Annotated in this window: 56 protein-coding genes, 1 tRNA gene and 2 pseudogenes (1 of these 59 only partly in view); 25 read left to right on the plus strand and 34 right to left on the minus strand. The window is 68.4% G+C overall.

Annotation, left to right across the window (positions count from 1 at the left end; translation table 11 throughout):
- Positions 1 to 539 (minus strand): annotated as a pseudogene (locus IG98_RS50945) (hypothetical protein); the annotation flags it as partial.
- 166 nt (positions 540 to 705) lie between these two features.
- On the opposite strand from IG98_RS50945, the gene IG98_RS0129745 reads away from it, so the two are divergent.
- On the plus strand, positions 706 to 996 hold the full coding sequence (locus tag IG98_RS0129745) for a winged helix-turn-helix domain-containing protein (protein WP_030919529.1): 291 nt from the start codon (positions 706 to 708) through the stop codon (positions 994 to 996).
- A 226-nt stretch (positions 997 to 1,222) separates the two neighbouring features.
- Here IG98_RS0129745 and IG98_RS0129750 read toward each other — a convergent pair whose 3' ends face one another.
- The 3 genes from IG98_RS0129750 to IG98_RS0129760 form a co-directional block, all read right to left on the minus strand.
- Entirely contained in the window at positions 1,223 to 1,960 is a 738-nt protein-coding gene (locus IG98_RS0129750) for an HAD family hydrolase (protein WP_030919532.1), read from the minus strand.
- A gap of 29 nt (positions 1,961 to 1,989) precedes the next feature.
- Positions 1,990 to 2,109, minus strand: coding sequence for a DLW-39 family protein (locus IG98_RS52695; RefSeq protein ID WP_211264163.1), 120 nt, complete (start codon positions 2,107 to 2,109; stop codon positions 1,990 to 1,992).
- A 385-nt stretch (positions 2,110 to 2,494) separates the two neighbouring features.
- Entirely contained in the window at positions 2,495 to 2,779 is a 285-nt protein-coding gene (locus IG98_RS0129760) for a GNAT family N-acetyltransferase (protein WP_030919535.1), read from the minus strand.
- Positions 2,780 to 3,034: 255 nt separating this feature from the next.
- Between IG98_RS0129760 and IG98_RS0129765 the strand changes: the two genes are divergently transcribed.
- From IG98_RS0129765 to IG98_RS0129790, 6 genes are all read left to right on the plus strand, one after another.
- Entirely contained in the window at positions 3,035 to 3,412 is a 378-nt protein-coding gene (locus IG98_RS0129765; RefSeq protein ID WP_030919539.1) for an STAS domain-containing protein, read from the plus strand.
- Between the two features lie 157 nt (positions 3,413 to 3,569).
- Complete coding sequence (locus IG98_RS0129770) at positions 3,570 to 3,968, plus strand: STAS domain-containing protein (protein ID WP_084195754.1); 399 nt, start codon at positions 3,570 to 3,572, stop codon at positions 3,966 to 3,968.
- 118 nt (positions 3,969 to 4,086) lie between these two features.
- Complete coding sequence (locus IG98_RS47480) at positions 4,087 to 4,539, plus strand: ATP-binding protein (RefSeq protein WP_051753154.1); 453 nt, start codon at positions 4,087 to 4,089, stop codon at positions 4,537 to 4,539.
- Between the two features lie 382 nt (positions 4,540 to 4,921).
- Entirely contained in the window at positions 4,922 to 5,122 is a 201-nt protein-coding gene (locus tag IG98_RS0129780; RefSeq protein ID WP_030919549.1) for a ferredoxin, read from the plus strand.
- A complete protein-coding gene (locus IG98_RS0129785; RefSeq protein ID WP_051753156.1) occupies positions 5,119 to 6,528 on the plus strand; it encodes an NAD(P)/FAD-dependent oxidoreductase in 1,410 nt (469 codons plus the stop codon). Before IG98_RS0129780 ends, IG98_RS0129785 begins: the two co-directional genes overlap by 4 nt.
- Positions 6,525 to 7,745 carry a cytochrome P450 gene (locus IG98_RS0129790; RefSeq protein ID WP_030919556.1) on the plus strand — a complete coding sequence of 407 codons (1,221 nt, stop codon included), beginning with the start codon at positions 6,525 to 6,527 and terminating at the stop codon, positions 7,743 to 7,745. The genes IG98_RS0129785 and IG98_RS0129790 overlap by 4 nt, the downstream gene beginning before the upstream one ends.
- A 7-nt stretch (positions 7,746 to 7,752) precedes the next feature.
- Here the strand turns inward: IG98_RS0129790 and IG98_RS0129795 are convergent, their stop codons facing one another.
- Positions 7,753 to 8,469, minus strand: coding sequence for a YqjF family protein (locus IG98_RS0129795; RefSeq protein ID WP_030919559.1), 717 nt, complete (start codon positions 8,467 to 8,469; stop codon positions 7,753 to 7,755).
- A 269-nt stretch (positions 8,470 to 8,738) separates the two neighbouring features.
- Here IG98_RS0129795 and IG98_RS0129800 point away from each other — a divergent pair, with 269 nt between their 5' ends.
- On the plus strand, positions 8,739 to 9,068 hold the full coding sequence (locus IG98_RS0129800) for a putative quinol monooxygenase (protein WP_030919561.1): 330 nt from the start codon (positions 8,739 to 8,741) through the stop codon (positions 9,066 to 9,068).
- A 134-nt stretch (positions 9,069 to 9,202) separates the two neighbouring features.
- The gene (locus IG98_RS0129805) at positions 9,203 to 10,468 is read left to right on the plus strand and encodes a serine hydrolase domain-containing protein (protein WP_037971631.1); all 1,266 of its coding nucleotides are present in this window, start codon (positions 9,203 to 9,205) and stop codon (positions 10,466 to 10,468) included.
- Positions 10,469 to 10,580: 112 nt separating this feature from the next.
- On the opposite strand, the gene IG98_RS50950 is transcribed toward IG98_RS0129805, so the two are convergent.
- From IG98_RS50950 to IG98_RS47490, 4 genes are all read right to left on the minus strand, one after another.
- Entirely contained in the window at positions 10,581 to 11,273 is a 693-nt protein-coding gene (locus IG98_RS50950; protein ID WP_051753158.1) for a hypothetical protein, read from the minus strand.
- A 92-nt stretch (positions 11,274 to 11,365) separates the two neighbouring features.
- On the minus strand, positions 11,366 to 12,151 hold the full coding sequence (locus IG98_RS0129815) for a DUF72 domain-containing protein (RefSeq protein ID WP_245651777.1): 786 nt from the start codon (positions 12,149 to 12,151) through the stop codon (positions 11,366 to 11,368).
- A 131-nt stretch (positions 12,152 to 12,282) separates the two neighbouring features.
- Complete coding sequence (locus tag IG98_RS0129820) at positions 12,283 to 12,588, minus strand: Dabb family protein (protein ID WP_063766316.1); 306 nt, start codon at positions 12,586 to 12,588, stop codon at positions 12,283 to 12,285.
- Positions 12,589 to 12,603: 15 nt separating this feature from the next.
- A complete protein-coding gene (locus tag IG98_RS47490; RefSeq protein ID WP_051753164.1) occupies positions 12,604 to 14,805 on the minus strand; it encodes an FAD-dependent monooxygenase in 2,202 nt (733 codons plus the stop codon).
- Between the two features lie 108 nt (positions 14,806 to 14,913).
- On the opposite strand from IG98_RS47490, the gene IG98_RS0129830 reads away from it, so the two are divergent.
- The 5 genes from IG98_RS0129830 (at position 14,914) to IG98_RS0129850 (ending at position 20,316) form a co-directional block, all read left to right on the plus strand.
- Complete coding sequence (locus IG98_RS0129830) at positions 14,914 to 15,684, plus strand: IclR family transcriptional regulator (RefSeq protein ID WP_030919578.1); 771 nt, start codon at positions 14,914 to 14,916, stop codon at positions 15,682 to 15,684.
- 149 nt (positions 15,685 to 15,833) lie between these two features.
- Positions 15,834 to 16,211 (plus strand): cupin domain-containing protein, encoded by a 378-nt coding sequence (locus IG98_RS0129835; protein ID WP_030919581.1) that lies wholly within the window; start codon positions 15,834 to 15,836, stop codon positions 16,209 to 16,211.
- Positions 16,212 to 16,463: 252 nt separating this feature from the next.
- Positions 16,464 to 17,948: a serine hydrolase domain-containing protein gene (locus IG98_RS45470; RefSeq protein WP_063766317.1), complete on the plus strand. Its 1,485-nt coding sequence runs from the start codon at positions 16,464 to 16,466 to the stop codon at positions 17,946 to 17,948.
- A gap of 60 nt (positions 17,949 to 18,008) precedes the next feature.
- A complete protein-coding gene (locus IG98_RS0129845; protein WP_037971632.1) occupies positions 18,009 to 18,713 on the plus strand; it encodes a response regulator in 705 nt (234 codons plus the stop codon).
- Between the two features lie 4 nt (positions 18,714 to 18,717).
- Entirely contained in the window at positions 18,718 to 20,316 is a 1,599-nt protein-coding gene (locus IG98_RS0129850; RefSeq protein ID WP_063766318.1) for a sensor histidine kinase, read from the plus strand.
- Here IG98_RS0129850 and IG98_RS50955 read toward each other — a convergent pair.
- The 3 genes from IG98_RS50955 to IG98_RS0129860 all read right to left on the minus strand — a co-directional run bounded on the left by IG98_RS50955 (position 20,243) and on the right by IG98_RS0129860 (position 22,183).
- On the minus strand, positions 20,243 to 20,575 hold the full coding sequence (locus tag IG98_RS50955) for an SCO4225 family membrane protein (protein ID WP_157594596.1): 333 nt from the start codon (positions 20,573 to 20,575) through the stop codon (positions 20,243 to 20,245). The two genes, IG98_RS0129850 and IG98_RS50955, sit on opposite strands and share 74 nt — an antisense overlap.
- Before the next feature lie 449 nt (positions 20,576 to 21,024).
- Entirely contained in the window at positions 21,025 to 21,459 is a 435-nt protein-coding gene (locus tag IG98_RS50965; RefSeq protein WP_157594597.1) for a hypothetical protein, read from the minus strand.
- A gap of 322 nt (positions 21,460 to 21,781) precedes the next feature.
- Entirely contained in the window at positions 21,782 to 22,183 is a 402-nt protein-coding gene (locus IG98_RS0129860; protein ID WP_030919592.1) for a hypothetical protein, read from the minus strand.
- Positions 22,184 to 22,891: 708 nt separating this feature from the next.
- Between IG98_RS0129860 and IG98_RS50970 the strand changes: the two genes are divergently transcribed.
- On the plus strand, positions 22,892 to 23,344 hold the full coding sequence (locus IG98_RS50970) for a hypothetical protein (protein WP_157594598.1): 453 nt from the start codon (positions 22,892 to 22,894) through the stop codon (positions 23,342 to 23,344).
- A gap of 261 nt (positions 23,345 to 23,605) precedes the next feature.
- Here IG98_RS50970 and IG98_RS47495 read toward each other — a convergent pair.
- Both IG98_RS47495 and IG98_RS0129885 read right to left on the minus strand, forming a co-directional pair.
- A pseudogene (locus IG98_RS47495) lies at positions 23,606 to 24,187 on the minus strand (IS3 family transposase); the annotation flags it as partial.
- Positions 24,188 to 24,288: 101 nt separating this feature from the next.
- Positions 24,289 to 24,609 carry a transposase gene (locus IG98_RS0129885; protein ID WP_030919598.1) on the minus strand — a complete coding sequence of 107 codons (321 nt, stop codon included), beginning with the start codon at positions 24,607 to 24,609 and terminating at the stop codon, positions 24,289 to 24,291.
- 117 nt (positions 24,610 to 24,726) lie between these two features.
- Between IG98_RS0129885 and IG98_RS45480 the strand changes: the two genes are divergently transcribed.
- The gene (locus IG98_RS45480; protein ID WP_281178550.1) at positions 24,727 to 25,224 is read left to right on the plus strand and encodes a site-specific integrase; all 498 of its coding nucleotides are present in this window, start codon (positions 24,727 to 24,729) and stop codon (positions 25,222 to 25,224) included.
- A 66-nt stretch (positions 25,225 to 25,290) separates the two neighbouring features.
- Here the strand turns inward: IG98_RS45480 and IG98_RS0129895 are convergent.
- From IG98_RS0129895 to dnaA, 10 genes are all read right to left on the minus strand, one after another.
- Positions 25,291 to 25,364: transfer RNA gene (locus IG98_RS0129895), tRNA-Ile, on the minus strand.
- Between the two features lie 137 nt (positions 25,365 to 25,501).
- Positions 25,502 to 26,002, minus strand: a complete 501-nt coding sequence (locus IG98_RS49185) for a DUF3566 domain-containing protein (protein ID WP_342666859.1) — start codon at positions 26,000 to 26,002, stop codon at positions 25,502 to 25,504.
- 290 nt (positions 26,003 to 26,292) lie between these two features.
- On the minus strand, positions 26,293 to 28,824 hold the full coding sequence (gyrA, locus tag IG98_RS0129905) for a DNA gyrase subunit A (RefSeq protein WP_030919604.1): 2,532 nt from the start codon (positions 28,822 to 28,824) through the stop codon (positions 26,293 to 26,295).
- Positions 28,825 to 28,855: 31 nt separating this feature from the next.
- Positions 28,856 to 30,799, minus strand: coding sequence for a DNA topoisomerase (ATP-hydrolyzing) subunit B (gene gyrB / locus IG98_RS0129910; protein ID WP_084195759.1), 1,944 nt, complete (start codon positions 30,797 to 30,799; stop codon positions 28,856 to 28,858).
- 299 nt (positions 30,800 to 31,098) lie between these two features.
- A complete protein-coding gene (locus tag IG98_RS0129915; RefSeq protein WP_037971633.1) occupies positions 31,099 to 31,560 on the minus strand; it encodes a DciA family protein in 462 nt (153 codons plus the stop codon).
- 82 nt (positions 31,561 to 31,642) lie between these two features.
- Positions 31,643 to 32,818 (minus strand): DNA replication/repair protein RecF, encoded by a 1,176-nt coding sequence (gene recF / locus IG98_RS0129920; RefSeq protein WP_030919615.1) that lies wholly within the window; start codon positions 32,816 to 32,818, stop codon positions 31,643 to 31,645.
- Between the two features lie 213 nt (positions 32,819 to 33,031).
- On the minus strand, positions 33,032 to 33,976 hold the full coding sequence (gnd, locus tag IG98_RS0129925) for a phosphogluconate dehydrogenase (NAD(+)-dependent, decarboxylating) (RefSeq protein ID WP_030919617.1): 945 nt from the start codon (positions 33,974 to 33,976) through the stop codon (positions 33,032 to 33,034).
- 32 nt (positions 33,977 to 34,008) lie between these two features.
- Positions 34,009 to 34,764, minus strand: a complete 756-nt coding sequence (locus IG98_RS0129930) for a 3-keto-5-aminohexanoate cleavage protein (protein ID WP_030919621.1) — start codon at positions 34,762 to 34,764, stop codon at positions 34,009 to 34,011.
- Positions 34,764 to 35,903 (minus strand): DNA polymerase III subunit beta, encoded by a 1,140-nt coding sequence (dnaN, locus tag IG98_RS0129935; protein ID WP_030919625.1) that lies wholly within the window; start codon positions 35,901 to 35,903, stop codon positions 34,764 to 34,766. Before dnaN ends, IG98_RS0129930 begins: the two co-directional genes overlap by 1 nt.
- Positions 35,904 to 36,473: 570 nt before the next feature.
- Entirely contained in the window at positions 36,474 to 38,204 is a 1,731-nt protein-coding gene (dnaA, locus tag IG98_RS0129940) for a chromosomal replication initiator protein DnaA (RefSeq protein WP_030919627.1), read from the minus strand.
- Positions 38,205 to 38,737: 533 nt separating this feature from the next.
- Between dnaA and rpmH the strand changes: the two genes are divergently transcribed.
- From rpmH to IG98_RS0129965, 8 genes are all read left to right on the plus strand, one after another.
- Positions 38,738 to 38,875 (plus strand): 50S ribosomal protein L34, encoded by a 138-nt coding sequence (rpmH, locus tag IG98_RS49190; RefSeq protein ID WP_010849920.1) that lies wholly within the window; start codon positions 38,738 to 38,740, stop codon positions 38,873 to 38,875.
- Positions 38,876 to 38,935: 60 nt separating this feature from the next.
- Complete coding sequence (rnpA, locus tag IG98_RS49195) at positions 38,936 to 39,358, plus strand: ribonuclease P protein component (RefSeq protein WP_281178549.1); 423 nt, start codon at positions 38,936 to 38,938, stop codon at positions 39,356 to 39,358.
- Positions 39,358 to 39,630: a membrane protein insertion efficiency factor YidD gene (yidD, locus tag IG98_RS49200; RefSeq protein WP_084195764.1), complete on the plus strand. Its 273-nt coding sequence runs from the start codon at positions 39,358 to 39,360 to the stop codon at positions 39,628 to 39,630. Before rnpA ends, yidD begins: the two co-directional genes overlap by 1 nt.
- Positions 39,631 to 39,634: 4 nt before the next feature.
- A complete protein-coding gene (yidC, locus tag IG98_RS0129945; RefSeq protein ID WP_030919630.1) occupies positions 39,635 to 40,585 on the plus strand; it encodes a membrane protein insertase YidC in 951 nt (316 codons plus the stop codon).
- A gap of 35 nt (positions 40,586 to 40,620) precedes the next feature.
- Complete coding sequence (locus tag IG98_RS0129950) at positions 40,621 to 41,124, plus strand: Jag family protein (RefSeq protein WP_051753172.1); 504 nt, start codon at positions 40,621 to 40,623, stop codon at positions 41,122 to 41,124.
- Positions 41,125 to 41,314: 190 nt separating this feature from the next.
- Positions 41,315 to 42,010, plus strand: coding sequence for a 16S rRNA (guanine(527)-N(7))-methyltransferase RsmG (rsmG, locus tag IG98_RS0129955; protein ID WP_030919636.1), 696 nt, complete (start codon positions 41,315 to 41,317; stop codon positions 42,008 to 42,010).
- 196 nt (positions 42,011 to 42,206) lie between these two features.
- Positions 42,207 to 43,133, plus strand: a complete 927-nt coding sequence (locus IG98_RS0129960) for a ParA family protein (protein ID WP_037971634.1) — start codon at positions 42,207 to 42,209, stop codon at positions 43,131 to 43,133.
- Positions 43,134 to 43,204: 71 nt separating this feature from the next.
- Positions 43,205 to 44,179 (plus strand): ParB/RepB/Spo0J family partition protein, encoded by a 975-nt coding sequence (locus IG98_RS0129965; RefSeq protein WP_030919641.1) that lies wholly within the window; start codon positions 43,205 to 43,207, stop codon positions 44,177 to 44,179.
- A gap of 375 nt (positions 44,180 to 44,554) precedes the next feature.
- On the opposite strand, the gene IG98_RS0129970 is transcribed toward IG98_RS0129965, so the two are convergent.
- The 3 genes from IG98_RS0129970 to IG98_RS0129980 form a co-directional block, all read right to left on the minus strand.
- The gene (locus IG98_RS0129970; RefSeq protein WP_030919644.1) at positions 44,555 to 45,613 is read right to left on the minus strand and encodes a threonine aldolase family protein; all 1,059 of its coding nucleotides are present in this window, start codon (positions 45,611 to 45,613) and stop codon (positions 44,555 to 44,557) included.
- A 226-nt stretch (positions 45,614 to 45,839) separates the two neighbouring features.
- Positions 45,840 to 46,793, minus strand: a complete 954-nt coding sequence (locus IG98_RS0129975) for a D-alanine--D-alanine ligase family protein (RefSeq protein ID WP_030919646.1) — start codon at positions 46,791 to 46,793, stop codon at positions 45,840 to 45,842.
- A 188-nt stretch (positions 46,794 to 46,981) separates the two neighbouring features.
- A complete protein-coding gene (locus IG98_RS0129980) occupies positions 46,982 to 48,214 on the minus strand; it encodes an aminotransferase-like domain-containing protein (protein ID WP_051753182.1) in 1,233 nt (410 codons plus the stop codon).
- 298 nt (positions 48,215 to 48,512) lie between these two features.
- Between IG98_RS0129980 and IG98_RS0129985 the strand changes: the two genes are divergently transcribed.
- Positions 48,513 to 49,133, plus strand: a complete 621-nt coding sequence (locus tag IG98_RS0129985; protein ID WP_030919650.1) for a hypothetical protein — start codon at positions 48,513 to 48,515, stop codon at positions 49,131 to 49,133.
- Between the two features lie 180 nt (positions 49,134 to 49,313).
- Here IG98_RS0129985 and trxA read toward each other — a convergent pair whose 3' ends face one another.
- The 7 genes from trxA to IG98_RS0130020 all read right to left on the minus strand — a co-directional run.
- The gene (trxA, locus tag IG98_RS0129990; protein WP_030919652.1) at positions 49,314 to 49,637 is read right to left on the minus strand and encodes a thioredoxin; all 324 of its coding nucleotides are present in this window, start codon (positions 49,635 to 49,637) and stop codon (positions 49,314 to 49,316) included.
- A 38-nt stretch (positions 49,638 to 49,675) separates the two neighbouring features.
- The gene (trxB, locus tag IG98_RS0129995) at positions 49,676 to 50,611 is read right to left on the minus strand and encodes a thioredoxin-disulfide reductase (RefSeq protein WP_030919667.1); all 936 of its coding nucleotides are present in this window, start codon (positions 50,609 to 50,611) and stop codon (positions 49,676 to 49,678) included.
- Positions 50,612 to 50,784: 173 nt separating this feature from the next.
- The gene (locus tag IG98_RS0130000) at positions 50,785 to 51,705 is read right to left on the minus strand and encodes an anti-sigma factor family protein (protein ID WP_030919669.1); all 921 of its coding nucleotides are present in this window, start codon (positions 51,703 to 51,705) and stop codon (positions 50,785 to 50,787) included.
- Positions 51,695 to 52,285, minus strand: coding sequence for an RNA polymerase sigma factor SigM (gene sigM, locus IG98_RS0130005; RefSeq protein WP_037971635.1), 591 nt, complete (start codon positions 52,283 to 52,285; stop codon positions 51,695 to 51,697). Before sigM ends, IG98_RS0130000 begins: the two co-directional genes overlap by 11 nt.
- Positions 52,286 to 52,456: 171 nt before the next feature.
- Complete coding sequence (locus IG98_RS0130010) at positions 52,457 to 53,971, minus strand: protein kinase family protein (RefSeq protein ID WP_030919675.1); 1,515 nt, start codon at positions 53,969 to 53,971, stop codon at positions 52,457 to 52,459.
- 195 nt (positions 53,972 to 54,166) lie between these two features.
- Positions 54,167 to 55,771 carry a murein biosynthesis integral membrane protein MurJ gene (gene murJ / locus IG98_RS0130015; RefSeq protein WP_030919677.1) on the minus strand — a complete coding sequence of 535 codons (1,605 nt, stop codon included), beginning with the start codon at positions 55,769 to 55,771 and terminating at the stop codon, positions 54,167 to 54,169.
- A gap of 21 nt (positions 55,772 to 55,792) precedes the next feature.
- On the minus strand, positions 55,793 to 57,081 hold the 3' portion of the coding sequence (locus IG98_RS0130020) for a DUF6049 family protein (RefSeq protein ID WP_030919680.1). It continues 835 nt past the right edge of the window; 1,289 of the gene's 2,124 nt are visible here — the last part of the coding sequence; its start codon lies off the right edge, out of view; its stop codon occupies positions 55,793 to 55,795.

Consider the following 57,081-nt stretch of genomic DNA (forward strand, 5'->3'; position numbering starts at 1 on the left):
GGACGGGCCCGCTCTGTGGAGCAGGGAAGGATCTGGAGGGGTACGCCGTACCGGCCGGGTGGCCGGTACGAAGACGGGGCGAGCAGTGCGCAGGTGGTTCTTCGCCTCGGACGGGACGCGAGGTGGCGCCGGTAGCCGAACCGGGACACCTCGGTACGGGCGGTGGACGGACGCGTCGATCGCAGACGACAGCGCGACCGCCTGGACAACGACGCCGGTACGGCAGGCACGACGGGCGCGGCCTGCCCGGGACGGCGCTGGACGGGTATCGGCGGGATCTCCTCGGCCGGGGCCATGGGGGTGGAGGGCTCGAAGCAGGGCAGCGAGCGGTCTCCGGTCCGGCGGGCCCGCAGGCGAATGTCCAGCAGGTCACCGGAGGGCTGGGCGTACTCGTGGTCGGCGGGCCGATCGGGGCAGCCGTGCGCGTAGGGGGCATGCCCGCAGACGGCGCAGCCCATCGGCATCGGCACCGTATCGGCGAAACAGCCGCAACCACCGACCGCCTGTCTGTCGAGAACCAGAGCACTAAGGTTGCTCACGGGTCAGGACTCACCTTCCTGATCAAGGGACCCGTACGGCGTTGCGAGCGCCTGCGGGTCCCGTTTTTGTACTTGGCCAGAGGCTACGCGATAGAGCGTAGCCATGTATAGCAATGCATGGCTTCCCATAGATTTCAGCAGGTCACCATAGCCATACGGTGAAGTCATGAGCAGCGTCTCGCCGTTCGATCCAGAAGAGGACAGCCCGGAATATGTGTATGTCCGGCTGGCCAATCACATCCAGGCGTTGATCGATGCCGGTGACCTACGGCCGGGTCAGCGGCTCCCGGCAGAGCGTGATCTTGCTTCCGAATACGGAGTGGCGTACCTGACGGTGCGGCGCGCGATGCGGGAACTGCGCGGGCGTGGCCTGATCAGGACCGTGGTCGGAAGAGGGACGTACATCGACCCGCAGGCAGAACCCTCGCGTCCGGACGACATTCCACCCGCCGACTGATCAGCACAGCGGTGATCGCTGGAACAGATTCCTGCCGGGCAGCCGCACCTGAGAGATCCAAGCGAACGCAAGAGCCACACGGCCGAGGTCGCCTGGGGCCGCCCGGTCGTGCGGCAAGCGCGGGAACGTTCGCGCGATCTCCCCGAGGGCGGGAGTCAACTCACACTCAACCGGATTGAGCTCGTATACCGGCGGCGTGACATCGGATCCTCGGATCTACGGCCGGTCAGTGGGCTGCGGTAGCCAGGGGGGTTTCGGTGGGGGCGGTGCCGAGGAGGAGGTTGGGGAGGTCCGCGAGGGAGTCGAGGATGTGGGTGGCGCCGCCCTTGAGGAGGCGTTCCCTGCTGTGCACGCCGGTCAGGACGCCGACGACCACCGCCGCGCCCGCACGACGGCCGCAGAGCATCTCACTCTCGGAGTCCCCGACGACGGCGACCTGGCGTACATCCTCGATACCGAGTCGCAGGATCGCGGCGAGCACCAGGTCGGGCATCGGACGGCCACGGCCGGTGTCCTCGGGGCACAGGGCCAGATCGATCCTGTCGGACCAGCTCAGAGCGGCCAGCACGCGGCCGAGCGTGACCCGGCTGAAGCCGGTGGCGAGACAGATCTTGACGTCGGCACCGCGGAGCTTGTCGAGTGCCTCGACGATTCCGGGCAGCGGGACCAGGCCCGCACGTCCGACGGCGCCCTCGTAGGAGCGCTCGAAGGTCAGGTTGGCCGCCTGTGCCTGGGCCTCGTTGTCCGGGAAGATCCCCCGGAAGACATCGATCTTGGAGCATCCCCGGGACCGGTGCACGTGCACCATGGCGCGAGCGTACGCACCGGTCCCGGGCACGATGCCCTGCGTGGCGATCGCCTCGGCGAACGCCCGCTCGACCATGGCGACGTCACCGATCGTGGTGCCTGCCAGATCCAGGCAGACAAGCCTGATGGGCTTTACTCCATCTTGGGCAAGGACCATGAAAGCACCCGAATCGGTAGCCGCGTCTGTCAGTTCTCGCTGCCGGTGGCCTCGGTCCACAGGTCGAGCTCGGCGCGGTCGGCCTGCACCTTACGCCAGACCAGCAGCCCCCCGAGGGCGACGAGCGCCAGAACGAGCAACTTCTTCACGGTGTGACCCCACTTCTTGAGAAGTCTCACCTGCCGGGGTGAGACAACGCCCGGTTCGAACGGTTCCCTGCAGCCTAGCAAGGGATCGGGCCATGACCCGGTCCACATGACAAGCGTCACAGCCGATCTACGCTAACCGGGTAATTGCCACTATCATCCCGCACGACTCGCGACCCGATGATCACAATCCGCCATGAATCCTGTTGCAAAACCGCCCGCGTTCTTAACGATAACCCCCGGAGCGGGCCGCTCCATCCGCCCGAAAGTTCCGGTCACCGGCCGCCGGCAAGGCTTCCGCCCGGACATCGCGGTGACCAGCACGTCCGCTCGCTCCGGCGCGATTACCGGGGGCGCAAATGTCCCAAACCCTCTCGTTATGGATCGATCAGCCGCCCTGAACAAGATCGGCGTAGTCGGGGTGGCGGTCTATCCACTCCCTGACGAACCAGCAGAGCGGCACCACCTTGGCCCCTTCGGCGCGGGCCGCGTCCAGCGCGGTGCGGACGAGTGCGGACCCCACCCCGTTGCCCTCGTACGCCGGCTCGACCTTGGTGTGGGGATAGACGACGACCCCGTCACGCCGGACGAGCTCCAGCCGCCCCGCGTGCCTGCCATCCACCGTCGCCACGAAGGAATCGCCACCTGGGGAGAGCTTGACATCCACCTGCATGGAGGTTCTCCTTTGCCGGACCGCCGTACGGCGGTTCCTTGGTCAGCCGATTCCACGAGGCGTTCATTCCCAGGTGTGCGGATCTTCGGCGGACGCGATGGCCGACCCGTTTCTGTGCACTAGAACACGAAACCGGCAAAACGTACCAAAAGGCGCCCGACTGAAGGATGATGAGGGTAGGTACCGGCACCGCCGGTTCCTCATGACGATCAGCCGACACACCTGCCCCGTCACGGCAGACGTCGACTGCCCCTCATGCCCACCCAGAAGGTGATCAAAATGGTAGGTGAGGTCAGCCACGGCTCACTGCGCGTTCTCTTCACCGATCTGCCGGACGGCCTGCGCTGCGAGGGAGAGATCGACCTCTGTACGCGGCACATCCTGGTGCGGGCCCTCGCCGTGGCGGCGGAGCGCACCCGCGGCGATCTGCATGCCGATCTCCAGGGTGTCGACTTCGTCGACGTGGGCGGCCTGCGGGTGCTGGCGGAGATCGCGTTCGGGATGGCGGGCGACCGCAGGCTGGTCGTCAGGGGTCTCCGGCCACACGCGTGGCGGATCGCCGAGATCTGCGGCTGGTCGGAGGTGCTCGACGGCAGGTCCGGAGAAGGTATCCGTCAATGGGATAACAACTGATAACTCCTCGGCTGTAGCGTAAAAGTGCTCTAGAGAAATTCGGAGGATTTCAAGCCGAGCACGTTCGGATCGGCCCGGTCGGCTCCAGGCTTGAACCCGGCGGCGGCATCCGGCCTCCCTCCCTCCCTCCCCTCAACCGTTCACAGAGGTGTAACCCGTGAGCACTGCCGTCCGCGTGACCGACGTGTCCGACCCCTCGGTAAAGGAGATGGTCCTGCTGAGCCTGGCCGGCGAACTCGACTACACCAATGCCGAGCGGTTCCGTCACGACCTTCACCAGGTCATCGGCCAGGACCGGGGTGACCTGGTCATGGACCTGACCGATCTGACCTTCTGCGACTCCACCGGAATCCAGGCATTCCTGAACACCCGCAAGATCGTCCAGGACCGCGGAGGCAGCATCGTCCTGGCCAGCCCGCACCCCCGCCTGAAAAGAATCCTTCACCTGACCGGACTCGCCCAGGCCTTCGGCGTCCAGCCCACCGTCGCCGACGCCGTCAGGGCACTGCGACCGCAGCAGCCCGCCCCGGATATTCACGGCGGAGGACCGTCGTAAGTTGGCAACGATCGGGCAGGTGTCTAGCATCGTGTAACTCATCTGCAACGCCCTGATTCTGGAGCAAGTCGGCTCGTCCCCCGGTGACTACCAGACAAGGCGACGTCAAGGGGGTGTCGTGATCGGCGACCACGGCCAGCGCTGGCCGATCGACGAGGATCTCAGCGCGTTGCGGGAACGTCTCCACCATTACGCCGCCCAGGCCGGCATACGGGGCGAACGCCTGAACGACCTCCTCCTCGCCACCAACGAGGCGGTCATCAACGTCCTGGAGCACGGTGGCGGCAAGGGCACGGTGGACGTCTGGCAGGACGAGACCCACCTGACCATCGACGTCACCGACACCGTGGGGCTTCTGACCACCGAGCACATCCCGGCGAAGCGCCCCACGGGCACCATTCGAGGTTTCGGCCTGTGGCTGATGACCCAGCTGTGCGACGAGTTCACCATCGAGCAGCTCGCCGAAGGCTCCCGGGTCCGCCTGCGGATGAACCTGCGCTCTCCGGCGGCGCGGACCGGGGCACTCAACCAGGAAGATCCCGGCCAGGAACAGGTCCGGGCCTCACTCTGAGCCTCGCTGGACCGGGCCGCCGACCAATCGGGCGTCACCGCTCGCGAAGGGGGCGCGCCGTGATCGCCCACACGACTGTCGGCCGGAACACGCCATGGCCGAACCGGAGGGGATCTCTCGTACGCAATCCTTGACCCCCCGCTGGCAGAAGGGCGATGCTCCGTCCCGATGTCCGCGATACGCTCGTTTAGCCAGGTCAGCGCATTACATCGTTGTTTTCGCCGACCGTTCTCCCGGAACCGTGTCGGTCACCGGCGGCACGTGAGGACATGCCGCGGCATCGCCACGGGGCCGGATTCACGGTAGGCCCGGCCCACGGAAAACCGTCCTGGCTCCCCTCGCGCCTACTCAACCGTGCTCGGGCTCGGAAGGGATGGTCCTCATGAGGGTTGTCGTCGACCTGGCGCGCTGCCAAGGATATGCGCAGTGCGCCTTCCTGGCCCCGGACGCGTTCCGGATGCAGGGTGAGGAGGCACTCGCGTTCCACTCCAGCCCCGACGACGCGCAGCGGGACCAGGTCCTGCGTGCGGCCGCCGCCTGCCCGGTCCAGGCGATCCTGGTCGAGACAGCCGAACCGTCATGAGCAGCGAGCAGAGCCTGAAGGCGTTCAGGCGTGACGGCCGCATCGTGATCGTCGGCGCCTCCCTCGCGGGGCTGAGAGCCGCGGAGGCGCTGCGCGACGAGGGCTTCACCGGGGCGCTGACCCTCATCGGGGACGAGGCGTGCGAGCCCTACGACCGGCCTCCACTCTCCAAGCAGGTGCTGACCGGCTGGGTGCCCGCGGACGGCACCGCGCTACCCCGGCGCCGCGAGATCGGCGCGGAGTGGCTGCTCGGTGTGGCCGCCTCGGGGCTGGACCTCGCCGGCAAGCGGGTGCGGCTCGCGGACGGCAGGGAGATTCCCTACGACAGGTTGCTGATCACCACCGGGGTACGTGCCAGGTCCTGGCCCGACGAGGCCGAGGCCGCGCTGGACGGCGTGTTCGTGGTCCGCACCCGTGACGACTCCGGTCGCCTGCGGGAGCGGCTGGACGCCGGGCCCGGCCGGGTACTCGTCATCGGGGCCGGATTCGCCGGTTCCGAGATCGCCTCCGTCTGCCGCGAGCGCGGCATACCGGTGACCGTCGCCGAGGTCGCCGAGGCCCCGCTGGTGGGAGCACTCGGCAGCATGATCGGCTCGATCGCCGCGGACCTCCAGCGTGCGCACGGCGTCGACCTGCGCTGCGGTGTCCGGGTCACCCGGCTGGAGGGCGACGGGCGGGTGCGCCGCGCTCACTTCTCCGATGGAGATGCGATCGACGCCGAGGTGGTGGTGGTCGCGCTCGGCGGTGTGCGCAACACCGAGTGGCTGCGGGACTCGGGGCTGGCCGCCGACCGCTGGGGGGTGGCCTGCGACTCGGGGTGCCGGGCGTTCGACATCAACGGCCTGGTCACCGATGACGTCTTCGTCGCCGGGGACGTGGCACGCTGCCCGCACCCGGTCTACGAGTACCGGTTCCTGTCGCTGGAGCACTGGGCCAACGCGGTGGAGCAGGCCCAGGTCGCGGCGCACAACATGGTCAGCCCTCCGACCGACCGCTGGCCGCACCTGTCCATGCCGACGTTCTGGTCCATGCAGTTCGGCGTCAACATCAAGTCCGTCGGTGTTCCGGTCATGGCGGACGAGATCGCCGTCACCCAGGGATCGGTGGAGGAGCGCCGGTTCGTCGCGGCCTACGGGTACCGCGGCAGGGTCATCGCGGCCGTCAGCTTCGACAACGCCAAATGGCTCGACCACTACCGGCAGCTGATCGAGACGGCGGCCCCCTTCCCGCCCTCCTGCCCCACTCCCGACCGGCCCGCCGACATGAAGCCGGTCCCCGCCGACTTCCCGGATCCCGTCGTCATCACCCACGGAGCCACGGTCCTGGTCACCGGCCACGAGCCGAGCGAGCGGCGCGTGGCGTTCGTAAGGCCGGGGCCGTTGAAACCCCAGGAGAAGCGGTCATGACAGTCGCTCAGGCGCCCAGTACTCTCCAGCGGATCCTCGACTACTCCAGCCGGGCCGACCCGTACCCGCTCTACGCCGAGCTGCGCGGCAGGCCGGTGGCCCGGCAGGAGGACGGCGGCTACGTCGTCAGCACCTACCGGGAGATCAGCACGTTGCTGCACGATCCGCACCTCAGCTCCGACGCGCACAGCCTCGAAGACCCGGGGCCCGCCCTCGCCGAGTTCGGGGACCCGCCGGCCTTCATCGGCCTCGATCCGCCGCGACACGACCGGCTGCGCCGCATGGCGATGCGGCACTTCGGCCCCCCGCACTCACCCACGCTGATAGACGACATGCGACCCGACCTGACCGCCATCGTCACCGGCCTGATCGAGAACCTGGCGGGCCGGGACCAGATCGACGTCGTGGACGATTTCGCCTATCCCTTCCCGGTCACCGTGATCTGCCACCTGCTCGGCGTGCCCCGCGAGGACGAGCCGCGATTCCACCGGTGGGTCGAGGCGATCGTCGCGCTGCTCGACTTCGACCCCGCGAAGGACCCTCAGGAACGCCTGCGGGAGGGCGTGCAGGCCCGCAAGGACCTCAGGCACTATCTCGCCGAGCTCCTGCGGAGCCGCCGCGGCCGGCCGCCGGGCGACGACCTGCTGTCCCGGCTGGCGAGCGACGAGGGCCCCGACGGGCGCATGACGGACGAGGAGATCGTCAGCACCGCCAACCTGCTGCTCATCGCGGGGCACGAGACGACGGTCAACCTGATCACCAACGGCGTGCTGACCCTGCTGCGCCACCCCGAGGTGCTGGAGCGCCTGCGCCGCGAGCCCGAGATGATCATCCGGACGGTCGAGGAACTGCTGCGCTACGAACCTCCGGTGCACATCATCCCCTGGCGGGCCGCCTACAGCGACCTCACCGTCGCGGGCGTCACCATCCCGAAGGGCTCGCGGATCACGCTCATGCTCGCCTCCGGCAACCGCGACCCCGCGTACTTCCGCGACCCCGACCGGTTCGACCCCGACCGGCGGGACAACCGGCACCTCGGTTTCGGCAGTGGCATCCATCTGTGCTTCGGCGCGCCCCTGGCCCGGCTGGAGACGCAGATCGCGCTGAACGGGCTGGTACGCCACCTGAAGAATCCCCGGCTCGTCGCCGACCCGCCCCCGTACCGGCAGAGCGCGGTCCTGCGCGGCCCGCGCCACCTGCTGGTCAGGCAGGGATGACGCGTGGTCACCGGCTCCACATCCCGATCCTCACCGGTACCCCGGATGAGGCGTGCAGTACGGGAGCACCGTCCGGGGCGGCGAGCCCACCCGCCTGGAGGAGGTCCTCCTTTAGGCGGATCAGCCGGGCGTGGCGCAGCGGCCAGTCGGGGTGCTCGATCTCGGCGTGGGCCGTCCGGCCCGCGACCGTGGTGAACAGCCGGTAGCGGGCGGTCAGGAAGTGCGCCAACTCGTCGCGCTCCGGCTCCGCGAGCGGCGGACCGATCTCCACGTCCGCGTCGCAACGCGCGCCCGGCGGGCCGGGCCACCGGCGGCGGCAGCGGTAACCGCGCCGCTCACCGTCCGCGCGGACGGACATGCCGGACCAGAAGTAGGGCAGCCGGTAGGCGACCCGCGCGCCGAGCACGGCGAGCAGGCGCCCGGCGTCCAGCGACAGGAACCAGACCCCGTCGCGCCCCCGGCCATCTCGTACGTACGTACGCACGTTGGTCTCGGGGAACCGCGACAACCAGGGCAGGGCCGGCGAGTGCGGTACCCGCACGTCCTCCATCAGGAAGGTGGTGAGGCCGACCCAGGCGGCGCCGTCGAAGGTGTCCACGGTGAGCCCGGCCGGCAGCAGCCGCTGGATCTCGGCGGGCGGGTACCGCCAGTGCATGAAAGTCATCTCGGACCAGCGGTGGTACATGACCGGCCGGGCCACGCGCAGGGACGGTGGAGCCTGCATGGTTCGCTCCTTGTCGGGTGACGACGGTGCTCACGTGACGGCGGTGTCCGGGACGGTGAGGTTCCTGAGCCAGGTCTCATCGCCCGTCATGTGCCGGCCTTCCCGGTTGGGACCCGGCCCATGCGCCGCCGGCCGAGGCGGGCTCACGGCGGGTGGGTTCCCCCTCCCCGGCATCCGCTCGCCTATCTTGGCCATGGCGCCGCACACCTGCCCCACGCCATACCCGCAGGCGGGGAACACTCGCCTCGACTCTCGACAGGGAACAGTCAATGATCTTCATCGCCATCAAGTTCACGGTCCGTCCCGAGCGGGCCGAGGAGTGGCTCTCGCTCGTCGACGACTTCACCCAGGCCACCCGCAGCGAGCCAGGGAACGTCTTCTTCGAATGGTCCAGGAGCGTCGAGGTGCCGGGCCAGTTCGTCCTGCTGGAGGCGTTCGCCTCGCCCGCGGCGGGCGAGGCGCACGTGAACTCGGAGCACTTCAGGACCGCCATGGCCTGGATGCCCGAGCTGATCACGAAGACGCCGGAGATCATCAACGTCGAGGTGCCCGGCGAGGGCTGGTCACAGATGGCGGAACTGTCACCGGCCCGGAGCTGACCGGGCCGGCGAGCACGTCGACGTACAGCACGCGCTCGTTCAGCCTGCGAAGCGGTCCTATCTCCACCAGATAGGGGTCGATTTCCCGTAAGATCCCGTTTTCGTGATGACCTCAAAAGATCGGGGGATCTGGGATGTTGACCCGTAGGGACACGTTCAGGCTGCTCGCGGGCGCCGCGGCGGCCGGGGCCGCCACCGCGCAGGCCGGTCCGGCGTTCGCCGCCACCACGTCAGGCCGGGTGACCGCCCCCGTCTGGACGGTCACCGGGAAGAGCGCCTCGGGGCTGGCATCCTTCGACAGCACCCTGAAAAGTTTCATGCAGGCACGTGCCATCCCGCACGCGTCCCTGGCCGTGGTGCGCAAGGGCAAGCTGATGCTGGCCCGTGGCTACAACTGGACCGCGGACACCACGTTCCAGGCGGGCCCCACCTCGCTGTTCCGGGTCGCCAGCCTCAGCAAGCCGGTCACCGCGACCGCGGTGACGAAGCTCGTCCAGGACGGAAAGCTGAGCCTGTCCGCCCGGGTGGCACCGCTGCTCGGCCTGAGCACCGCCGCCGACGCCCGGCTCGGCAACGTCACCGTGCTCCACCTGCTGCAGCACCTGGGCGGCTGGGACAGCACCATCTCCTCGGACCCGATGTTCCAGGACCGCGCCGTCGCGAAGCTGCTCGGGGTGTCCCTGCCCGTGAGCCAGGCCAACGTCATCGAGTGGACCGGCAGGCGTCCGCTCGATCACGCCCCCGGAACGAAGTACGCCTACTCGAACTACGGCTACCTGCTGCTTGAGAAGGTCATCGAGAAGATCAGCGGCCTGTCGTACGCCGACTACGTACAGCAGAGGGTCCTCGGCGCCGTCAAGATCAAGCGGATGGCGCTCGGCAGATCCGCGAAGAGCCAGCGGCGGTCGACGGAGGCTCCGTACTTCTCCGGGAAGACCGGAACGACGGTGCTCGACACCTCCGGCACCGTGGTGCCCGCCCCTTACGGGAGCTTCAACATCGAGAACATGGCCGCGCACGGCGGCTGGCTCTCCTCCGCCGTCGACCTGGCGAAGTTCAGCACGATCTTCGACGGCGCGGGGCCGCTCACCGCGGCGTCCATCACCCGGACGTTCGCCAAGCCGTCCATCGGGATCAACGCGGACGGCTGGTACTACGGTCTGGGCTGGAATGTGCGCCCGGTCACCGGTGGCATGAACACCTGGCACACCGGGTCGCTGCCCGGCACCTCGACCCTCATGGTCCGCAGGTACGACGGGCTGAGCTGGGTGGTGCTGTTCGACCAGCGTGACGACCCCTCGGGCCTCGGCTACGGCGACATCGACTCCCTGATGCACAAGGCCGCGAACGCGGTCACCACCTGGCCGACCACCAACCTGTTCTCCACCTACGGCCTCTGAGCCCTGTGTCGCCTCACCGGGCAAGCCCGTATCCCGGGGAGGCGGCCCGAACCGGCTCCACGACATGGATCTTTCCGTCTGTCGCGGTCGCCGGCCCGCCCGGTCGGTACGCCTAGTCCGGCAGGCGCCTGTTCCGTCCGCGCCGCCGAGAGAATCGCCACCCGGTGAAGGTGAGACCGGCGGCGCCCGTCACGGCCACCCCCGCGTAGATCCAGATCGGGATCGGCCGGCCGCCGGAGGCGTCCGGTGCGGGAGTGGCGGCGGCCGTCGAGGACGAGGTCGCCGGGGATGAAGTCGCCGGGGGTGGGGTCGCCGTACCCAGAGCGGTGACGAGTTTCGCGGCGAGCGGCTCCCCGCTCGGCAGGCCGTCCCCGGCACGCAACGCGGCATCACCCGGGCTGACCAGCAGGTTACCGGCGCAGAGCGAGGTGTTCAGCGCCACTCCCGGATCGGCCGTGAGCAGGCCCGACTGGCCGGAGGCGGCGAACACCAGGTACCGCGACCCGGTGACGAAGTTGTATCCGCACGCGGCGCTGTCGGCGTTGGTGGCCACCTCGAACTCGGCGCTCGCCTTCCCCTTGTAGATCTGGTCGGCCCGGAAGGTGTAGACGACCGGCGGTGGGGTGCCGAGCGGGTCTCCGCCGACCCGGCGGGCGGCCACCACCGTCCCGGTGAAGACGGCCGCCGCCCCCTTCACCTGCTCGGCCGGTTCGAGGAGAGCGCAGGAGCAGGCGCATGCCGTACCGGGAGCGATCACGAGGGCCCCGGCCAGAAGAAGCAGAACGACGAGTAGCCGATGTCTCATGCCCTCATGACGTACCCTTCCACGCGATGGTTCGATACCGGTGCCATCAGCCCTCCACATCGACCGGGTTCCGGCCCACCGCAGCGGGACCGTCACCGGGCGAGCGTGGTTTTTCCGCGTGCCGGGATCCGGGCCGGCGTGCGGCTCACCGGCCACCCCTCGGCGCGCGCGAGTTCCGCGTATCGGACGGCGTCGCGCACCGCGGCGCCGCCCGGGTCGTTGTTGAAGTACACATGGACGTCGCAGCGCTCATCCCATGCCCGGCCCAGGCGGCGCAGCCAGGAACGGAGCGCGCCATCGCCGTATCCGGGCCAGGGGTGCGCCCGGCCCTCGTGGAAGCGCAGGTAGGCCCAGTCGGCGGTCCGCCACAGGGGTGTCTGCGGGCGGCCGAGCCGGTCGGCCCAGCACAGGGCCGCGCCGTGGGCCGACAGCACCTCGCGGACGGAGTCGCTCCACCATGACACGTGCCGGAACTCGACGGTGACCCGCACCCGGGCGGGAAAGCAGCGAAGGCACGCGGCGAGCCTGCCGGGATCGGCCGGCAATGTCGGCGGAAGCTGCAGGAGGATCGGCCCAAGCTTGGCTCCCAGGCCCTCGGCCGCCGCCAGCAGGCGTTCGACGGGCTCCTCGGGATCCTTCAGCCGTCTGACATGGGTGAGGAAGCGGCTTGCCTTGATCGCCATGACGAACGTGTCCGGGGTGCGGGCCCGCCACTTCTCGAACGTCTCGCGCGCCGGCAGTCGGTAGAAGGTGTTGTTGTTCTCGGTCGTCTCGAAGCACTCGGCATACCGCTCCAGCCACAGCCGCTGGGGCAGGCCGGGCGGGTAGAGCCCCCCGCGCCAGTCGGCATACTGCCAGCCAGACGTCCCCACCAGCATCATGACAGCTCAGCCCCGTCGGTTCCGGCCCTCCACCAGCGGAATCTGCCCGCCACCGTGGCCTCCCACACGGGCCGCCCCGCCGGCGGCTCGTTCGACCCGCGCCACACGTGGCGCGGGTCGGCAGCCGCTCATGACGCGGAGGTCTCGTCGATCTGCACGAACGTCTTCGCGGCCAGGAACGGCTTGATGTGCTCGGTGACCACCGCGACGTGCGCGGGATGGGAACCGTACGCCCTCCAGGAGTCCTCGGAGTCGAAGGTCATCGTGAACATCAGGTGCGCATTGCCGGCGGTCAGACCGGCGTCGGTGGAGGCCTTCGCGCTCAGCAGCCCGGGGATCCGGCCGGGCAGCGCGCTCAGCGCCTCGACGATGGCGGTCCGGTGCGCGGCAGTGGCCTCGTCGGTGAGGGTCAGCATCCCAACGTGAAAGAACATGACGGCTCCTTTGGATCAGAAGTGCTCGGTCGGGGATCCACAGCCCTCGACGCCCCCTTCCGGAGCGCCGGTCCGCGTGGATGTGGCGAGCGCGGCGGACGCGGCGAGGAGTTCGGCCTCCGCGAGTTGCCCGGACAGGCCGAGCAGGTCGGTGAAGCGCGACCACTCCGTACCGGTCCGGTCGGACCTGCCGGTGTTCCGGATGGCCTGGTAGGTCCGGGCCGCGGCCTGCGCGGCGGCGAGGATCGGCGCGACGGGATAGATCAGCAGACCGACCCCGCACTCCTGGAGAATCCGGGTCGGCGGCAACGCGGAATGATCGCCCGCCTCGCTGAGATTGATCATCAGTGGCACGCCGGGGACGGCGGCGCGGATGGTGCGCAGCGACTCCTCGGTGTAGGCGCCCTCGACGAAGACGAGGTCCGCACCGGCGGCGGCGTAGGCGCGCACCCGCGCGAGCGCGGATTCGAGACCCTCCACACCCAGCGCGTCCGTACGGGCGATGACCAGGGTGGAGCGCCGGCGGGCGACGGCCATCTCGATTTTGGCGACCATCTCCTCGACCGGGACGACCTGGCGGCCGCTCATGTGCCCGCAACGCTTCGGCGCGACCTGGTCCTCGAACTGGACCGCCGCGGCACCCGCGTGTTCGAGCCTGGTGACGGCCTCGCCGACCTGGAGCACACCGCCGTAGCCGGTGTCGCCGTCCACGATCAGCGGGAGGTCGCTGATCGCGGCCATCCGGCGCACCTGCTCAGCCATCTCGGCCAGACCGAGGTAGCCGAGGTCGGGCTGGCCGAGGGCGACCGCCGACACCGCGGAACCGGAGACGTACGCGGCCGCGAAGCCGGCCTGCTCCACCGCCCTGACCGTCACCCCGTCATGGGCACCGGGTGCGACGACCGGCCCGTGGCACAGCATCTCGGAGAGCCGGCGACCGGCGGGACGGTCCCCTTCGCGCACCGCGTGCAGTTCGCGTGCGAGGCGTCCGAGGGTGATGCGCAGCGAGGTGAACATCGCCGACCGGCGGAGATGCTCCCGTTTGTCGAGCAGTTCCCGGTCCATGGCGGACAGCGACTCGGCGCGCGCCTCCCGCTCGGCGTCGTCGTCCTCGCGCATCGAGTCGTAGTTCCGCTGCGCGGTGGCCTGGACATGGTTGATCGCGGCGTCCCGGCGCAGCTCGCTGTAGAGCCGGGCGACATGGTCGGCGTCGGTTCCGCCGAGCGCGGCGTCGATGCAGAGCGCCGCGGCCCACGCGTCGTGGATACCGCTGTTCATGCCCATGCCGCCGAGCGGGTTGTTCACATGGGCGGCGTCGCCGGCCAGCAGGATCCGCCCGGCCGCGAACGTCGCGGCGGCCCGCATGTTGACCTTGTAGATCGAGGCGTGCGGGATGTCGTACGGCTCGGGCCTGGCCGCGATCCGCCGCAAGCGGTCCTGCATCGCCGCCGCGGACAGCGCCTGCTCGTCGCTCTCGGAGTCCCGCACCGGGAACAGCGCGCGCCAGTGGTTGGGAGTGCGCAGCAGCACCCCCCACTCCTGTGGATCCGAGATGTACGACACGTACGCCAGGTCCGGGAAGTCCGCACGGAAGTCATGGGTGGTCGACAGGACCAGAAAGCGCTCGTCGTAGGTGCGTCCCTCGAAGGAGATGCCCAGCGACCTGCGAATGTTGGACTGCGCACCATCCGCCGCGACCAGCCAGCGGGCGAGGATCGGGTGGTCGCGGTCGGTGTCCGGCAGGAAGATCCGGGCGTGCCGGTGGCCCTGCTCGACCCGCTGGACCGGGCTGGAGAACCGCAGGGTCACGTTCGGCATCGTCACGAGCCTGTCGCGGATGATCCGGGTGAGGTTGTTCTGCTCACTCTGCAGGCGGTACGGGTACCTCGTCTCGTCGGCCAGCAGGGACATGTCCATCTCGGAGAGGACGGCGCCGGTCCGCTCCCGGTACTGGAAGACGGGCGCTTTGAGGCCGACCTCGTGCAGTTCGTCCACCACCCCGAGCTGTTCGAGCAGTTCCAGGGAGGACGGGTGGAAGGTCGACGCCCGGGACTCCTCGGCGAGGTCGGGCCCGGCTTCCAGCACGAGCACCTGATGGCCGAGCTGGGCCAGTTTCAACGCCGCGACCATGCCGACCGGCCCCATACCGGCCACAACGACGGTGTTCATGTCGTCCGAGCCCTGCTCGTCGACAGCGGAGGAGTCGTTTATTTCCATAATGTGGTAATGTCCTCACCATATTGTGGGATAAACCCTAATTAGGGGTCTGAAGGTACGTCAATACAGCGATCGGCCTTCTCACATGGCGAGCCCCGAGGAGAGTGCATGACGCAGGAGTCGGCGTACCGGGTCTCGGGCGCGGGCAGCGGACGGAAGCTGCTCCAGACGTTGCTCTGCTTCACCGAGGCACACCCGACCTGGACGGTGGCGGATCTGGCGGCGGAACTCGACCTCGCCACGACCTCCACCTATCGGTACGTCGCCCTGCTGAGGGAGGTCGGGCTGCTCGACCGCGCCTCCGGAAAGTCGTACCGGGTCACCGACCTGGCGCTGAACCTGGGACGGGCCTGTGAGGCCGCACGGGCGCCGCTCACCGAGGCCGCCCTGCCCGTCATCACCCGGGTACGCGATGAGATCGACGAGACGGTGCTGATCGCCCGTTCCGGTGGCGAGGCGGCCTACTGTGTCGAGCGCGCGGAGTCGCGTCGCCCGGTGCGGCTGCAGTTCGACAAGGGGCAGCCGATGCCGCTGCACGCCGGCTCGATGTCACGGATCCTGCTCGCCTCGATGAGCCGCGCCGAGCGCGCCTCCATCCTCGCCGGAGTACTGCCCGGCCTGCCACCGGCCCGAGCCGCTCTCCTGTCGGACGAGGAACTGGACCGGACTCGTCTGCGCGGCTGGACCGAGAGCTTCGAAGAGGTGGACGAGGGCATCTGGGGCACCGCGGCCGCGATCACCTCCCATGGAGCCGTGGTCGCGTCGATCGGCACCGCGGCCCCGATATTCCGAACGGACCAGGCCCGTCGTGACCGCATGATCGAGCTCATCCGCGCCGCCGCGTCGGAGATCTCACTGACGCTCTCCGCCGACGGGTGACCGGGGCCGTCAGGTCGGCCTCCGACGCGTGACGAGCGCTCCGACACCGTCGGAAACGCCGTCCTCGCCCCTTTGCCCACCTCGGGCTCGAAGCCGGGTCCTCAGTGGAGCGGCCAAGAGCCGAGGGCGTCGTGCTAGCGTCACTCTCCGTGCTGGAGAACGTGTACGTAGGTAGCGCCGACGTGGACGCGGCCGATGACCGTGGCTGGCTGACCGGGCATTTCAAGTCGGCCGATGACATTCGGCACAGCGAGGGTGTCGAGATCAAGTGGGGCGTCCACCCGCCTGGCGACGAGCGCGCGCAATGGGTCACCGGTGAGAAACGCACGGCGCTGCTCATGCTGATCAGTGGCCGCTTTCGGGTGGAACTGCCGGGACACAGCGTGCTGCTGGCCAAGCGAGGCGACTACGTCGTCTGGGGGCCCGGCGTCGATCACTCCTGGTACGCCGAGGAGGAATCGGTGGTGCTCACCGTCCGCTGGCCATCCGTCCCGGGCTACGCGGTACCCGACCGGGAAATCGGATGACCGATGCGCGGCGGGCGAGTCGTGCAGGCCGAACACCAGGGTCTGCGACCGGGTCGCCTGGATCATCGCGTAGCCCGCGCGGTCCTGGTACTGGCCGAACCGGCTGGACGCGCAGAAGGCGGGTCCAGCTTCCCGGGGTGCCGGCTGCCTCCGATCCGGGACCTGACGAAAGTCAGGTGAGGTCCATCCGATCGTGCGCTGTGTGGTCCTTCCGCCGACTTCTACGTTCGTTCCATGCGAACGGAGACCCCGATGAAGATGCGAAAAGTCACTGCGATCGCCGGTCTGACCGGCGTGCTGCTCGCGACAGGGGTGACGCCGGTGAGTGCCCTGGCAGACGCGCCGGAGACCGGCGGGCTGAGCACGACCGCGATCGACCGCTACATGCGCGACTACATCGAGCGGACCCACCTGCCCGGTGCCCTGGTCGCGGTCACCAGGGGCGACCAGGTCGTGCACGCCGTGGGTTACGGCCACACGGCCGACGGTGAGGCGATCACGAAGGACACGCCGATGCCGCTCGCCTCGGTCTCCAAGTCGTTCACCGCCCTGGCGGTGCTGCGTCTCGCCGACCAGGGCAGGATCAGCCTGGACGACCCCGTCCGGAAGCACCTGCCCGAGTTCACCATGGCCGATCCACGCGCCGGGAAGATCACCGTGCGGGAGTTGCTCCAGCAGACCTCGGGGATGAGCGACCAGACCTTCCCCGAGCTGACGCTTCCCGCGCCGGACACCCTCAAGGACGCCGTCGCGATGCTGCGGACCGCCCCGCTCGCCACCGAGCCGGGCACCAGGATGATCTACCACAACCCCAACTACTCTCTCGCGGCACGGTTGGTCGAGGAGGTGGCCGGAGTGCCGTTCGCCGACCACATGGCCGCCACCGTGTTCGGTCCGCTCGGCATGACGTCCACCAGGACGGTGAACACCACCGTGGACCTCCCCGGCGCGGGCGAGGGGTACATCCGCGCCTACGGCCAGGTCGTCAAGCGCTCCCATCCGAAGTGGTTCGTCAATGGCGCCTACGGCGTCGTCAGCACCGCCGACGACATGGCCAAGTGGCTGATCACGCAGAACGGCGCCGGCCACGTCTTCCCCAGGGAGACCGTCAAGGTTGCCCAGAGCGCGTCCGGCGTGGGCGGCAGCACCTACGGCATGGGGTGGGGGACCGGGAAGACCGCCGGGGGAGCGTCCAAGCTCCAGCACACCGGCTGGCTGCTCACCCACAACTCCGCGCAGACCCTCCTGCCCGCGAGCGGATACGGCATCGCCGTCGTCACCAACACCGGGATGATCTCCGGTGATGACGCGGTCATCCTCACCGACGGCCTGATCGACATCATCGAGGGCCGCCCCGACGCGGGCACCGTACCCTTCACCACGACCGCGGACCCCTGGCTGGCCGGCCTGACGCTGCTCAACCTCGGGCTCGGTCTCCTGGGGGTCCACCGTGCCCGAGGTTGGGCCCGCCGTCGTGCGGGCCGCCCCACCTGGCGCCTGGTCGTACGGCTGGTCCCCTACCTGCTGCCGATCGCGCTCTTCGCCGGCCTCGCCGATCTGATTGGCTTTGTGATGAATCGGGTGGGCACACTGGATCAGATCACCTACGTCTGGCTCGCGCTGTACATCTGGGCCGGCACCGGCGCGCTGGCCGCCGCCGCCGTCGTCGCCTCCCGCCTCGTCCACACCGCCCTCGCCCGCCGCGCGGGCACCTCCCCCCCTTTCCCCGTGGGATAGCGTGACCTGGCGATATCCGGCTCCGGGTGTCGCCTTTACCGAAAGACAAAGGCGGGGCCGATGATCCGAGTGCTGCTGGCGGACGACGAGGCGATGATCCGGGCCGGCATACGGGCCATCCTCGGCGCGGCCGACGACATCGAGGTCGTCGCCGAGGCGGCCGACGGACACCAGGCCATCGACCTCGCCCTGAGACACCGCCCGGACATCTGCCTGCTCGACATCCGGATGCCGCGGCTCGACGGGCTCCAGGCGGCGGCCGAGCTGCGCCGGGTCCTCCCCGAGACCGCCGTCGTGATGCTCACCACCTTCTCCGAGGACGAGTACATCGCGAGCGCGCTCGGCTCCGGCGCGGCCGGCTTTCTCCTCAAGTCGGGCAACCCACGCGAGCTGATCGCCGGCGTCCAGGCCATCGCCGAAGGCGGCGCCTATCTCTCCCCCAGCATCGCGCGGCGGGTCATCACCCACCTCGGTACGCGGTGGTTCGGCAGGCAGGCCGTCGCCCACGCCCACGTACAGGAGCTGACCGCCCGCGAGCGCGAGGTCCTCGCCCTGGTCGGGGCCGGCCTGTCCAACGCCGAGATCGCCCGGCGCCTGCATGTCGTCGAAGGCACGGTCAAGGGGTACGTCAGCCAGATCCTCACCCGCCTCGACCTCAAGAACCGAGTGCAAGCCGCGATCCTCGCCTACGAGGCAGGTCTCGTATCCGACGAGGAAACCTCACTTTCGTCAGAGGCGCCGGTGCGCGGACATCGGCGATCCTGAACCCATGCGCAGCGTGCCCGGCCGGCTTTCCCGTCTCTTCGACCTCGGACTGTGGCTGGTGGTGTGCGCGCCGCCGGTCACAGCGGCCGTTTCCCCACATGGGCGCGAGGTGATGACGGCGGCCGTGGGCGTCCCGCTGCTGGGGACCGCGGTGGCACTGAGCCGGAGATGGCCGCTGTCGGCACTGGCCGTACCGGTGGCGCTGAGCCTGACCCTGGACGCGCAGATGTCGACCCCCCTGTACTGGACGGCGCTGGTGCTCTTCGGCTACCTGGCCGGGCGCCGGATGGCGACCGCCCGTCCGGCGCTGTGGTTCTTCGCGGCCGTCGCCGTTGCCGGGCTGCCGCTGTGCGCGCTCGTCCTGCACGACCTGTGGGGCTGGCCCATACAGTTGCTGACGCTGCTGCTCACGGTGGGGTTGCCGTGGTTACTGGGCCGCTACCGCCGCCAGTACGCCGAACTGGTCGGTACGGGCTGGCGGCTCGCCGACCGACTGGAGCGCGAGCAGCAGGCCGTCGCCGACCGCGCCCGTATCCGGGAACGGGCCCGCATCGCAGGCGACATGCATGATTCCCTCGGCCACGACCTGACGCTGATCGCGGTACGGGCCGGTGCCCTGGAGCTCGACCCCAAGCTGGATGCCCGGCAGCAGGCGGCCATCGGCGAACTGCGGGAGGCCGCCGGAGCCGCGACCGAACGACTCCGGGAGATCATCGGCGTGTTGCGCACGGACGACGAACAACCACCCAGGGTCCCGTCCGCGGAGAACGCCGAGGCCCTGGTCGAACGCGTGCGAAGCTCCGGGGTCACGGTCACCCTGGAACGCCTGGGCGACACGGACGACCTGCCGCCCATGGTCGGCCTCGCCGTCCACCGCGTGCTCCAGGAAGCCCTGACGAACGCCGCCAAACATGCACCGGGCACGGCCGTCCACGTCCGGCTCGTCAGGGACGGAGCGATCCTCGGCCTCAGCGTGGTCAACGACCCGGCCACGGTGGCCCCACTGCCGGGCGTGGCCTCGGGCGGCTCCGGGCTGGTGGGACTCGACGAGCGGGTACGTCTCGCAGGCGGCACGCTGCGCACCGGTTCGACCCCAGAGGGCGGTTTCGAGGTCGTCGCCGAACTGCCGCTCGGCGGCGGCGCGACCCCACGTACCGCCACCGCCACCCGGCCCACCGCCTCCGTCAGGGAGCTGGCTCATGCCCGGCGGCAGGTACGGCGCCGGCTGACGCAGACCGTCGTGGTACCTCTGGCGGTGCTGGCCGGGATCCTGCTGCTCATGATCCCCATCAGCTTCATCAGCTCCTCCTTCTCGGTCCTGGATCGGGACCGGTACGAGCAGTTGAAGGTGGGTGACGCGCGCGGCGATATGCGCTCTCGGCTACCCGCGTTCACCAAGGACGGCCCGCCGGACGGTGCCCCGCCCACACCCAAGGGGGAGGACTGCGTGTACTACAACACGAGAACGGCCTCGGCCGACGCCTACCGGCTGTGCTTCGCCCACGAGCGCCTCGCCTCCAAGGCGATCGTCAGGCCTTGTTCCTTCTGCGTCCACGTGCGATCAGCCAGAGGAGCCACGCCTGAAACAGCCCGGCGCCGGTGAATACCAGCAGGGAGAACAGCGGGTCAGGTAGTGGCCCGAGTTGCAGGAACATGAGGAGTTCCGAGGTCGGAGAGGTGACCGCGAACAGCACGAGCGCTTCCAGGCCTTGACTGCCCGGCTGACGTGTGGCGATCTCTACGTAGACGGTCGCGGCGACGACGATCAGCACATACGGGCCGACGATCGACACGGCGAAGGTTCCGCGCTCGTATCGGGAAACGTAGCGTGTCAGTGCTCGCAGGGGTCGCATGGTCATCATCCTGTACGAGCATGGGTGGCTGCTCATGAGTCCAGGTACTCAGGTGGCGCTATCGGCGCGCCCGGTGCGCTGAGCCGGTAGGTACGGCGTGACGGGCGGGCGGCGGGCAGCCCGAGCCGCTACCAACGCGCTCGTAAGCGCCGGCCTGCGGTTTCGCATGTGGTCAAGCGGCTCTGTGATACTCACGGATCAGTGTCGATCCCGCTACATGCCACCGGGAGTGACGAGGCCGCTCTCGTAGGCCAGCGCCACCGCCTGGGCCCGGCTGCCGAGGTTGAGTTTGGCCATGGCCCGGTTGAATTCTTGTAGAGAAAGTTTTCGCCGGCTGCGGTTCAGGCAGGTGTCCTGCTTCGGTTGATGCTTTACACCCCTTCGGCTGACCTGCCTTCCTTGGCGATCGGCGACGATCGCGAGGAGGCCGGGTTGGTTGAGCAGGGACGGTCCGAGCTTCAGGACCGTAGCCGTACTGCTGCTTCGATCCGGCCCCCGATCCCGATGATCGCAAACACGATGGCCACGGTAGCGAAGCTCTCGTTTCCGTTCAGCACCGAGAGCAGAGCAACGAATCCAGCCAGAAAAATCAGGACACTACTGACTCCACGAATCACGTACGCGTTATTGCGAGGTTCACGAGATGGACCGATGGCTCCAAGTGCTTGGATCGCCGACTCGGAGCCACCGGATTCATAGATCTTCCCGAAAGATTCAGTGGAGGGCTCATCCATAAAGATCATAATGTCATGACGATGACCTTGAACGGGAGCAGGGACGGGCAGACAAAGCCAAGCATGAATCTTCGTGTGGCGGAGGCGGCCGTAGCCATGGACATGATCTTCCCCGGTGCGGCCGGGGAGCGTAGTCGCCCGGAAGATCAAAAAAGCCACTCCCTGATCTTGGGAGCAGCCTTTGTGCAGGTACTTAGCGGTGGGGCTACCAGGACTTGAACCTGGGACCTCTTCCTTATCAGGACCGTCCGGGCCATGATCAGGAGCTCTCAGCTCGGCCCTGACCAGTGTTGGGCGGATGTGGGCATGAGCCGTTGTGTGCCTTTGTCGCAGTACTCGTTGCAGTACTGTTCTCAGCCGTCTTATCCCATGCTCGGTGAACCGGCGCTGAGGAACGGAGCGCCGGATCGGCGAGTGCCCCCAGCCCTGAGCAGAGATCAGCCAGAGCCGGGCGATCGTGAGGGCGGTACGGCCCAAGCGATCAGTCGGGCTGCGGGATAGTGCGGTGCGAGTCCTGCCGCCGCCACTCCATGATCACCCCGCGAATGACCAGGTGCACCAGCAGAGGCACGCCCACGATCAGCCCAGCCACGCGGAAGAAGGTGGTCTCAAACTCACCGGACACCGATTTGAACACCAGAAAGAAGCCCACACCGAGTTGGTAGCCGCTACCGACCCACGCTCGGATGCGTGGGATGTTGTGGAGGATTGCCGCGCTGAAGAGGACAAAGACAAAGATCAAGAAGACCGCGGGCCATGTAGGAGGCTCAACGAGGAGAAGGGTCACCCCTCCTATGAGGCCGATCAACGACGCAATGATCGCGATGATCCGTTGCGGCAGAGAAAGATGGTCAAACCACGACTTCGGATCTACATGGCCCACTTGATTAATCTCCCACAGTGGTGCGACGGCTGACCAGCCTCGCCATGTTCGACCATCCGCTCGTTCCGGTGGAGAGTCCGCTCCGTCATGCGGTGCTCTATCGACTCAGCGCCGACCGGTAGCGCTCCTTTTGACGACCCGTGAGTGTGATCAAAGAGGAGTCCTTACCGGTCCGGCGATCCGGTGCTGAGAAACCAAGCACCGGATCGTCAAGGGCTGTACCGGCCTCGACGCTGTACAACAATTTACAAGATCTCGGTACGCGACCCTGTGAGCTGCTGCGGCGCTGGTCAGAGGCGATCTCGTCTTGCCCATGAGTCCCCGTGATTCCCCCTTGGCGACCGGCACGCAACGGGCACGGCCTGAAAACCCCGTGCGGACACGCACACACCCCTCTCGCCGGATCTTCCCGTCTGCCTCGTCCCACCCCGGAGGGGCAACAGCTCGGGGACGGAGGATCAAGGCCGTCTTCGCGTGTACGCCGGCCGGTAGAAGTTCCTCGGCCATGGGATGCCAACGGTCACAGACGGGCTTGATCCGGAGGAGTCGAGATGTTGGGCTTGCCTGGGACGTGACAGACGGGAAGATCAGGCCCCACCTCAGCCAACTACGGCTCTGCGATCGGCAGTCGCGATCATCCCGGAGCCGAAGTACCCCCGCCGGAGGCTGCTCTTGGGCAAAGGGGTAGGCAACCGGCATAATCGTGGCGTGTTCAACAAGATGCCTGGCCCATTCAGACTCCTCATGGGCGTGCTGCTGCTGTCAGGGGTGATTTATGGCCTCAAGTGGATAAGCGGTGTGGATCCCTATGTGCGTGGACCGCTCGATTGGGCGGCCTTGATCTCCGCAGGTCTTGCTATGGCTCTTGCGCTGGCGGTGGCCGTGGCGGGTTTTCGAAAGGTACACAGACGTGAATATGGTGAGCCTGCGCCAGGGGAAGCACCTGATGGGCCGCGTAATCGCCTGCTCATATCCTCGGGAGGAATGTTCATAGTGATGGCGACGATGCTGTCGTCGATTCTCTCGCTGCTCGCGTCCACGGATGGCGGGGACCCTTACACAACGGGGCCACTCGATTGGGCCTCGTGGGCGAGCATAGGGCTCATCTTCGTGTTGCTTTTTGGACTGATTGCCTGGATCGCACGTAAGGGGCTCATGTAGCGGGAGCGGATTGGCAGGCATTGATCCGAAAGACGCCGTAGGCGCTGCGTAGTGGCTGGGGTCGGTGGTCGGAACGACCTCAAGGCGGCGGCGCGGCCTTGGTGCGGCGAGTTAATAGGTGCGGCGCGCGGACGGTGCGGCGGGCGGCCCGCTTCTCGCCGCCGTTCGGGACCGGCGCCCACGCCGCACACCCGGACGGCGTGCGGTGGGAGGGCCGTGCGGCGGCGCCTTGATACCTCATGAGAACAATTCGGCAGTGACTCAGATCTGTCCTGTCTCAAGCGTGGCGTTGAACGACTCGGCAACAGCATTGTCCAGCGCGCAGCCGACCCTGCCCATCGACTGCACCACCCCCCAATGCCGACAGGCGGCCTGGAAATGGGCGGCGGTGTACTCGCTGCCACGAGTGGCCATCTGCAACGCCGCGACCGTCAACGCCGCATCATGGTGGGTGCCCATCGCATATCCCAGCAGCCGGCGGGAGAACAGGTCCTCCACCGTCGCCAGGTACAGTTTCCCTTCGCCGGTACCGATCTCGGTGAGATCACCGCACCACAGCACGTCCGCGGCAACAGTGTTGAACTGGCGGTGCACCAGATCCGGTGCCGCCGGCCTCTTGCCCTGGCGCGTCAACGATCGAGGTGTTCGCCGCATCCGGCCCGCCAGGCCAAGAACGATCATCCGCGCCGCGACCGTGTTGGCCGAGACCTGCCAGCCGCTCTCGCGCAGATCACGGGTGATGCGCGGGGACCCGTAGGTGGCACCGGAAGCATCGAAGGCGGCAGTGATCGCCGCATCCAGGTCCTCGCGCCGTTGCCGGCGAGGTCCCGGCCGGGGATCGCGCCATTTGTAAAATCAGGACTGCGAGACCCCCAGGATCCGGCAGGCCACAGCGTGAGGAACGCCATGCTCGGTCTTCTGGGAGGCGATGAAGGCCGCCACGCTCACCGGCCCGTCGCCTCCTTCACCCACAAGACCACCGAGCGTTTGAGGACATCACGCTCCATCTCCAGCTCAGCGCGCTCCCTGGCCCACTCGGCCCGCTGCCGGCGCAGCCGGGCCAGCTCTTCTCGCTCGGACTCGCTTAGCTCCCCATCGGCGTCCTGCTCACGGGCCAGGCGGTCCATCTGCATCCAGTTGGCCAGCGTGCCCGCGTTGATCCCTAGATCTTTGGCGACCGAGGCGATCGATTTCCCGGTCTCGCGCACGATACGTACCGCACCCGCCCGAAACTCCGGATCGAAACTACGTCTGATCTCTCCCATGACCCGACCTCCCCCTTAGGTCAGATCTCCACAGTACGAGGGGAGGGTCGCGCGCTTCGATCCGCTGTATCCGGCCTTCGTGCTCCTGCTGCTGTACGGCCCCACCGGGGTGAAGCCCTGGGGCTCCGCTGGGTGGATGTGGACTTCGACGAGGGGCATGTCAACATCCGCCGCGAGCTCGTCCGGGTGGGCACGGAGTTGCACCACGGGCCGGTGAAGACCAGGGCGGGAAATCGCTCACTGCCTCTCCTCGGTGTCGTACGTGAAACGTTGGAGATCCAACGGGGCGGGCAGAAGATCCGCGAAGAGGAGGCGGGCAAGAACCGGGTGGACACCGGACTCGTGTTCACCACCAAGTCGGGGCGGCCGATCGAGCCGCGTAACCTCGCCCGATCCTTCGCCAGGATCGTGGCGGCGAACAAGCTGCGGTCGATCCGCGTTCACGACCTGCGGCACACCGCCGCGTCACTGCTCAAGAAGCTGGGGGTCGCGCCGCGTGACGCGATGGAGATCCTCGGCCACAGCCGCATCTCGGTCACCATGGAGATCTACACCTACGGGGACGGCGAGAGCCGCCAGGACGCCCTCAAGAAGGTCAACGGACTGTTCGAGTGAGGCCGTTGCAGTACCCGTTGCAGCAAAAAGCCCCGGAGCTTGATCGCTTCGGGGCGTTTAACGAGGTGGGGCTACCAGGACTTGAACCTGGGACCTCTTCCTTATCAGGGAAGCGCTCTAACCGTCTGAGCTATAGCCCCTCAGCGCACGAACGGCCCCGCACCCGCTTCGCGGAGGCGAACCCGTCCGTTCGAACTGGGAAAAGCTTACCCTGTTTCGGCACCTGCTTGCGCCATGTCCCCGACTGCGGAAGGACGGAGACATGGCTCAAGATCGGCTATTCGGCCTCGCTGAAAGTGACCTCCACGCCACCGACCAGGTCGGAGGCGACGTTGTAGATCACCGCGCCGAGGGTGGAGAGTGCGGTGATCAGCACGACGTTCACCGCGCCGATCAGGGCGGTGTAGCCCAGGATGCGGACCGGCTCGAACCAGGAGGCGACGTCGACGCCGCTGGTGGCCTTGCCGTCGGCGGTCGTCAGCTGGTTGACCGTCTGGATGATGTTGTCGAACACCCCAAGCCCTGACAGCACCATGTAGAGCACCGCGACCGCGATGAACAGCACCACGAAGCAGACCAGTGACACCACGAAGCTGAACTTCATGGCCGACCACGGCTCGACCCTGCGCAGCACCAGGTGCGCCTTGCGGGGCGACCTGGGAGCGGGGATGTCCGAGGGCTTCCTGCCAGGCGCGTCCAGTGGCGGTTGGGGCGACGACAGGCTTCCGGGCGACCAGGGCTGCTGCCCCGCCGGTGGACGGTTCTGCTGCCCCGCCACCGGCGGAGGCGATGAGGGTGACTGTAACGGCGGCGCGGATGGAGGTGGGGATCCTGGACGGATCCGCACCGTGGTCTCGGCCTGCTTGCCGTCCTCTGTGGTCGTCACTTTTTTCCTGCCCTTGGGGTCGTCGGCTACCGATTCATCGGTTTCCGGCGCGGGCGCGCTACCGTTAACCGGTGACGAGGCCGCTTCGACGTCTTTCGTCTCAGCGGTCTTGTCTATTTTCTCCGTCACCTGGTCACGTGTCGATGAGGAGGCGGGGCGCGAGCCCGGCTCGCCCTGAGAACTCACGGGTTATCCCCTTCCGCGTTCTCCTCTGTCTCCACCGGTACCTCGGCGTTTTCCTCTGTCTCCAACGACTCCGCGTTGCGGGCCAGAGCCACGACGCTGTCCCCCTCTGCGAGATTCATCAGTCGAACCCCCATCGTCTGGCGGCCCGACTGCTTGATCTCCCCGGCGCTCGTCCGGATAACCCCTCCGGCGGACGTGATCGCGAAAACCTCGTCCTCGGGCCTGACCATGACCGCGCCAACCAGCTTGCCACGGGCGCTAACAATCTTGGCGGTCAGGACACCCTTTCCGCCCCTTCCCTGGATCGGGTACTGATCCACGGGGGTGCGCTTGGCGTATCCGCCCTCGGTGGCGATGAGCACGTTGTCGCCGTCGGCGATCCGGTTCATCGCCAGGAGCTCGTCACCCTCAAGGAAGCGCATGCCGATCACACCGCTGGTCGCCCTGCCCATCGGGCGCATGGCCTCATCGGAGGCCGTGAAGCGGATGGACTGGGCACCGCGGGAGACGAGCAGGAGGTCGTCCTCCTCCGACACGAGCCTGGCGGCGATCACCTCGTCATCTTCGCGCAGGTTGATCGCGATGAGGCCACCCGTGCGCGGCGAGTCGTACTCGGACAGGCGCGTCTTCTTCACCAGGCCACTGCGGGTGGCCAGCACGAGGTAGGGGGCGACATCGTAGTCACGCAGGTCCAGGACCTCCATGACGACCTCGTCCGGCTGCATGGCCAGCAGGTTCGCCAGGTGCTGCCCGCGCGCGTCGCGGCCGGAGTCGGGGAGCTCGTAGGCCTTGACCCGGTAGACGCGGCCCTTGTTCGTGAAGAACAGCAGCCAGTGGTGCGTCGTGGTGACGAAGAAGTGGTCGACGATGTCGTCCTGACGCAGCTGCGCGCCCCGCACACCCTTGCCTCCGCGCTTCTGCGCCCGGTAAAGATCTGTGTGGGTTCGCTTGGCGTAGCCGCCGCGGGTGATCGTGACGACCATGTCCTCCTCGGCGAGGAGGTCCTCGATGGACATGTCGCCCTCGTAGGCGATGATCTCGGTCCTGCGCTCGTCGCCGTACCGCGCGGTCAGCTCGGAGAGCTCGTCCTGGACGATCGTGCGCTGCCGCTCGGGCGAGGCGAGGATCGCCTGGTACCCGCTGATCTGCGTCATCAGCGAGTCGTACTCGTCGGTGATCTGCTGGCGCTCCAGAGCGGCCAGCTTGCGCAGCTGCATGTCGAGGATGGCCTGCGCCTGGATCTCGTCGATCTCCAGAAGCGCCATCAGGCCCCCCTGGGCGGCGGACGCCGAGGGCGACCGCCGGATCAGGGCGATGACCTCGTCCATCCGGTCGAGTGCCTTGAGCAGCGCACGCAGGATGTGCGCCCGTTCCTCGGCCTTGCGCAGCAGGTAGCGGGTCCGGCGGACCACGACCTCGATCTGGTGGGCCACGTAGTAGCGGACGAACTGGTCGAGCCTGAGCGTGCGCGGCACGCCGTCGACCAGGGCCAGCATGTTGGCGCCGAAGGTGGTCTGCAGCTGGGTGTGCTTGTAGAGGTTGTTCAGCACGACCTTGGCGACCGCGTCGCGCTTGAGCACGATCACCAGGCGCTGGCCGACGCGTGAGGAGCTCTCGTCGCGGACGTCGGCGATGCCGGTGATCCGGCCGTCCTTCACCGACTCGGCGATGGTCAGCGCGAGGTTGTCCGGGTTGACCTGGTAGGGCAGCTCGGTGACGACCAGGCACTGGCGGCCCTTGGCGTCCTCCTCGACCTCGACGACCGCCCGCATGGTGATCGAACCGCGGCCGGTCCGGTACGCGTCGTCGATGCCGCGCCGGCCGACGATCAGCGCGCCGGTGGGGAAGTCGGGACCCTTGACCCGGGCGATCAGTGCTTCGAGGAGCTCCTCGTCCGTCGCCTCGGGGTTCTGCAGGGACCAGACGATGCCCGAGGCCACCTCCCGCAGGTTGTGCGGCGGGATGTTGGTGGCCATGCCGACCGCGATGCCCGCCGACCCGTTGACCAGCAGGTTGGGGAAGCGCGAGGGCAGGACCGTCGGCTCCTGGGAGCGCCCGTCGTAGTTGGGGATGAGGTCGACGGTGTCCTTGTCGATGTCGCGCAGCATCTCCATGGCGATGGGCGCGAGCTTGCACTCGGTGTAGCGCATCGCCGCGGGCGGGTCGTTGCCCGGCGAGCCGAAGTTGCCCTGCCCGTCGACCAGCGTGTAGCGCAGCGCCCAGTGCTGGGCCATCCGCACCACGGTGGCGTAGATCGACGCGTCACCGTGCGGGTGGTAGGAGCCCATGACGTCACCGACGACGCGAGAGCACTTGAAATAACCGCGGTCGGGCCGGTAGCCGCCGTCGTACATGGCGTACAGAACCCGGCGGTGCACCGGCTTCATGCCGTCGCGGACGTCCGGCAGCGCGCGCGAGACGATGACCGACATCGCATAGTCCATGTAGCTGCGCTGCATCTCGGACTGGATGTCGACCGGCTCGACGCGGTCTACCGGAGGGCCGGGCGGAGTGTTGACTTCCGTCACAGGTCAAGATCCTTTTCTGGTACGGCTACCGCTACACGTCGAGGAAACGGACGTCCCTGGCGTTCCTGATGATGAAGGAGCGGCGCGCCTCGACGTCCTCACCCATCAGCACGCTGAACAGCTCGTCGGCCTGGGCCGCGTCGTCGAGGGTGACCTGCAGGAGCAGGCGGGTGTCGGGGTTCATGGTCGTGTCCCAGAGCTGGCCGGCGTTCATCTCGCCCAGCCCCTTGAAGCGCTGCACGTTGTCACGGGGCCGGGGGTCGGGCTTGCCCGCGTCGATGCCGGCCTGGATGACCACGTCGCGTTCCCGGTCGGAGTAGGCGTAGGAGGCGTCGTCGCCCTTGCGGTCCCACTTGATCTTGTAGAGCGGCGGCTGGGAGAGGTAGACGTGCCCCGCCTCGATCAGCGGCCGCATGAAGCGGAACAGCAGGGTCAGCAGCAGGGTCGTGATGTGCTGGCCGTCGACGTCGGCGTCCGCCATCAGGATGAGCTTGTGGTAGCGGAGCTTGGTGATGTCGAACTCGTCGTGCACGCCCGTGCCCATGGCGGTGATCAGCGCCTGGACCTCCTGGTTCTGCAGGACCTTGTCGATCCGGGCCTTCTCGACGTTGAGAATCTTGCCGCGGATCGGAAGGATCGCCTGGAACTTGGAGTCGCGCCCGCCCTTGGCCGAGCCACCCGCCGAGTCACCCTCGACGATGTACAGCTCGCACTTCTCCGGATCGCTCCACTGGCAGTCGGCCAGCTTGCCCGGCAGACCGGAACCCGACTCCAGCAGCGACTTGCGCCGGGTCAGGTCACGGGCCTGGCGGGCCGCGAGGCGGGCACGGGAGGCCTGCAGGGACTTCGTGATGATGTCCTTGGCCTCACCGGGGTTGCGCTCGAACCAGTCGCGCAGGTGGTCGTTGCATGCCTTCTGGACGAACGACTTGGCCTCGGTGTTGCCCAGCTTGGTCTTGGTCTGGCCCTCGAACTGCGGGTCGGCCAGCTTCACCGAGATGATCGCGGTGAGACCCTCGCGGATGTCCTCACCCGCGAGGTTGTCGTCCCTGCCCTCCTTGAGGAACTTCTGCTCGCGCGCGTAGCGGTTGACGATGGACGTCAGCGCCGCGCGGAAGCCCTCCTCATGGGTGCCGCCCTCCGCGGTGTTGATCGTGTTGGCGAAGGTGTAGACCGACTCGCTGTACGAGTTGTTCCACTGCATCGCGATCTCGACCGCGATGCCGTCTCCGTTCTCCTCGAAGTCGATCACCGATACGTGGGTGGGTTCCTTCTTGGAGTTGAGGTGCTTGACGAAGTCGGACAGACCGCCCTCGTAGTGATAGCTGACCTCTCTGGGGTCATCCTCGATGAACTCGGGGCGCTCGTCCCTGATGGAGATCGTCAGGCCCTTGTTGAGGAAGGCCATCTCCTGAAAGCGGCGCGCGAGAGTCTCGAAGTGCCAGGTCGTGGTCTCGAAGATGGTCCCGTCGGCCCAGAAGGTGATCGAGGTCCCGGTCTCGTCGGTCTCCTCGCCCTTGATCAGGGAGGTGGTGGGCCGGGTGTCGACATAGGTCTGCCGCCAGTGGTGGCCGTCGGTGCGGATCTCCACCTCCAGCCTGCTGGACAGCGCGTTGACGACGGAGACGCCCACGCCGTGCAGTCCTCCGGAGACCGCGTACGACTTGTCGTCGAACTTGCCGCCCGCGTGCAGCACGGTCAGCACGACCTCGACCGCGGGACGGTTCTCACCGGGAACGTTGCCGACCGGGATGCCTCGGCCGTTGTCGACGACCCGTACGCCGTTGTCGGCGAGCAGGGTGACCTCGATCCGGTCGGCGTGCCCGGCCAGGGCCTCGTCGACGGAGTTGTCGACCACCTCGTAGACGAGGTGATGGAGACCGCGCTCACCGGTGGAGCCGATGTACATACCGGGACGCTTACGGACCGCCTCAAGTCCTTCGAGAACAGTGATTGAGCTAGCGTCGTAGGACAAGTGCGAAATCCTCCTGCCGCGGACACGCGGCAGGGAGACAAACCTGTAGCCCCGCCGTGCCCGTCACCGTCGTGAATGCCCCGATGCGTCCACCCAGGGGAGCCGGCACACGCGCCGGGGGTGACACGCAAACGGACGTGTCCGGAATTCGATTTCATTCTAGCGGCTCAGAGCACATCATGTGGCATTGACGGCCCCTGGAATGGCCTGTCGCGTGACGATCATCGTCTTGAACATCCCCCTACGGGGGCGGGGTTCGTCGCGCCAGAAAGGCTGCTGATCCGTTTCTGAGCGCCGAGTCAGCCGTATGTGTCGCCCGGACCGCGGCTTCCGGTGACGCGCAGACCACCGCTGGAGCGGGGACCGTTCTGCGGTCCACGGACCTTGACCCGTTGCACCGTTCCGTCCCCTAGCTCCTCATTCAACCTTCTCACCAGGGTCCTTGCCAGCAGACGTACCTGGGTGGCCCAGGCGGTGGAGTCCGCGACGACCACGACCTCGCCCTCCGCGAAGGTCTCCGGCCTGGTGTGGGCCGCCATGTCCGGGCCGACGATCTCGTGCCAGCGGCCGAAGACCCCGCCGATCGCGGCGGGCTGCTGCCAGCCCCGGTCGGCGAGCAGGTCGGCGATGGCCCTGCCGAAGAGCTGGGGATCACCCGCGTCCCTGCGCGGCCCGGACGCCCTGCGGCGCGGCTCCCTGCGGGGGAGCTGCCCTCGTCTGGCGGCGTCCGACTTGGCCTGGGCCAGCTTCTCCCTGGCCATCGCCGCCCCCTTGGCGGCCGCGCTCCTCGCCGATCCGGGAGCCGTGGCGTCCGCCCCGTCACCGCTCGATCCAGGCGCTGAGTCATCGGGCACGGGCCACGCCTCCCTCTGTCACGTCGAACCGGCCTCCGGCCAGTTCCTTCGGCACGTCGTCGGGGACCGCGGCGGTGATCAGCACCTGCTCGGCGGGGGCGACCATCTCGGCCAGGCGGCGCCGGCGCCTGTTGTCCAGCTCGGCGAAGACGTCGTCCAGGATCAGGACCGGGTCGCCGCCGTCGGCCCTGAGCAGGTCGTAGGCGGCCAGCCTGAGCGCCAGCGCGTACGACCACGACTCGCCGTGGCTGGCGTAGCCGCGCGCGGGCAGCTCCCCGAGCCCGAGGAACAGGTCGTCGCGGTGCGGGCCGACCAGGGTGACCCCGCGTTCGAGCTCGGCGGCGCGAACCTCCAGCAGGCCGGCCCGCAGCCGCGCCGCGAGTTCGGCGCGGTCGGTGCCGCCGTCCGTCGGCAGGGTGCCGCGGTACTCCAGCCTCGCGGGGGCGGAGTCGGGCGCGAGCGAGGCGTACGAGGCGGCGACCAGGGGGCGCAGCGTCTCGACCAGCTCCAGCCTGGCCGCGAGCAGCTCGGCACCGTGCGTGGCCAGGTGGGCGTCCCAGACCTCAAGGGTGCTCAGCGGGTCTCCCGCCCCGGCCTCGGCGAACGCCGCGTCGCTCTCGGCCCGCCGGGTACTCCGGCCGCGTCCCCGCCGGGCCTGCGCGGCCGTGCGCAGCAGGGCTCCACGCTGCTTGAGCACCCTGTCGTAGTCGGCGCGCACGCCCGCGAACCTGGGCGTCCTGGCCACCAGGAGATCGTCGAGGAACCGGCGCCGCTCGGAGGGGTCGCCCTTGACCATGGAGAGGTCCTCAGGCGCGAACAGGACGGTGCGCAGCAGGCCGACGACATCGCGCGTGCGGGAGACGGGCGAGCGGTTCAGCCTGGCCCTGTTGGCCCTGCCCGGGTTGATCTCCAGCTCGATCAGCGCGCGCCGGTCGTCGCGGACCACCACCGAGCGTACGATCGCCCGCGCCGCGCCCTGCCGGACCAGCGGCCCGTCGGCCGCGACCCGGTGGCTGGCCTGCGTCGCCACGTAACCCAGCGCCTCGACCAGGTTGGTCTTTCCCATGCCGTTGGGCCCGACGAAGGCCGTGACCCCCGGCTCCATGCCGAGATCGACGGTTTCGTAGGACCGGAAGTCGGTCAGGGAGAGATGGGCGACATGCACCCCAGGAAGATTAGTCGGCCCCGTCCGTCACCGTGGCCCGCGGCGCCCGCACGGGGCGCGAGCCGTGCGGGCGCCCCGTGGAAAAAAGCCCCACGCCCGAGGAGCCGGCGCCGCGTTCTCGACGGAGGTCGCGAACGCGGCGCCGAGGCTGCCGGAGCGGCCTTCCCGAGCCGGGAGCCGTGGTGGACCCGCGTTCTGGACGGGAACGCCGTACTAACCGGCCGCCTCGACCGGGGGGGTGACGTCGGCGCCGGGGGAGTCGGCGCCCTTGGCCACCGAGCCCGCCCTGGAGGTGACCGCGTGGCCGCCGAACTGGTTGCGCAGGGCCGCGACGACCTTCATGGCCGGCGAGTCGTCCTGGCGGGAGGCGAACCTGGCGTACAGGGCGGCGGTGATGACCGGCAGCGGGACCGCGAGGTCGACAGCGGCCTGGACCGTCCAGCGGCCCTCGCCGGAGTCCTGCGCGTAGCCCTCGAGCTGCTCCAGGGAGGGGTCCTCCTCAAGTGCGCGGACCATCAGGTCGAGCAGCCAGGAGCGGATGACGGTGCCCTGCCGCCAGCTCTTGAAGGCGCCGGGCACGTCGGTCACGATGTCGGAGGCCTCCAGCAGCTCCCAGCCCTCGGCGAAGGCCTGCATCATGCCGTACTCGATGCCGTTGTGGACCATCTTGGCGAAGTGACCGGCACCGATCCTGCCCGCGTGGACGAAGCCGTCCCCGCCCTCGGGCTTGAGGGTCTCGAAGATCGGCATCATCCGCTGGACGTCGGCCCCGTCGCCGCCGACCATGAGCGCGTAGCCGTTCTCCAGTCCCCAGACCCCACCGCTCACGCCGCAGTCGACGAACCCGATGCCCTTCGCGGCGAGAGCGGCGCCGTGCTTCTGGTCGTCGGCGTAGTGCGAGTTGCCTCCGTCGATGAGGAGGTCACCGGGGGCCAGCACCTCGCCGAGCGCCTCGATCGTCGCCCGGGTCGGTTCCCCCGAGGGCACCATGACCCACACCGCTCGCGGCGTCCGGAGCCGCTCCGCGAGCTCCTCCAGACTGGAGACGTCGCTGACCGTGGGATCGCGGTCGTAACCGACGACCTCGTGGCCGCCGCGGCGCAGGCGCTCGGCCATCCTGCCGCCCATCTTGCCCAGCCCGACCATGCCGATCTGCATACGAGCACCCCCTTCAGGGTTTCATCGTTCACCTACGTCAGACGTGCCCGCGCGAGCCTCACCAGCTCGGGGTTCCCGCCTACCGGATCACCCGTGGGGCCGTGGAGGACGTCCTCCAGGCCGATGCGCGTGGCCAGCCCCAACTGCCCTGCGGAGTCCAGGAGAATCCAGGTCGGCTCCTCCTCCCCGTGGAGCAACCGGGGTCCCGGTACGCCGAGCTCGGCGAGGCGGTCCAGGACCGCGTGCGCCCGGAGGACGGCCGTGTCCGCGGGGCCACCGAGGATCTCGACGAGCACCCGGGCGCACTCCAGTCCGCTCGCGGCGAGCGCGTCGGCGTCGTCCGCGGACCAGACCCCGGCCTCCACGTCCACTCCGAGCCGCCGCAGATCATGCCACAGGTCCCGGAAGCCGGGTTCCGAGAGATTCACGGACGCGAAGTCCGGCAGGTCGCCGGGGGCGAGCGCGGCCCAGCCGCGGACGGCCTCGCGCCGCGCGTCCACATCCCCGCCGGTTATCCACAGCCCCGTGCTCACCCCCACCGGGAGCCCGGGGCACGCCGCGCGCACCGCGCGCACCGCCGCCCCGATGTGGACGGCGCTGAGAGACTCGCTGCCCCCCTCGTCGCGCGGATGCATGTGCACAGCGTCCGCACCCGCCTCACGGGCCTCACGGGCCGCCTCAGCGAGCTCCAGAGGGGTCAGGGGGAGGGCCGGGTGGTCGCCGGGCCTCCTGGCGCCGTTCAGGCACGCCTTGAGCCACGGTGTGCCCGAACGGGGCACTCCCGTCATCAGCTGGAGAGCCGGATGGGCATGATCAGGTAGCGGTAGTCGGGAACCTCTCCGTCGTCCACAGGCTTGCCGCCGGTGAGGATGGCCGGCTTGGTGGACGTGGTCATCTGCAGACGGGCCACGTCGGAGTCGATCGCGCCAAGGCCCTCCAGCAGGAACTGGTGGTTGAAGGCGATGTTGATGTCCTCGCCCTCGAACTCGACGGGGAGCACCTCGACGGCCTGCGCCTCGTCGCCGCTGCCCGCCTCCAGGACGACCTCGTCGCCGCGGAAGGCGAGCCGTACCGGCGTGTTGCGCTCTGCGACCAGGGCCACCCGCTTGACGGCCTCGACGAAGGCCGCCGTCGGCAGCTGCGCGCAGGCGGAGAACTCGGTGGGCAGCAGCGAGCGGTACTTGGGGAACTCGGGGTCGAGCAGCCGGGTGGTGGTGCGGCGCCCCGCGCTGGAGAAGCCGATCATGCCCTCACCGGTGCCTCCCGCGGAGCTCATCGCGATCTCGACCTCGGCGCCGGTGCCACCCAGGGCCTTGGCCGTGTCCGCGAGGGTCCTGCCCGGGATCATCGCGATCGCCGAGAAGTCGGGCTGGTCCGGCTGCCACTTCAGCTCCCGCACGGCGAGGCGGTAACGGTCGGTCGCCGCGAGGGTGACCGTGTCCCCCTCGATCTCCACGCGCACGCCGGTGAGCATCGGCAGGGTGTCGTCCTTGCCCGCGGCCACGGCGACCTGGCTGACGGCGGAGGCGAACACGTCGCTGCCCACCCGACCGGCGGCCGGCGGCATGGTCGGCAGCGAGGGGTAGTCCTCCACGGGCATGGTCAGGAGGGTGAACCGGGCGCTGCCACAGGTGACGACCGCCTTGGCGCCCTCCACGACGAAGTCCACAGGCTGCGCGGGAAGCGCCCTGGTGATCTCGGCGAGCAGCCTGCCCGAGACGAGCACCACGCCCGCCTCTCCCGTCTGCAGTTCGAGGGTCACCTCGGCGGAGACCTCGTAGTCGAAGCCGGAGAGTTTGAGTTGCCCGCCCTCAGTGACCTCAAGACGCATGCCGGCCAGCACCGGCACGGAGGGACGCGCCGGCAGGCTGCGCGCCGTCCATGCGACCGCCTCAGCGAGCACGTCTCGGTCGACCCGGAACATCACGTGGATCTGCCTCCTGTGTATCGAGCGCCGTCCGCTCGGTGCCTGGGGTTCAAGTGTTCACTGTCTTGAGCCTGCGCTCTCCCGGAACCCCTCTTATGGCTCTTGGGTTTCCTAGTAGAGATACAAGTGGCCATCGTATTAGGGGGTGTGGATACTGTGGAAAGCCATCGTTTCCGCAGGTCAAGTGCGGTTTTTTCATCCACCGGGGCTGTGGGTGCCAGTTGTGGACAACTCTTGGGGCTGGGGAGAACCGCAGAGTACCCACAGGCCGTCCCCAGATTCGGTGCGCTCTGTCCACCGGTTATCCACGAGGTTTCCCCAGGTTATCCACCGGGTATGAGGTCGGTTTGTCCTTGTGGAAAACTCTCTTCACAGGGCGTCCCCAGGTTGTCCACGGGTTACCCACAGGTTGTCCCCAACTTCTCCCCAGAGTTGTCCACAGTTCCGAACAGGGTTCGGACCGGCTCGTTTGCTGATGATCATGAGTGGACGTCCCGGGGCCTTTCCCGCCCCCGCGAGTCGTTGATCCACAAGGTTTTCCACAGCCTGTGCATCACGGGGTGAAAAACCTCATCCATTGCGGGACTGCTGCTTGATCCTGGTGGTGAGTTCGTTGACCTGGTTGTAGATCGAGCGGCGCTCGGCCATCAGGGAGCGGATCTTCCGGTCGGCGTGCATGACCGTGGTGTGGTCCCGGCCACCGAACTGCTGGCCGATCTTCGGCAGCGACATGTCGGTCAGTTCCCGGCACAGGTACATGGCGATCTGGCGGGCGGTGACCAGGACGCGCGAGCGCGACCCGCCGCACAGGTCGTCGATCGACAGGCCGAAGTAGGCGGCGGTGGAGGCCATGATCGTGGCGACCGTTATCTCCGACCCGGCGTCCTCGGTGATCAGGTCCTTGAGCACGACCTCGGTGAGCTGCAGATCGACCGACTGCCGGTTGAGGCTGGCGAACGCGGTCACCCTTATCAGGGCACCCTCCAGCTCGCGGATGTTGGTGGAGATGCGGCTGGCGATGTACTCCAGCACCTCGGGCGGCGCGGCCAGGCCCTCCTGGATCGCCTTCTTGCGCAGGATCGCGATCCGGGTCTCCAGCTCGGGCGGCTGGACATCGGTGATCAGGCCCCACTCGAACCGGTTACGCAGCCGGTCCTCCAGCGTGACCAGCTGTTTCGGCGCCCGGTCGCTGGAGATGACGATCTGTTTGTTGGAGTTGTGCAGGGTGTTGAAGGTGTGGAAGAACTCCTCCTGCGTCTGCTCCTTGCCCTCCAGGAACTGGATGTCGTCCACCAGCAGGATGTCCACGGCCCGGTAGCGGCCCCGGAAGTTGTCGGCCTTGTGGTCGCGGATGGAGTTGATGAAGTCGTTGGTGAACTCCTCGGAGCTCACGTACCGCACCCGCGCGCCGTCGTACAGGCTCTGGGCGTAGTGGCCGATCGCGTGCAGCAGGTGGGTCTTGCCCAGACCCGAGTCGCCGTAGATGAACAGCGGGTTGTAGGCCTTGGCCGGCGCCTCGGCCACCGCGACCGCGGCCGCGTGGGCGAACCGGTTGCTGGAGCCGATGACGAAGGTCTCGAAGGTGTACTTCGGGTTCAGCCGGGCGGGCTCGCCCTGCGTCCGGCTCCCGCGGCTGTCCCACCTGTTCTGTACGCCGCCCCCGCCGGGCACCGCGGACGCGCCGCGGTCGAAGGAGTCGGGCTCGGGACGCGGCGAGGGCGCGGTGTAGCCGCCGCGGTTGTATCCGGGGCTCGGTTCCCCCGGCGCGGGAGCCTGGGGCGGCTCCACGGGACGGTACTGCTGGGAGGATTCCTCGCCCTGCTGGTAGGGGTAGGAGAACGGCTGGGCCTGTGGATATTCGGTGGACGGCTGGGCGGCCGGATTACCCCCCTGATAGGGAGGATGGGGCACCGAACCCCCGTGGTGCTGAGGATTGGTCGGTTGTGCATAACCCTGCTGGGCCCCGCCGGCCTGTGCATAACCCTGCGGCTGCGCCTGGGGATAAGGGTCCTGACGGGAGGCGAGCCCAGGCTCGGGACCCGCCGCGCTGGGGTCGACCATGACCGCCACCCGCATCGGACGGCCGAACTCCTGGGAGAGCGCGTGACTGATAAGCGGACGAAGCTTGTTCTCCAGAACATCTCTGGCGAAATCCGTGGGTGCGGCGAGCACCACCGTGTCGTTCATGAGGCCGAAGGGCCGGGTCATGTTGAGCCAGACCCGCTGCTGGGACGGGACGTTCTCGTTCAGAGAGTTCTCCAGCGCCCTCGCCCAGACCGCGCTGAGGTCCGTTCCGTCCATGGCTCGGCTCCCCTCCTCCCGACGCGGCCCCCGCTGGCCTACCGCGATCTGTTTATCCACATCGATGGCCGCCGGAAGCACCGGATCTCGCCGTTGTCCACACGCCGGGCGTCTCGTGGCACCTTCGTGGGCACCGTCCGATATCCACACCGAATCCACAGGCTGTGCACAGTCTGTTACCCGCGGTCCGACGCGTCCTCGCAGTGGAGAGAGGGTTTGGAAGGGCCGAAGGTAGCCCTGTCCACAGCTGTGTACAAGACGTTGTCCACAGCCTAGTGGCAGTACGGGGGGGACAGAGTGCACATCCTGTGGACGGCGGGGCGCCGGTGGAAAACGTGCCTGTGGAAAGGTGGATAACCTGTGTTCGCGTGCTCCAGGATGTTCTCCGGTTTGACCTGGGACGCGCCTGCCCCGTAACGTACGACGGTCGGCTTGCCACGCGGCGGCTATTTCGCATGCCCCGCATCTGGCAGGCCAGCCACTGTCGAGCGTCCCCATGTGCTGGGGATGCGTCTTGAGCCTGGAGCCCACTCGTGAGCAAGCGTACTTTCCAGCCGAACAACCGCCGTCGTGCGAAGACCCACGGCTTCCGGCTCCGCATGCGCACCCGCGCCGGCCGTGCCATCCTTGCCGCTCGCCGTCGCAAGGGCCGCGCCGAGCTCTCCGCCTGACGTATCCGTTGCGCCCGGTCCGCCGGGCCAAGGCAGCGAGCCCGTCGCCCGTCGGCAGCGATGCCGACGGGCGACAGGCGTACCTGCCCAGGGTCACGAAGGTCTCTCGTGTTGCCGTCCGGGTCCCGCATGCGCCGGGGCGACGATTTCGCCGGCGCGATCAAAAGGGGAAGCCGAGCAGGCCGCCCCACCCTGGTCGCGCATTTTGGCATGCGCGCCGACACTGACGATCCTCCCCTGGTCGGATTCGTGGTGAGTCGCGCCGTGGGAGGCGCGGTCATCAGAAATCGGGTCAAACGTCAGTTGCGACACCTCATGCGAGACCGTCTCCACCGGCTTCCGCGAGGTAGCCTGCTTGTTGTACGCGCCAATCCACCGGCCGCGTCCGCGCGAAGCGAGCGCATTGCCGCCGAACTCGATGTCGCGCTGGATCGTTTACTCAGGCGGCTAGAGCCCCGGGGGGCTCGCATGGATGGGCGATGATGACGGCGCAGCAGATCGCCGGGATTTCTCCGGCTGCCAGGGTCCTGATGGCTCCGATCCGGTTCTACCGGGCCTTCGTGAGTCCTTTGCTGGGCCCCCGTTGCCGTTTCCACCCCTCGTGCAGTGCCTATGGCCTCGAAGCCGTGGCTGTTCACGGCGCGCTACGCGGCACATGGTTGACGATCCGGAGAATCGGGCGTTGCCACCCATTCCATCCCGGAGGCTTTGACCCGGTTCCCCCGGGCCGGTCCGACGAAACGCAAGGGAGCTAGCTCGGTGGAGCTGTCCTGGCTGAACTGGCTTTACACGGCCGTCGCCCAAGTAATCACCTGGATTCACGAGGGTTACAGCGCCTTCATCCCGAGGAACAGCGGGCTCAACTGGGCGCTGACCATCATCACGCTCACCGTGCTGATGCGGCTGTTGATCTTCCCGCTCTTCCTCAAGCAGATGCGCTCCTCGAAGAAGATGCAGGAACTGGCGCCAAAGGTCCAGGAGATCCGCAAACGCTACAAGAACGACAAGCAGCGGATGAACCAGGAGGTCATGGCGCTGTACCAGGGGCAGGGCGCCAACCCGCTGGGTGGCTGCCTGCCGATCCTGGCGCAGTTCCCGATCTTCATCTCGATGTTCACCGTGCTCCAGGCCATGGCCAACAGCCCGGTTCCCAAGTTCGGCATGACCCAGCAGCTGATGGACAGCGCCAGGGCGGCCCACATCTTCGGCGCGCCGATCCCGGCGACCTTCTTCACCGATGCGAACGACATCATCGCGCTGAATGCCGACCCCATCGTCACCAAGGTCGTTCTCGCCGTCTTCGTGGCGATCAGCTCGCTGACCACCTTCCTTACCGTCCGGCAGAGCGTGACCCGCTCGATGGCCCAGATGCCGGACAACCCGATGGCGCAGCAGCAGAAGATCCTGATGTACGTCTCGCCGCTGTTCGCCGTCTTCTCGTTGAACTTCCCCCTGGGCCTGATCCTCTACTGGGTCACCACGAACCTCTGGACCCTCGGCCAGCAGCACTGGTTCTACAGCCGCAACCCCTCCCCGGTGGTCGACGCGAAGGGCAACGTCACGACCCCCGAGCCCAAGCCGAGCCTGCTGAGCAAGGTCAAGAAGACCGCCCCCGAGCCCGAGGCGCCGTCGGCGCCGGAGCCCAAGGTGGTCCGTCAGCAGCCCACCCGCCAGCCCCGCAGCAAGCGGACCGGTAGCAAGAAGTCCTGACGTCTCATCCCGACAGCACGAAGGAGTGGCCGGACGTGACCGAGGCCGAGGCCGAGAGGGAGCCCGTGAAGACGGCTCCCGATCTCGCCGCCCTGGAGCAGGAAGGCGAGATCGCGGCGGATTACGTCGAGGGTCTGCTCGACATCGCCGATATCGACGGTGACATCGACATGGATGTCGAAGGTGATCGTGCCGTGGTGTCGGTGGTGGATATCAAGGGCGGTGATCTGGTCGGCCCCAACGGCGAGGTGCTGGAGGCCATCCAGGAATTGACGCGTCTCGCGGTCCACCGCCAGACGGGTGAGCGGTCGCGCCTGATGCTCGACATCGGTGGCTACCGCGAACGCCGCCGGAGCGAGCTGAGCGAGCTAGGCACCAAGATCGCTGCGGACGTCAAGCGGGATGGCGAGCCCAAATCGCTGCAGCCGATGACCCCGTTCGAGCGGAAGATCGTGCATGACGCCGTCGCGGCGGCGGGCCTGCGGAGCGAGTCCGAGGGCGAGGAGCCCCGCCGTTTCGTGGTGGTCCTCCCCGCATAGTGACGGCGGACGGGCAGAGGCCGCCGCCCCTGGTTCTTCCAGGGGCGGCGGCTTTTTTCGTGGCCTGTTCCGTACGATGTCGGCGGTGGCATACGAGTTTGGGACCCGCGCCGTGCGGTGCCGTCGAGGCGGGCCGTTAGCCTTAAGACCGGCCTGACCCAGACATTTCCGAGGGAAGAGTGAGCGTCGAGTGAGTGACCAGATCCCTGAGCCGCCCGCGGTCGCGCACGAGGTGTTCGCCGGTGACGCCTGGGCCAGGGCGGAGGCGTTCGCGGAACTGCTGGCCGGTCCCGGGGTGGTGCGCGGGCTGCTCGGCCCGCGGGAGGTGCCGCGCATCTGGGACCGCCACCTGCTCAACTGCGCGGTGGTCGCCGAGGCCGTGCCCGCAGGCGCGCGCCTGGTCGACATCGGTTCCGGCGCCGGACTGCCAGGCCTGGTCCTGGCGATCGTACGGCCGGACATCACCGTCACCCTCCTGGAGCCGCTCCTTCGTCGGACGGTCTTCCTGGAGGAGTGCGTGGAGTCGCTGAAGCTCGACAACGTCGAGGTGTTGCGCGGCCGGGCGGAGGAGTTCGCGGGCAGGCGGGAGTTCGACGTCGCCTCCGCCCGCGCGGTGGCACCGCTCGACCGCCTGCTGAAATGGGCGCTTCCTCTCCTGCGTGAGGGGGGCGAGCTGCTGGCCATGAAGGGCGAGCGCGCCGCGGAGGAATTGGCGGACGCCGAACGGCAATTGCGGTCGAGTGGGGTTCAAACCGCTGAGCTCACCTCGGTCGGGCACGGTAAGGTCGAGCCGCCCACAACTCTCATCCGGGTGGTCGCCGGTCGAGCTCCAGAAGGAGCGCGGAAGACCGCTCGCCGGAAGGATCGCGCCTCGCGAGACAGGTAGTGCGAGGCCAGTAGACAAACCGAGCAAAGTGAGCACGAGGCCAGTGGACGACCGTACAGGTGCGATTGCCAGCGCGACGAGCGGTCTCGGCTGGCCCGAGGATCCGGCCGCTTTGCCCCATGGACGCCTTTCCGGTCTGGGTTGGCCGGCACCGGCTCCCGGTGCCGTAGTCAGGCCGGTTGAAAGGACGACGACCGTGACCCAGACCCCCCTTAATCCCGGCGACTCGCCGCTGGTACGAGAGGCACTCAGCTCAGTGGTTTCACGTGAAACATCGACCCGGAAGACCGCCTCCGCGCCCGGAGGTTCCACCGGGGTCCGAGACGGAGATTGGCCCCGCCCTCCCAAAACCCGGATCTTCACCGTCGCCAACCAGAAGGGCGGCGTCGGTAAGACCACCACGTCGGTCAACCTGGCGGCGGCGCTGTCCATGCATGGCCAGCGGGTGCTCGTGGTCGACCTCGACCCTCAGGGCAACGCCTCGACGGCCCTGGCCGTCGAGCACCGCGGCGACGTACCGGACATGTACAAGGTGCTGGTGGAGGACCTGCCGCTCGCGGAGGTGGTGAAGGAGGTCCCGGACATGCCGGGTCTCTACTGTGCTCCCGCCACGATCGACCTGGCCGGCGCCGAGATCGAGTTGGTCTCCATGGTCGCCCGTGAGGCTCGCCTGCAGCGCGCGCTGACCGCGTACGACGCCGTTGAGTTCGACTACATCCTTATTGACTGCCCTCCCTCGCTCGGCCTGCTCACCGTCAACGCGCTGATGGCCGCCAACGAGTTGCTGATCCCCATCCAGTGCGAGTACTACGCGCTGGAGGGTCTTGGGCAGCTGTTGAGAAACGTGGATCTGGTCCGCGCCCATCTGAACCCCACGCTTGACCTCTCCACCATCCTCATGACGATGTACGACGGACGCACCCGCCTGGCCTCCCAGGTGGCCGACGAGGTCCGCTCCCACTTCGGCGCGACGGTGTTGAGCACGTTGATCCCGCGGAGCGTGCGCGTCTCCGAGGCCCCGAGCTACGGTCAGTCGGTCATGACGTACGACCCGGGCTCCAGCGGCGCGATGGCCTATATGGACGCCGCTCGTGAGATCGCTTATCGCGGTGTGGCCGTATGAGTACCGCGAACCCCGTGGCCGTGGCCGCGGACATGCCAGTGAGGGCGACATCTTGAGCCTCGGGAGGGGCAGTGAGTAAGCAGCCGAGAGGGCTAGGCAGGGGACTGGGGGCCCTCATCCCGACGGGCCCGGCCATCGTCACCGAGACACCCGTGTCGATGACCGTGACGATGGTCGCCCCGGAGCCGGTGGTGCCGGAGCAGTCCGGCCCCAAGCCGGTCGCGGGTGCCTACTTCCTTGAGATCCCCGTCGACGACATCGCGCCCAACCCGCGCCAGCCCCGCGACATCTTCGACGAGGAGGCACTGAAGGAGTTGGCCGCCTCGATCGGCGAGGTCGGCCTGCTCCAGCCGGTCGTGGTGCGTGCGACCGGCGAGGGGCGCTACGAGCTGGTCATGGGCGAGCGCCGCTGGCGTGCTTCCAAGCTCGCCGGTCTCTCCGAGATCCCCGCGATCGTGCGGAGCACCCAGGAGGACAAGCTCCTGCTCGACGCGCTCATCGAGAACCTCCAGCGCGAGCAGCTCAACGCCCTGGAGGAGGCGGCGGCCTATCAGCAGCTGCTCGACGACTTCGGCGCGACCCACGAGCAGCTCGCCACCCGCATCGGCCGCTCCCGCTCACACGTGACCAACACACTCCGTCTGCTGAAGTTGCCGCCAGGTGTGCAGCTCAGTGTCGCGGCCGGCACGATCAGCGCGGGTCATGCGCGGGCCCTGCTCCGTCTGGACGACCCCGCCGCCCAGGAGCATCTCGCCCGCCGGATTGTTGCCGAGCTGCTGTCGGTCCGCGCGGTCGAGGAGATCGTCGCCGTGGGCGACGCGAAGGCGGCCCCGGCACCGGCTCCGCGAACCCCTCGGGCGAAGCCCGCCGAGGAGCCTGCCCTCCGGCAGCTGGCAGACCGTCTCTCCGACCGCTTCGAGACCCGGGTGAAGGTCGACTTCGGCCGTCGTAAGGGCCGCATCGTGGTGGAGTTCGCGACCATCGATGATCTGGAGCGCATCATCAGCACGATGGCCCCGGGATCGCTGCAGGCGCACGAGGGGTGATTTCCGGCAGGACTCGTGAACGCGAGGTCAATGACGTCCCGTTGTGAGCCGGTGAATCCCGAACCTTTCCCGAACGGCCTCCCTGTTTCACGTGAAACAGGGAGGCCGTTCTCGTGTTCCCGACGCCATCCCGCCCGCCGCCCCTCCTTGGCCGTCGTAGGCCACCGCGACGGTCGGGTGAAGCCCTCGGTTCGGCGTGCTTCGCCGCACGCGCACGCGAGGCCTCAGGGCCGCACGGTTCGCCAGGCGTTCCGGCCTGGACGCCGGCACGACCCTCTGCCGCCGCGACGGAGGCGGCGCCGTTTCACGTGAAACATCGAAGGAACACCGAGGTTCGGATGTGGGAGCGGCCGTTTCACGTGAAACGGCCGTCACTCAGGGGCCGGTCGCCCCCTGGACGGCGAGCCGGATGTCGGCGACGAAGGTGTCGACATGCTCGGGGTCGGTGTCAAACGAGGTCACCCAGCGGACCACGTTCTCGGTCGCGTCCCAGACATGGAAGAGGTAGCGCTGCTGCAACTCCGCGATGACCTTCTCCGGGAGGATGGGGAAGACCGCGTTGGACTGCACCGGGTAACGCAGGGAGACGCCGGGGAGGTCTGCGATGCCCTCGGCCAGGCGGTGAGCCATGGCGTTCGCGTGGGCGGCGTTCTCGCGCCAGAGGTCGTCGCTGAGGAGCGCGGTGAGCTGGGCGGAGACGAAGCGCATCTTGGAAGCGAGCTGCATTCCCTGCTTGCGGAGGAACGGTGTCGGGGCGTCCAGTTCGGGGCGGAGGACCACGAGCGCCTCGGCGCCCATGGCGCCGTTCTTGGTGCCGCCGAAGCTGAGCAGGTCCACGCCCGCGTCCGTGGTGAGAGAGCGGAGCGAGCAGCCGAGTTCGGCCGCCGCGTTGGCCAGCCGGGCGCCGTCCATGTGCAGGAAGAGGCCATGCGCGTGCGCGAACTCCGCGAGCTCGGCGACCTCGTCGGCGGTGTAGCAGGTGCCGCACTCGGTCACCTGGGAGATGGAGATGACCCTGGGCTGGGAGTGGTGCGCGTCCCCCAACACGGACAGCTGATCCCGGATGTCATCCACGAAGATTTTGCCGTCATCGGTGGGGATGGTGACCAGCTTGACACCGAGCACGCGTTCGGCCGCGCCGCACTCGTTGGTGTTGATGTGGGCGGTGACCGGGCAGAGCACCGCGTCGTACGGCCGCAGCGCGAGCCCCAGCCCCACGACGTTGGCTCCGGTGCCGTTGAACATCGGGTAGACGGTCGCCTGGGGGCCGAACTCGGCGCCGAAGGCGTCTTCCATCGCGGCGGTCCAGACATCCTCGCCGTAGGCGGGGGCGTCTCCGGTGTTCGCTTCGAGGACGGCGGTGAGGACCGCGGGGTGCACGCCCGCGTGGTTGTCACTGGCGAAGCTCTTGGGAAATGGGGTGGAGGTCAGCACATGGCCAGCGTAGGGGGCGATCCGCTCACCGGTACGCCCCTGGTCCGCTCCGGTCGGCTTCCCGCCGGCCGCGGAGCTCTCGGCGGCCCTCCACCGAACCGTCGCGCCTCATGCGGGCCTTGATCGGCTGATGATCGGACCGCCGGTGTGCCCGCCAGGGCAGCGCTTCGGGCTCCCCGCTTGGTCCCCGTCGCGCGTTTCGACCATTCCCGGAGAAGTGGCGAGGTCAGGCGCCGCGGGCGGCGGCCTGTTCGAGAAGGATCCGGCAGAGGGTGCCGAGGTCGTCGCCGGCGGCCTCCACGGCCATGGGAAGGGAGGAGGTCTCGGTCATGCCGGGGGCGACGTTGACTTCCAGGAAGTGCGGCAGGCCGTCCGCGTCGACGATCAGGTCGGTGCGGGAGATGTCCCGGAGGCCGAGGGCGGTGTGCGCGGTCACGGCCATCTCGGCGCAGGCCGCGGAGACCTCGGGCGAGAGGCGGGCAGGGGCGAAGAACTCGGTGTGCCCGGCGGTGTAGCGGGCCGCGTAGTCGTACATGCCCTCGTCGGGGACGATCTCGACGGGAGGCAGGGCCACCGGCCCGTTCCCAAGGTCGACCACGGAGACGGCGACCTCGACACCGTCGATGCAACGTTCGATCAGTGCGGTGTCGCCGTAGGCGAAGCAGCCGACCATGGCGGCCGGAAGGTCCTCCGCGTTGCGGACTATCGACGCACCGAGCGCGGAGCCACCTCGGGACGGCTTGACGAACAGGGGCAGGCCGAGGCGCTCCACGATCCGGGCCAGCACCGCGGAGGCGCCGAGGTCGTGAAAGGTCTCCTTGGGCAGCGTCACCGATTCGGGGGTGCGCAGACCGAACGAGCGGACGACGGTCTTGGCGGTGGGCTTGTCGTAGGCGACCCGGCAGGCGTCGGGGCCGGCGCCGACGTACGGGACGGAGAGGAGTTCGAGCACCGTGCGGATGGCGCCGTCCTCGCCCGCCCCGCCGTGCAGGGTGACGAAGACCGCGTCCGGCGGGTCCGCGAGCACGGAGGGAACCAGTGACGCGTCGGTGTCGCGGGTCTCCACGGAGATGCCCGCCCCTCGCAGCACCTCACTCACCCGCCGCCCCGAACGCAGCGAGACCTCCCGCTCGTAGGAGAGTCCGCCCGCCAGGACGAGCACATGGCCCAGGTCACTCATCCGACATACCTCTCGTCAAGGCCCGCTCCGAGCCTGTTCTGTCGCTCTCGCCGCGCATGGCCCGGTCTTCCCGGCGGACCGGATCTATCACCGCGCACCGGCACAGGAAGTCACCGTACGGTACCGGGCGGGAGGAGATCATGCCGGTAGGTGCCCCGTGGCAACGGGACACCCACCGTGCGGCATGGTTACGCGAGATCGGGGCCCGGGGTGTCGACCCCGATGCGGTCCGGGGACGAGCCGGTTCCGAACGTGTCGCGGACACGAAGCTCCTGCTCGATCACCCCGGCCAGGCGGCGGACGCCCTCGCGGATGCGGTCGGGCTCCGGATAGCAGTAGGAGAGCCGCATGTTCCGCGCGCCGCCGCCGTCGGCGAAGAAGCCGGTGCCCGGCACGAAGGCCACCCGTTCGGAGACCGCGCGGGGCAGCAGTGCCTTGGAGTCGAGCCCCTCGGGGAGGGTGGCCCAGACGAAGAACCCGCCCGCGGGGCGGGTCCAGGTGACGCCGGCGGGCATCAGCGCCTCCAGCGAGGTGAGCATGGTGTCGCGGCGCTCGCGGTAGAGCTCTCTGAACGTCTTGATCTGCTCGCGCCAGGGCTGGGTGGCGAGATACTGGCCGACGGCCAGCTGGGTGAAGGAGGAGTGCGACAGGACCGCGGACTCCATCGCCAGCACCAGCTTCTCGCGGACGGCGTGCGGGGCGAGCGCCCAGCCGACCCGGAAGCCGGGGGCCAGGGTCTTGGAGAACGAGCCGAGATAGACCACGCCCTCGGCGTTGTCGGCGCGGAGCGTCCGCATGGGCTCGCCGTCGAAGCCGAGCATGCCGTACGGGTTGTCCTCGACGATCAGCACGTCGGCGCGCTGGCAGATCTCCAGGACCTGCTGCCTGCGCGCGGCGTTGAGCGTCACCCCGGCGGGGTTCTGGAAGGTGGGGATCGTGTAGAGGAATTTGATCCGATTGCCCGCGCTCTTCAGCGCGTAGATGGTCTGGGCCAGCGACTCGGGGACGATTCCCTCGCTGTCCATCGCGATGTGGATGACATTGGCCTGGTAGGCGGAGAACGTGCCCAGGGCTCCGACGTAGGAGGGCCCCTCGGCGAGTACGACATCACCCGGGTCGATGAAGATCCGGGTGATCAGGTCGAGGGCCTGCTGGGAGCCGACGGTCACCACGACGTCGTCGGCGTTGGCCTCGATGCCCTCCAGCCGCATGACGTCGCAGATCTGCTCGCGCAGGTGCGGGTCGCCCTGACCGGAGCCGTACTGGAGCGCGACGGGACCGCGCCTGGCGACCAGGTCGGCGACCAGCTCACCCACCACGTCCAGGGGCAGGGCGGTGACGTACGGCATTCCGCCGGCGAGCGAGACCACCTCGGGCCTCGACGCGACGGAGAAAAGAGCTCGAATCTCGGAGGCGACCATCCCGGTTGCTCGTGCCGCGTACCGATCGACGTAGGCGTCGATGCGCGATCCCTGGGTCGGAGCGATGGCCTGACCGTGATCTTTATCCTGGGGCACGGTCCACCTCCTCAATTGTGTGGCGCATAAAGCGCTCATATTAGAGAAACCAGGTTACGTCAGAGGCCGTAGTCGTCTGCGTGTGGGGATGAGACCTCCTGAAACCAAGACCCGCACTGAGCTACGATGCCAGCTGGAGACGCCGTTTTCGCGCGTTTTTCGCCATGGCTTGCACTCGTCTCGCCAGGATTGGGGCCAACAGGTGTCGCGTCGGCTGGCAAACGTCACTCTCGACAATCTCGACGACCTGCCGCGCCGCTGCCGCCGGTGCGTCTTCTGGGAGCTCGATCCCGTCAACGCGGATCGGGCGATGAAGGCCGGTGATCCGGGGCTGGAGAAGGAGGCGTGGATCTCCTCCACGCTGCTGGAGTGGGGAAGCTGCGGAAAGATCGTCTATGTGGACGGGGTGGCCGCCGGTTTCGTGCTCTACGCGCCGCCGCACTACGTGCCGCGCTCGGTGGCCTTCCCGACCTCGCCGGTCAGCGCGGACGCGGTGCTGCTGATGACCGCGCACATCATCCCGGAGTTCTCCGGAGGCGGCCTGGGCCGGATGCTGGTCCAGGGCGTGGCCAAGGACCTGACCCGGCGCGGGGTGCGGGCGATAGAGGCGTTCGGCGACCTGAAGTGGGAGCAGCCGGGCGCGTGCCTGATGCCCGCTGACTACCTGCTCTCCGTGGGTTTCAAGACGGTCCGTCCGCACCTGCGCTTCCCCCGCCTCCGCCTGGAGCTCAAGAACGCCGTCTCGTGGCGTGAGGACGTCGAGGTGGCACTGGAGAGGCTCCTTGGGAGCATGAGTCCGGAGAGGGCCCTGCGGCCCGTCTGAGACCCTCTGGAGCCCGTACGGCGCCACCTTGGACGTCCCCCGCGATCCGGAGGCCGAGGTCCGGGCCCGGCGCAGGCGAAAGCCCCCCGCGGTGAGGCGAGGGGCTTTCTGTGGGTGGGTGTGCCGCTCGGAAGCGGGTGATACGGCGGGCGCCGTGGGGAGCGGCCGGCCGCAGGGGGCCTAGATGATGCCCTCGAGCTCGCGAAGCAGCATGGCCTTCGGCTTGGCACCGATGATCTGCTTCACAACCTCTCCGTTCTTATAGACGTTCAGGGTGGGAATCTGGAGTACGCCGTATTTTGTGGCCGTTGCCGGATTCTCGTCGACGTTCAGCTTGAGGATGGTGAGCTTCTCGGCCTGCTCACCGGCGATCTCCTCCAGGATCGGCGCCACCTGCCGGCACGGGCCGCACCACTCGGCCCAGAAGTCGACGATCACGGGCTTGTCGCTCTTGAGGACGTCGGCCTCGAAGCTGGCGTCGGTCACGTGCTTGATGGTCCCCAATGTCCTGCTCTCCCTCTGTGCCTGATGCCTGATGTCTGTCACTCGGCGGCGTGCTCGGCCAGCCAGCGCTCGGAGTCGAGCGAGGCTGCGCAGCCGGTGCCCGCGGCGGTGATCGCCTGCCGGTAGGTGTGGTCGACGACGTCGCCGGCGGCGAAGACGCCGTCGAGGTTGGTGCGGGTCGAGGGGGCGTCGACCCTGATGTAGCCCTCGTCGTCGAGCTCCACCTGGCCCTTGACGAGCTCGGTGCGGGGGTCGTGTCCGATCGCGATGAACAGGCCGGTGACCGCCAGTTCGGACTCCTCACCGGTCTTGAGGTTGCGCAGGCGCACCCCGCTCACCTTGTTCTCGCCCAGCACGTCGACGACCTCGCTGTCCCAGACGAAGCGGATCTTCTCGTTCGCGAACGCGCGGTCCTGCATGATCTTGCTGGCGCGCAGCTCGTCGCGGCGGTGCACGACGGTCACCGAGGAGGCGAACCGGGTGAGGAAGGTGGCCTCCTCCATGGCGGTGTCGCCGCCGCCCACGACCACGATGTCCTGGCCGCGGAAGAAGAAGCCGTCACAGGTGGCGCACCAGGACACGCCGTGTCCGGACAGGCGCTTCTCGTTGGGCACGCCCAGCTCGCGGTAGCCGGAGCCGGTGGCCAGGATGACGGACCTGGCGTAGAAGGTGTCGGTGGCGGTCTTGACGACCTTGGGGCTGGCCGTCAGGTCGACCTCCACGATGTCGTCGGCGACCAGCTCGGCACCGAACCGCTCGGCCTGCTTGCGCAGCCCGTCCATCAGGTCGGGGCCCATGATGCCGTCGGGGAAGCCCGGGAAGTTCTCAACCTCGGTGGTGTTCATCAGGGCGCCACCGGCGGTGACGGATCCCTCGAAGACCAGTGGGTTGAGGTCGGCACGCGCGGAGTACACAGCGGATGTGTAACCGGCGGGACCCGATCCGATGATGATCACATTCCGGACGTCCATCAGTGCTCGTGCCTCTCCCTCTGTCGATGCCACCGGCGTCAACAGATCCTAGGCGCAGCTGATTCCCGCCCGGCGCACCGACGGATCCACAGGTGGAATGGGAAGGCCCGGCACGGAACGAATCCGTGCCGGGCCTTCCCGGAAAGGGTGAGGACCCTACCCGCAGGTCACCCCGATCACTTCCAGCGTGCGAGGCCGGGCTTGCGCACGTTGTCGCACTGCGGGCCCACGACGTGGACACGCACGGTGTTCTTGGCCTGGTTCTGCCAGAAGAGCAGGATGTTGGCCTCCTGCCCGTTGTAGAACCCCTGGTCCACGGCGAAGGGCGACTTGCCGATCTCCTCCGAGACCTGCTGGACACACTTGTCGATCCCCGACTTGTCAGTCGTGCCGACGATGGTTGCGGGGCCGATGTAGTTGAGCAGCGAGCCGCGGAGCTCGGCGTCGGTGTAGTTCCAGTTGCTGTCGGTCAGCGCGTACTGGACCGTGTCGCTCGGCACGGGCTGGGCGATGACAGACCCCGGGGCCGGACCGGACGCGGTGAGCGTCCCGGTCGCCAGCACGGTCGCACCGATCACCGCGGCCGCCGCGCCCACCGCCGCGGCGGGCATCGCCCACCGGCGCCGCCGGGTCGCCCGCCGGGGCGCGCCATGACGTCTGGCCGGACCCGCGGGGTTCACCGGGGTCACGGTGCCGTCGTCGCCGACGATCCCCAGCCGTACGGCCGGCTCAGGCTGCTGCTCGGGAAGAGGTGCCCTCTCCCACGGCGCCGGTTCGACGGGAGATCCCGTCTCCCACGGCGCGTCACGCATTATGTCGTCCCAGGCCGGTGCTTCCACCAGCCCCACTCCACCTCCACGGAAGCTCTCGGCCTCGGCGGCCAGCGCACGGTCGATTCTCAGCGCGACTCCCATCGGCATCGCCGGTGTGGGCGTCGCCGCGAGCATCTCACGGACCGCTGCGAGGTCGGCGAGACTTTCGCCACAGGGATCGCAGATCGCGAGATGTTCGCGTACCTGCACGGCCGTGGCGGCGTCGAGGAGTCCCTCGGCCAGTTCGGCCAAGATCTCCAGGTCGTAGTGCGTATCACCCGTCACGAAGTTGTGCTCCCTTCGCGGATGAGACGCGAGACAGGTCTGATCGGTTCCGTAAATGGGAAAGAATCGGGGCGAGTTTCGCCCGGCCGCGCGCGCATCGGCTCTTCACCGTGCCGCTCGGCACCTCCAGCACCTGGGCCGCGTCCTCGATCGAGTAGCCCATCATGTCCACGAGCACCAGCGCGGCGCGCTGGTCGGAGGGCAGCAGCTTCAGAGCCGCGGAGACCTCCATGGAAACCTCGCGCTCGGCCGTCTGGTCGAGCATCGGAGCGTCACGCTCTGCGGCCTCGACGAGTTCGTCGTCGGCCACCGGGCGTACCGATTTCCTGCGCATGCGGTCGAGGCAGGCGTTGACCACGATGCGGTGCAGCCACGTGGTCACCGCCGCCTCGCCGCGGAAACTCCCGGCCTTGCGGTAGGCCGAGACGAAGGCGTCCTGAACGGCATCGGCCGCCTCGTCGGGGTCGCCCAGCGTGCGCAGGGCGACCGCCCACATGCGGTCTCGATGTCGCTTGACTATCTCACTGAAGGCGTGCGGATCCCCGGCGAGGTGCCGGGTGAGCAGGTCGGCGTCGGACATGGGGGCCTTCGCCGTCTGCTGGTCCGCCGCTGGCGGGGTCTCGGGTGGGGAATTCACAAGGAGAGTCCTGCTATACCGGTCCGGGGAGAACACCACTACGGGATAGATGGTGCCACGGATTCTCCGATGATCTGCAATAAGCCGCGTAAAACAGATCAAATCGCACCGGTGTCACTTGGTCGTGAGGACCTTTATCTCCTGTACCTGGCCGCGGAACTTGCCCTGGTAGCTGGGCAGCTTGGTGAACCAGACGAGCACGTAGCGGCCCTTCGGCGGGTTCTCCGCAGAGTACGTCTTCTTGCCGGAGAGTCCGTTGAACTTCTCGACCGCGGTCAGGGCGTCGACGTCGGGCGAGTCACCGATCCTGAGCTCCGCGGCGCCGCCCGAGGTACCGCCGAAGTCGATCGAGACCTGCTTGACCGGGATGCTTTCCCCCATGTCCAGCAGCAGGCCGACACCTTTCTTGAGCCGCCCGAAGTCGGCGGAGTCGTACGTCTCGGAGTGCCAGTCGGTGGACTCCTTGCCGTCGGCCGCGGCCGAGGCCCACCTGCTGCCCTCCTCCCGGTCGCCCAGCGGGTCGAAGCCGATGACCGAAGAGGGCTTCACCTCGCGGGTGGCGACGGCCACGGTCGGCGTGGGAGCGGCGCTCTGCTCACCGGTGACCGGGGTGCCGGCGTTGCCGATGCTGCGGCCGAGCGTCCAGGCGCCCAGGCCGACGGCCACCATCACCAGCAGCACGACGACGGTCATGGCGACCTTGTTGAGCATCCCGCCACCCGCCTGGCGGGGCATCGGACGGGGCTGGTGCCGGGGCGGGGGCGTGTGGTGCTGGGGCTTCGCGGTGTCGATGCCCTCGGAGCGGGAGGAGGCCACCGGGAGCACCGTCATGGGCATCGGCGTCGGCATCGGCAGCGGGCTGGGCCGCGACACCGAGGCCAGTGCCTCGGCGAGCTCGGCAGGCGTGGTCAGCGGATCGGCCCCGCGCCTGGTCTCCGGCAGCATCGCCCGGCAGACGATGGTGTCGAGGTAGCCGGGAACACCCGCGGTGACCTGGCGCGGCGTGCAGAAGTGCCCGTCGTCCATGGGCGCGACGGGCAGGCCGCCGCTGTCGTGCTCCTCACCCGGCCAGTGGCCGGTCAGCCCGGCGTACAGCAGGCGGCCGAGGCCCTCGGCGTCCTCACGGGCCCCGTCGTCGCTGGTCACGTCGTTCAGGACGGCGTCGACCCCCAGGCCGAGCAGCTTGACGGTGCTGCCCGCCGTCCAGACCAGGTGCTCGGGGGTCAGGCAGAGGTGGGAGAGGTTCGCCTCGTGCGCGTGGGCCAGTGCCTCGGCGGCCTCGGCGACCATCGCGGCGGCCCGCTCGGGGTCGAGCGGGCCACCCGCGATCATGTCGCCGAAGGTCTCACCGCTCACCCACTCGCTGACCACGTAGGAGTGGCCGTCGTCCTCGGTCGCGTCGAAGACCTGGGTGAGACGGGGATCGGTCAGTCGGCTGGCCACCCGGGCCGCCGTGACGACCTCGTTCAGGCGCGGGAAGTCGGGGTCGAAGGTGTGGACGGCGACGGGCCGGGCGAGCACCTCGTCGATGGCCTTCCACAGCGTGGCGCCACCGGACTCGTAGACGCGGTCTTCGAGCCGGAAGCGCTCGGCCAGCTTGGTGCCGGGCTCGACGGTGGGAGAACTCATGAGGACTCCGAAACTGAGAACACGACAGCACCACGCCAGGTCGGCACATCAAGACACATCACATGATGCCGGGTGGATCCGCCCACGCCCTCCTGCTTCCATTAGCCGCATGTCACCACACGTGTCGCACCATGGTAGTCCCGCGCCGGTTCCGCCCGTGTTCGCCTTGTCAGACGTTTGAGACAAGCCTTTGGCTTACCGGCCTACCCGTCCTGCCACCATTCCAACGATCGAGCTCACTTCGGGGATGCGCATCCGGTGGGCGATCGCCAAGTAAAGAACCATACCGAGTCCGCCGCCCGCTGCCAGCATGATGGCGGCGCTCAGCGCGTCCAGCCCGGTGAGTTCCTGCGTGATCCACAGCACGCCGAGCGCGAGCGCCGCCGCGGGGAGCGAGGCCAGGTACATCCGGGACAGCCCGGCGGCCACCTTGCGCCCTCCCAGGCCCTGCACCCTGCGCGAGGCCAGCACCCAGGCGACCGCGCTGCCCACCACGTAGGCGACGGTGAACGCCAGGGCCAGGCCCATCACGATGTACTCCGCAGGCAGGGTGAAGTAGGCCACCAGGCTGAGCGTGGCGTTGACCGTCACGTTGCCGACGGCCAGGAAGACCGGGGTGCGGGTGTCGCCGAAGGAGTAGAAGACCCGCAGCAGGAGCTGGAAGATCGAGAAGGGAACCAGCGCCAGCCCGAAGACCTGCAGCACGTTGCCGATGTAGATCGCCGAGTCGACGGTCATGTTGCCCCAGGAGAAGATCAGCACGGTCACCGCGGGGCCGAGCACCATCAGCAGCAGCCCGGCGGGCACGAGGAGCACCGAGATCAGCCGCACCCCCGAGGAGAACTCCGCCCTGACCGACTCCAGGCTTCCCTCGGCCACGCCCCTGCTCATCCGGGGCAGCATCGCGGTGATCACCGAGACCGCGATGATCCCGTACGGGAGCTGGAAGAGCTGGTAGGCGAAGGCGTAGGCGGCGTTTCCCGCACCGGGTGCCTGCTGGCCCGCGCCGGTCGCCAGTTTGGTGGTGATCAGGAAGCCCAGCTGGCTGATCCCCACGTAGGCGAAGGTCCAGACCGCGGTCCTGCCCATCTCGCCGAGCCCGGCGTTGCGCAGGTCGAACCTGGGCCGGAAGCGGAAGCCGACCCGGTGCAGCGCGACGACCAGCACCGCGCACTGCGCCACGATACCGGCGGTGGTGCCGAGCCCGAGCAGCGCCAGGTCGGTGTCGCTGATCGTGTCGACGTCGGTGCCCGCCCCGCCCAGCTTCACGTAGTAGCCGACCGCGACGCCGATCATCACGAGGTTGTTCAGCACCGGCGCCCACATCGGCGCGGCGAACCTGTCGCGGGTGTTGAGGATCGCGCCGGCGATCGCGCCGACCCCGAAGAAGGCGATCTGCGGGAGGATGAACTGCGCCAGTCTCACCGCCACCTCGGTCTGCCGAGGACTCCAGTCGGTGCTGTAGAGACTGATCAACGGCCCGGCCAGCGCCACCGCGATCACCGCCAGCAGCGTCAGCGTGACGAACCCGATCGTCATCAGCCGCTGCTCGTAGGCCCGGCCGCCGTCGGGGTCGGCCTGCTGCCGCCGGATGATCATCGGGACCACGACGCTGCTCAGGATCCCGCCGATGAGCAGGTCGAACAGGGTGAACGGGATCGTGTAGGCCACGTTGTAGGCGTCGCCCAGGGCGAAGGTCCCGATGGCCGCGGCGAGCACCGCCGTCCGGACGAAGCCGGTGACGCGGGAGACCATCGTCCCCGCCGCCATGATCGCGCTCGCGCGCAGGACCCTGCTCATGCGCCATTCCTCCGCTGGGTGTCAGGACTCGGTGCCGGCCGGCTCGCGGTCGCGCTCCGCCGGGGGAGCGGCCGCCGGGCGGCGGCCTCCCCGCCGGCGCAGCACGCGCAGGACGACGGCGGCCAGCATCACCACGAGGGCCGCCCCCACGATCACCAGGGCGACCCCGGTGTACCCGGTGGTCCGCACGGTCAGCTCGACCGGCTTGCCGTACTTGCGGCCGTCGTCGGTGGTGAGCTGAACCGTCACCGTGGTCTGGCCGCTGGCGGTCGAGGTCATCGGGATTCGGATGGTCTGGCTCTGGCCGCCGAGGATCATCAACTGGTCCACGTACGGCTCGATCTTCAACAGCTTGGGCTGGTCGGAGGTGACCCTGAGGCGGACCGCGACCCGGCTGGCCTCACCGCTCAGCTCGTTGCGCACGCTGATCGGCACATCGCCGTTGCTGCCGGCCAGGGTGCGCAGGCGCGACTGCTCGCTGCCGGTGATGGAGACCATGGCGATCCGGCTGTCGATCGCCTCCGCGACCTGCTGGACGTACGGCGCCGCGGCGGCGGTCCTGCCGCGCCAGGCCGAGGAGGTCAGGCGGAGCAGCGCCAGGTCGAAGACGTCGAGATCCTGGGCGGTGGTGATCGCGGCGGTCAGGTCGGCGCGGGCGCCGACCTTCTTGACGCCCGTCAGGTACTGCTTGGGGAGCTCCGCCCGCCGGTTCTGATCGGTGTAGGTCAGGTCGGCACGCGGTGTCGGGGCACCCTTGCCACGCTTGACCGCGTCGAGCCCGACGGGCAGCAGCCAGGGCAGGTCGGCGGCGGTCTCGATCAGGTCGGTCACGTACTTGGGGTCGGGTTCCCAGCGGCGGTGCGGAACGGCGATCACGGTCCGGGCCGTGCTGACGGGCTCCGCGCTGATCATCGCCGTCTCCGCGATGAACCGCTGGCGGTTCATCAGCGCCGAGCCGGGGGCGGAGGTGTCCGCGCCGACGGTCTCGCTCAGCTTCGCGTCGGCGACCAGGGCGGTGACCGGTCCGTTCACGCTCTCCAGGGTCGCCGAGGCGTCGGGGGTGGTGACCGGGGGGGTCGCCGGCGGCAGGTTCAGCACGTTCAGCAGTACGGTGTCGACGCCGCCGGTGGCCAGCAGGTCCAGCCCGTCGTAGTCGATCAGTCCACCCAGCGGCCAGTTCACGTTGGTGATCACATCGCGGCCGAGGGTCTCCTTGCCGATGATCCTGGCCGCGTTGATACCGGTCGCGGTGGCGTTGTCGACGCCGTTGTGGGCGAGGGCCGCCACGTCGGGGTCGCCGTACGGGGTGG

The organism is Streptosporangium amethystogenes, from assembly GCF_000721075.1.
In the GTDB taxonomy this organism is placed as follows: Bacteria; Actinomycetota; Actinomycetes; order Streptosporangiales; family Streptosporangiaceae; genus Streptosporangium; species Streptosporangium amethystogenes.

Coding starts and splice junctions, on each gene's coding strand:
- yidD (WP_084195764.1), top strand. CDS start 39,358: ATGACGGCGCAGCAGATCGCCGGGATTTCTCCGGCTGCCAGGGTCCTG.
- sigM (WP_037971635.1), bottom strand. CDS start 52,285: ATGTCCGACGCCGACCTGCTCACCCGGCACCTCGCCGGGGATCCGCAC.
- IG98_RS0129975 (WP_030919646.1), bottom strand. CDS start 46,793: ATGAGTGACCTGGGCCATGTGCTCGTCCTGGCGGGCGGACTCTCCTAC.
- IG98_RS0129830 (WP_030919578.1), top strand. CDS start 14,914: ATGACGCAGGAGTCGGCGTACCGGGTCTCGGGCGCGGGCAGCGGACGG.
- IG98_RS0129790 (WP_030919556.1), top strand. CDS start 6,525: ATGACAGTCGCTCAGGCGCCCAGTACTCTCCAGCGGATCCTCGACTAC.
- IG98_RS0129765 (WP_030919539.1), top strand. CDS start 3,035: ATGCCCACCCAGAAGGTGATCAAAATGGTAGGTGAGGTCAGCCACGGC.
- IG98_RS0129815 (WP_245651777.1), bottom strand. CDS start 12,151: ATGCTGGTGGGGACGTCTGGCTGGCAGTATGCCGACTGGCGCGGGGGG.
- IG98_RS0129980 (WP_051753182.1), bottom strand. CDS start 48,214: ATGGTCGCCTCCGAGATTCGAGCTCTTTTCTCCGTCGCGTCGAGGCCC.
- IG98_RS0129785 (WP_051753156.1), top strand. CDS start 5,119: ATGAGCAGCGAGCAGAGCCTGAAGGCGTTCAGGCGTGACGGCCGCATC.
- IG98_RS47490 (WP_051753164.1), bottom strand. CDS start 14,805: ATGGAAATAAACGACTCCTCCGCTGTCGACGAGCAGGGCTCGGACGAC.
- IG98_RS0129820 (WP_063766316.1), bottom strand. CDS start 12,588: ATGTTCTTTCACGTTGGGATGCTGACCCTCACCGACGAGGCCACTGCC.
- gnd (WP_030919617.1), bottom strand. CDS start 33,976: ATGCAGATCGGCATGGTCGGGCTGGGCAAGATGGGCGGCAGGATGGCC.
- IG98_RS0129780 (WP_030919549.1), top strand. CDS start 4,922: ATGAGGGTTGTCGTCGACCTGGCGCGCTGCCAAGGATATGCGCAGTGC.
- IG98_RS0129800 (WP_030919561.1), top strand. CDS start 8,739: ATGATCTTCATCGCCATCAAGTTCACGGTCCGTCCCGAGCGGGCCGAG.
- IG98_RS0130010 (WP_030919675.1), bottom strand. CDS start 53,971: ATGAGTTCTCCCACCGTCGAGCCCGGCACCAAGCTGGCCGAGCGCTTC.
- IG98_RS0129750 (WP_030919532.1), bottom strand. CDS start 1,960: ATGGTCCTTGCCCAAGATGGAGTAAAGCCCATCAGGCTTGTCTGCCTG.
- IG98_RS0129745 (WP_030919529.1), top strand. CDS start 706: ATGAGCAGCGTCTCGCCGTTCGATCCAGAAGAGGACAGCCCGGAATAT.
- IG98_RS0129850 (WP_063766318.1), top strand. CDS start 18,718: ATGCGCAGCGTGCCCGGCCGGCTTTCCCGTCTCTTCGACCTCGGACTG.
- IG98_RS45470 (WP_063766317.1), top strand. CDS start 16,464: ATGAAGATGCGAAAAGTCACTGCGATCGCCGGTCTGACCGGCGTGCTG.
- IG98_RS50950 (WP_051753158.1), bottom strand. CDS start 11,273: ATGAGACATCGGCTACTCGTCGTTCTGCTTCTTCTGGCCGGGGCCCTC.
- murJ (WP_030919677.1), bottom strand. CDS start 55,771: ATGAGCAGGGTCCTGCGCGCGAGCGCGATCATGGCGGCGGGGACGATG.
- IG98_RS0129845 (WP_037971632.1), top strand. CDS start 18,009: ATGATCCGAGTGCTGCTGGCGGACGACGAGGCGATGATCCGGGCCGGC.
- IG98_RS50955 (WP_157594596.1), bottom strand. CDS start 20,575: ATGATGACCATGCGACCCCTGCGAGCACTGACACGCTACGTTTCCCGA.
- IG98_RS0129915 (WP_037971633.1), bottom strand. CDS start 31,560: ATGGCCAGGGAGAAGCTGGCCCAGGCCAAGTCGGACGCCGCCAGACGA.
- IG98_RS0129795 (WP_030919559.1), bottom strand. CDS start 8,469: ATGCAGGCTCCACCGTCCCTGCGCGTGGCCCGGCCGGTCATGTACCAC.
- dnaA (WP_030919627.1), bottom strand. CDS start 38,204: ATGGACGGAACGGACCTCAGCGCGGTCTGGGCGAGGGCGCTGGAGAAC.
- rnpA (WP_281178549.1), top strand. CDS start 38,936: ATGCCGACGGGCGACAGGCGTACCTGCCCAGGGTCACGAAGGTCTCTC.
- IG98_RS0129805 (WP_037971631.1), top strand. CDS start 9,203: ATGTTGACCCGTAGGGACACGTTCAGGCTGCTCGCGGGCGCCGCGGCG.
- IG98_RS0129930 (WP_030919621.1), bottom strand. CDS start 34,764: ATGACGGGAGTGCCCCGTTCGGGCACACCGTGGCTCAAGGCGTGCCTG.
- IG98_RS0129885 (WP_030919598.1), bottom strand. CDS start 24,609: ATGGGAGAGATCAGACGTAGTTTCGATCCGGAGTTTCGGGCGGGTGCG.
- IG98_RS0129760 (WP_030919535.1), bottom strand. CDS start 2,779: ATGCAGGTGGATGTCAAGCTCTCCCCAGGTGGCGATTCCTTCGTGGCG.